Origin of the sequence: Burkholderia sp. BCC1644 (genome assembly GCF_902833225.1) — a bacterium.
Taxonomy (GTDB): domain Bacteria; phylum Pseudomonadota; class Gammaproteobacteria; order Burkholderiales; family Burkholderiaceae; genus Burkholderia.
The window spans coordinates 341517-392685 of sequence record NZ_CADFEI010000007.1; the positions used below are offsets into that span (position 1 = coordinate 341517).

Consider the following 51169-nt stretch of genomic DNA (forward strand, 5'->3'; position numbering starts at 1 on the left):
GGTCGAATTGCTGACGGCTGGCGCTGCGGCCGTCGCGGTCTGCTGGGCGATCTTCAGCGCGTTCGCACGCTGTGCCTCCTCCGCCGTCGCTACTGCGCCCGGCTGACCAGTGCCGATCCCTGCGGCTTCGCGTGCATACTGCTGCCGGCGCGGGATGTTGATCTCGTTCGCGCCCGGCCGCTCGTATTCGCGCGCGTGAACTTCGGCGGCGAACTCTGGTGTCTTCGCCATCCTGATGCGCTGGTCGGCCGCCTTCTCCGTGTTCTTCAGCTCCCAGAGCATGAAGTCGACCTGCTCGCCGAACGTCGACTGTGCAACCGGGTGCCCGAACTGCTTCTCGAACTCGCGTGCGCGCGGGCCAAGCCACTGCGCGATGCCGGCCGCGCCGGATGTCTTGTTCACCGCGTTCGGATCCAGCTGGCTTTCCTGCTGCAGGCTCCCGGTAATGCCCGCCGCCTGCGCGTCGGTATAGCCGGCTTCCTTCAGGCGTCCCATCAGGTAGCGGCGACGCTCGTTGAGCGAGCTATTGTTCGCGGCCGCGCGAGCCTTTCCGGTCGGATCTCCGTCCCAGGTGTCGCCGGGTTGCGTGAGGCGCGTCTGGTCCTCGCCATCGTTCAGCCCCTGGCTGTACAGCGCGAGGCCCGCAATGCCGAGCAGACGCCCGAGAATCGGCAGCGCGCTCGCGCCGGCCGTGCTGACGCCGCCCAGCGCACCGCCGAGCTTTAGCAGCGCGCCGGCCAGCGACAGCACGCCGGACGCCATCGAGAGCAGCTTCAGGCCCGCGAACGCGATCAGCACGTTCTTCCAGCCGCCGACGGACGCCGCCGCCTTATCGGCCCACTCGACGAACTGCTGCACCGCAGTCACCGCGCGATCGACCCACGCGCTGATGTCCGCCTTGTGGTCAGCGACCCAGTCGGCCATGTTCTGCAACTTGCCGAGCAGCTTCTCGAACGTCGGCATTAGGTCGAGGAGCACGGTCGTGCCGACGTACTGCAGCCGATCGCGCACGTCGAGCCACGCGTTGCGCAGCCGAAGCGCCTGCTCGGCCTGCTTCTCCGTAACGGCCGAATTCTTTTTCTGCGCGTCGACGAGCGCGAGCACCGCGCCTTCGCCCTGCTTCAGGAAGTTGAATTCGCCGTCACCGATTCCCATCTGCTGCGCGATGAAGCGCGCGCGGCCCGGGTCGGTCTTGAACATGCTGGAGATGATCCGCGCGCGGGCGAGCAAATAGCTGTTCCCGTCTTTCAGATCCTTGACGGACCCGCCCATGCGCAGGAACCATTGCACGCCCTCGGTGACCTGGCCGAACTTCAGCTTCGAGATGTCGTTCTGGGAGGCCTGTAGCGCGGCCGTGATGCCTTCGGCGGAGCCGCCCGCGCGTTCGGCAGCACGCTGCCATGCAGCTAGGTCGCGCGTGCTCATCTGGAGATTCTGGGCCATGTAGCCCAGGTTCACCGCGGAGTTGATCGTGCTCTCGGCGAACTGCTTGATGCCGACGCCTGCGGTGAATATCGCGATGAGCGCGAGTACCTCGTTGCGGATGCTACGGAAGGATTCGGCCGCCTTCTTGTTGCGCTCCTCTATTTCCTTGGCGGCGGCCCGCTCTTCGGCGGTGAGCTTCTTCGTTGAAGAGCCGGCCTCGGCCTTGCCGCGCTTGAACGCGGAGAGGTCGAACCCGAGCGTCACAACGAGGGCGTCTACAATCGTCGCCACGGTCAGTTTCTCCTATCCTCGGCCGCGACGCGCTCGTTGTAGCTGTCGACGACGATTATTTCGAGCAGGTCATGCAGGTCGTCCTGTCCCAGAACGGTTTGCAGCTCGACGAGCGTAGCGAGCCGCCGGGAAACGACCGCGCCGATGGTGCGCGGCACGTTGGGATACGCGATCAGGCGTCTGCTGCTGCCGCCGCCCCAGAAGCCTGTTTCGACGGGGCGGCGCCGAGAAAACCCTCGAGGTGCAGGTCGAGCACCGCCTTCCGGAGCTTCAGGCGCGTGGCGACTTCCTCAATGTCGGTCTCGATCAGCGCGCGCGCGCCGCCTTGTCGGCCGGGCTCGAACTCGTACTGCACGCAGGCCATCATCTCGTCGAACAGCGGCTTCACGATCTCGAACGGCACGCGGCCGAGCGACTTGATGCCGACCGCGGCGATCCCGGCCAGCCCGGCGCCGAGCACTTCGTCCGGAATCTCGACACCGCAGCTCATCGCAGCGAACAGCGCGCGCGCCGCCCACTCCTCCGACTGCGATGCCGACATCTCGGTGATCAGGAATCGCTTCCCGTCGTCGCGACCGTCGGTCGCGGTGAAGTTGGTCGTCTTCCGTGCCATATCACATCGGTGCCGGCAGCACCTTCTCCCAGGTGATTTCGTAGGTCTGCGGCTGGAGCACCTTCTTCGCGTCCGGCAGGATCTTGCCGCGCGTCAGCACGCCGTTGACCATCGTGAATTTCTTGCTGATGCCAGGCAGCGTCACGACCCCCGACCATTGCATCTTGTCGCGCAGCACGCTCTCGGCCGTGATAACGCTGTCGAAGATCTGGATCGAGTCGGAGTTCGCCATCAGCGTGAGACGCCACTTCACGTTGAATGGAATCCAGCCGTACGACTGTTTGCTGTCGAGGCCCATCTGCACCTCGGCCATCTCGACGTCGTCGGTATCGAAGATGTCCTCGGCGGCGTAGCCCTGAATCTGCTGCGCGACCGGGAAGATGGAGCCGGCCGCGAGCATGATCACGCTGTTGGCGCTGGTAATCGTTCCTGACATGGTTGCTCCCTTACTGGACCATCACCGAGGCGAGGTTGAGTTGTTGGACGCTGCCGCCGTCCATGTACCAGAGGCTGCACGGCGGCGACTGGCGGTTGGCGCGCGTCTGGGCCGGCGCAGTCGACGCGAGCACCTGCAGATACCAGCCGCGCGACGACAGGATGCTGTCGATCTTCCGGCCAGCAGCCGTGTTGACTTGCTGCGCCTGCGCGGCCGAGAGCTGCACGCCCTGCTGGATCGCGCCGAAGTTCACCGCCTGGTTGATCGGGTCCATCAGCCACGCCTCGATCGTCGCGTCGCCGACGGCGTTGTACGGCACCGATTTCGACTGCGTGAGGCCGGTCATGATGGCGAGCTGCATCTGGTTGTTCAGCCAGATCTGGTCGATGTACGAATCGATCCAGTTGTACTGGCCGGCGATCTGACCGGGCGTGTAGAACGTGAACTGGTCGTTCGCCGTCGCGAACGCGCCGTAGCAGTTGTAGCCGTTCGCGACGAGGTTCTGGTAGATCGTGGCGTCGGTAACGTCCGCCGCGAGCCCCGACTGCGACTTGAACGACAACGTGCTGCGGCCGGCCGTCTGCGTGAAGTCGATCGAAGCGATCGCCCCCATCAGGAATGCCGCCTTGTTGATGTCGTTGAAGTTCGGCGCAACGCCGCTCATGTTGGCCTGGTTAGCCAGATATCCGAGCGACGACGTCGCCGGAACCGTGGTCGTCGGGCTCAGGTCCGGATCCCAGACCGCGTACAGGTAGCGGTTGTTCTGCTGCGACGTCCACGTCGCGAACGCCATCTTCTGCGTGTTGCCGACGCCGTTGTCCGGGTCGAACGTGGTCATGAACGACACCCAGTTCTGGGTCAGCTTCGTCAGTGCCGCCATCGCGGCCGCCGGCGTCGATGCGACGGCGCCCTGCGACGTGACCGCGCCGGTCGCCTGCGTGAGCTTAAGCCCCGAGGCCAGCGTCCCCGTCGCGAAGCCGATCGCCGACGACGCGCCGGAGGTCGTCGACGTGAAGGTGAACGCCGAGGACACGCTGTCGTACGCGACGGTCGGGCCGCCCGTGAATGCCGCGGAGATCAGCGTTGCTGCGTTCGAGAAGCTCGTCGCGCTCGCGAGGTTGATGTTGGAGGACGTCTTCTGCACGCCGTCGACCGTGATAATCACGGTGCCCGACAGCGACTGCAATTGCGTGAGCGTCATCGCCGCGAGCGAGCCGCCGCGCAAATATGCGCTCACCGGTGCCGTCGGATATTGCATGAAGCCGAGCGAACCCGGCTTCACATTCGAATTATCGAAGCCGTTGAAATAAATCGCGGCCAATTGCGCTTCGGTGGAAGTCGCACCGAAATAAGCCGCAACCGCAGCTTGAGTCGGAAATGTCGGCGCAGAGCCGACCGGTACTCGGGAATTCGTCGTCAGCATATACCCGACGAGATCGAGGGCTGAGCCGCCCGCGCTGATGACGCTCGGCGTTACGGATGCGATCAGGGATGCCGGGATCGACATGGTTTAAGCTCCGGGTGGATATGCCGCGTCCACGCTGACGATTTGTGGAATAACCTCGTCTGCAAAATCCTGCGGCGTTTGCGTGATTGGATTGTATTCGATAGCCAGTTCAATTATCCAACGCTGTTCATAGTTATTCTGAGCGTTAATAAACGGCATTTGTCGCGGATTTTCGCAATATAACGGCTGAATATCCGGATTAACGGTCGCGAATTGAATGCACGCATATTCGTCACGAAACAGCGTGGAAATGATCGCAGCGTTGTCGCCCGAGTTCGGGCCGTGCACGTCGAGCTGGATGCGGGCCTCGATCGCCTGCATCGAGTTGCGCGTGCCCGGCGCGCCGCCGGCGCCCGGGTCCGTATAGCCGTCGACGTTCGTCGCGAGTCGCGGCGACGCGATCGAGTTCATTACGATGAAGTCCGCGCCGACTGGCTCGCCGACGCTGTTGTCCTGCGCCTTCACCACTTCGACGCCTGCCGGCAGGATGTCAAGCAGGAAACTGCGCAGCGCCGTGAAGACCTGGGATTCGGTGATGGAGATGGTCACGGGCATGGTGGCCTCACTGCAGTTGGATCGCGAGCGCGCACCAGTCCGGCCACGTCTCGAACACCTGCACGACCTTCCACGTCGTGCCCTGCAGCGATGCCGGGACGCCGGCCGCCGCCGCGAACTGCATGAGGTCACCACCCTGGTTCGTCGCGCGGTAGACGCCGCGCCAGTCGCCGTTCAGGTATGCCTTACGCATCACGCCTTGGATGTTCAGGCCATCGAGGTGCTGGATTTCTTTCGCGGAGAGAGCCTGCACCTGCACGGACTGGGGCGACACGCTGTACGTCGGCGTGCGGCTGCCGTCGGCGGCCGTGGTGTAACCGGCGCTCTGCTGCAACGTCACCGGCACGAAGGGGTTCACGGTGCCGATCACGCCGGAGACGATTCCGTGCAAATTCATTCTGTGGGTACTCCGTCGACGATGTCGTACGCGACCGCGTGCTGCATCGGCGCCGCGGCCGAGCCGCGCAGCGGACCGTCGAAACCCTTCTTCGCGATCGTGGATTCGGCGTTCTGCGGATCCGTCCATGCGCCGATCGTCGCCTGAATGTCGACGACGGCCGCCTCGCCTGCCAGGCGCAGCGCTGCATCGAAGTCGCCGCCGTTGCGCTGCAGCGTCACGCCGACGATCTTCGCCCAGCGCGATGCACGCTCGAGCGCTGTCGTGCGCATGAAGGGACGCGGCGGGATGTCCTGTGTGCCGTACTCGTTCCAGAATCCTACGAGCGCCGTCGGAGTGCCGTCGGGCTCGGTTGCGTTTTCGAGGAGGCCCGCGCGCATGGTCAGCGTCGCGTCGTCGAGGTAGCGCGCCAGCGCGGCGTCGAGCTTCGTGCCGCCGACGACCTTAGCGGCACACATGCGGCGCCGGAAAGTAGCGGAAGGTGCGGAACGGGAGCGCCATCTGCCAGAAGATGAAGCCGTACTCGCTCTGCGCCCAGAACTCGGCGTTCTTCGACTGCACCTGCGCGAACGAGGCGTTCACGGTGCCTTCGCCAGCCGACAGCATCTGGCCGACCACTCCAGCGCTCGAACCATCGCCCGAACTCGCGCGGCCGAGGAGGAACGCGAGGTGTGCGGTGATGAAGTTGAGCAGCTGCGCGCGCACGGCCAGATCCTGCACGACCGACGCTGGGGAGTTGTTCAGGAAGATGCAGGCCATCGCGAAATAGCCGTTCAGGGTGCCGTCGCTCAGTCCCGCAAAAGCGGGAAAAGCCGCCCTGAAGGCGGCCGGATCGAAGGCGACGACACCCGTCGGCGTGCTCATTGCTGCTCGACTGCCCCGGTCTTCGTCCCGTCGACCGTCTTGTCTTCGGGGTTCGCGTTCGGGTTGTACGGCTCGAAGCCGGTGCGCTCGCCTTCCTGTTCACGTGCCTGCGATTCGCCGGACTTGTCGTCCTTCGCAGCGAACACGAAACCGTTCTTGTGCGCCGCCGACTTGCCGTGGTCCTTCACGATCTGGGCCCAGTCGTCGGCGTCGACCAGCGTCACGCCGTAACCCGCAACGCTGTCGCGCCCCGGCATGCCCGCAACCTGCAGGTCCGAGCGTTCGTCGCCGTACATGCCGACCAGGCGCACGGTGCGATCGTCCGGCAGCGTGTAGACGATCCCGTGCGGGAGCTTGCAGAACACCTTGACCGGCTTGGCCGCCTTCGATTCTTGGATTTCCGGCATGTCAGACCCCCAGCATTTGTTGGATGAAGTTCGGGTAGTACAGCACCGCGCCGTACGCATGCCCGGACTTCTTTTCCGAGTACGACGAATCGCGGCGCACGACGCCGTGCGCACGCATGCGCTCGGCATACGCGAGCTCGCCCGTCGGCTGACCTTCCACGTCCACGGCAATCATCTGCACGAGGTTGCCGCTCGCCGTCGCGAATTCGGGGATCGTCTCGATCTCCATGTTCGGGTACGCGAGCTTCAGTCGGTCGCGCAGCACCTGGCCGTACGTGTTCTGCTTCGTCAGGTTCTGCTCGGACACGTTCGGGATGCCGACCTTCACGCGCGACTTCGTGTTGATCAGGCCGTTGCCGGACGCGATCAGGTTCTTCCAGAGCAGCACGAAGTCGGCGTAGATCTCGTCCGAGGTCTTCACATCCCACGTTGTGCCGCCGGCACCCGTCGTCGGTGCAACCGGAGCGCTGAGCGCCGGATCGTTCGTCAGGCCGTAGTTCTGCAGGCCGGCCACGCCGAACAGGAAGATCGCGTTTTCCTTCTTGCGCAGGATCAGCGCCGAGGCGAGCTGCTGGCGCGCCGCGTAATCGACGCGCGCCTTCGCCGCGACTGCCATCTGCTTGTCGCCCCACTGCGTGTTCGTCTGAAACCCGTAGTTCTGTCGCTGCGGGAAATTCACGTTGTGGCTCGACTGGCCGTTGCCGCTGTAGTCGCCGTACGTCGCCGTTTCACCGGTCGATTCGACGGTCATGAACGTGGCCGTCGACGTCGTCCAGTCACCCTTTTGCACGGGCGGATACAACAGCTCGGCGTTCATCGGCGCCACGAGCGTTTCGATCACGCGCGGATCGAAGTAGTTCGTCAGCATCTGGGGGATGCCGTTGTTCGGCTGCGTGACGAGCGGGCCGGCCGCGTCCATCGCTGCCACGAGCTTCGCTTTCGAAACGTCGTTGAGCAGCTCGGCACCGGCCGCCAGGTGGATGCCGTAGGCGGAAAGTTGGGTCAGCTTCATGCGAGTTGGCTCCACGTCGAGATCTTGATCACCGCGTTCGCCGCGCCGCCGCGCGTCACGACGAATTGCGTTTCGATGGCGCCCGCGACCGTCGCGCCGGCCGCGCCGAACTGCAGCGTGCCGTCAGCGAGCGTCGCGAACACCTTCTGGCCGAGCGTCGCCGCGTTCGCCGAGCTCGCGAAGAACTCACCCTGCTCAGCGACCTCGACGGCCATGCCAGCCGGAACCGACATGCTGTATTCCTGCAGGTAGTTCGGGATCACGCCGACCTGGTCCGTGATCGCGAAGCCCAACGGCTTGCCGGTACCGGTGTTCTGCACCTGGTTGTCGGTGTCCGTGCCCGGCCACACGAAGCGCGCGACGGTGACGGCCGTCTGCGCCACGCGCGAGATGGCCGAGATCGGATTCATCGAGGCACGCGTGCCGGGCACGCCAACCTCGGGCTGAAGACGTACTGCGTTCGGGAAGCCCATGTTCGTCAGTCCTTACGCGTGTTGAATTTTGGCCAGAGCCGGGAAGCGCTCGACGAGCGCGGCGTCTCCGGCGGCGTCGTGCGCGACCTGCGTCGGCGCGTTCGCGCGGCTGGTCAGCAGCACGTCGACGATGCCGGCATAGGCGACCTTATCGTGCTTCGCCGGGTCCATGCCGCCGACCGTCAGCGCGTGCGCGTAGATCGCCTCGGCCGAATCGAACGCCATCGCGTCGATGCGGCCGGTGATCGGCGCGACCTTGTCGGCAGCGCGGAAGCGGCCCTCGATCGACTCGCGCACGTCCTTCTTCGCGGCCGTGATCTTGGCGTCCATCGCCGAGGCGTTCTTCGCCTCCTCGGCCTTCTTCGCTTCCTCGGCGCGGCGCTCTTCGTCGGCCGCCGCTTCCGGGTCGTCGTCTTCGTCGTTCGCACCCTTGGCGCCCGCTTCCTCGATCAGCTTCTTCAGCTTCTCGAGCAGCGAGCCCTCCTCGTCGACGGCCGCATCCGGCTCGCCGAGCGCCTGGATTTCTTCGAGGGCTTCCTCGAGCGCCTCTTCAGCGCCCGCGGTGTCGAGGCCTTCGTCCATCGCGACGAGCTTCGCCGCGCGGGTCTTCAGCGCCGCCTTCTGCTTCGGATTCAGTTTCACGGTTCGTACCTTTTCGGGAGGTTGAATTTGGGAATCCGCCACCGTCACTTCGGGACCGGCGCGCCCCTCGACGACCAGTGCGACGTGATTACCCATAATCTCCGTCATCACGATGTCGTATTGCGCGCCATTATAGGTTCCACTTTTAATGACGGGCTTATACCGATAGGAACTCGATAGCTCGCGCTGCTCCTCGCTTTCGATTTTCTCGATATAAGCGCCATCCCAGAAAGCGAGGTCATTGGTCAAATATTGACCGTCAAATGCAGCATTTGAACCGGTAGTTCCGATAATCAGTTCTTTTTTCGGGTCATCTGCGCTCACGTGCTTGTGGACGAGCAGGATCGGTAGCGTGTTGAACGTCGCGGCGGCCTTCTCTAGCTCTTCCGGCGGCCGAAACACGTTGTAGACGCGGCCCGGGTCGAGGCCGAGCTCGTCGCCGCCGACGATCTCGCGACCCCAGTACGGGTTCACATCGGCTTTCGAGATTCGACTGATCGAAACGCGCATGCGACCGTCTTTATCGAAACTTCGCACCGTCGCTTTATCAAAAGCTACGATAATCTCGTCTTTATTCGGCTTCATCATCAACACCCGGAATAAGCGGCGCGCCCACGCATCCGCAATTCGGCAATTCGCCGGGGAAAATATATTCGCCGTCGATTTTAAGACCCTTCGATAAATCGTAAACCTTCCCGTTCGCGTCGACATGCGAGTGCCGCGGATTCTTGCCGCCGCCGACATGCAGCCAGCGCGCCTTCGTGACACCCATCGAGAGCTGACGGGCGCGGGCCATCTGGGCCGTCGCCTTGTTGTTCTGGTCGGTCGCGATGAACGTCGCGCGGCGACGCGTCACGCCGTAGCGCTCCTGGAGCTGGTCGGTCAGATACTTCAGGTCGCGGCCCGCCGTGACGCTGCGCATCACGATGCCTTCGACCTCGGTCGCATACTCGGACTGGATGGATTTGATCAGGGAAACGTTCTGCTGGATCGACGCCTGCATGACGGTGTTCGAGACCAGCGTGTCCTTTACCGAGACCGACATGCCGGTCAGCGAGACAGCGGCCTGCTTCGTGGCATTCGTCGCGTGCCGGTCGACCTTCGCGATGAACCAGCGCGCGAGGTCCGGAGCCCGGGCGGCGAACATCTTGCGCCACTGCGCGGCCCGGCGCGCGAGCTGCGCGGCAAGGTCTGCGGCCGGCGACGCGTCGGCCGCAATCTCCGACTCTCGGCCGCGATACGTGGCGCGCAGCCAGTACAGCGTCGAGCGGTGCATCTCGTCGACCAGGCGCTCGAGCGCGCGCTGGTACTGGATGCGCACGGCGGCACTCGGCCGCGTTGCGCGCATCTCGCCCTTCACCTTCGGCGCGCGCGCGGGCATCAGGCCACCGCGCCGGCGCTATCCGTGTCGCGCTCCTCTTCGTCATCCATGCCCTGACCGAGGTCCGGTGACTCCGGAATCTGGTCGACGTCGATCGAGTCGTATCCGCTGTCCGGGTCAGACGCGAGGCGGATCCGCTCCTCCTCGTTCGAGATAACACCGCGGTCGAAGTGGATCGCGAACGCGTCGGCGTTCGTCTTGCGATTCTGTGCCTTCTCGGCTTCGCTCAGTTCGTGCAGTGCGACGAACTTGTGCGTCAGGTCGTCGTCGATCTGCCCCATCTCGGACAGCTGGATGATCTTGATCGCGCGGTCGAGGTTGTCGGCGAAAACGATCTGCTGCTGGCTGGCGACATGGTCGTACCAGTTCGCTTCGTCATATTCGCCCGTCGAGTTGAATCCGCGCGGCGCGATGCCGAGCAGCTTCACGGCCGGCGTGCGGCCGATTGCCGCGAGCAGCTCGAGCTGCTGCGAGACGATGTCGGCCAAGCCAGTCAGCGGCGTGTTGACCTGGACGAAATCCTCCTTCTCCATGTCGAGCGCCATCAATCCCTGGTTGTCGCCGAACATCTGCCAGAGCAGCGCGCGAGCTTGCAGGCTCGCTGCGTCGTCATAGCCACCTCCGTTCAGGATCTGGCTCATGTCGGTCTTCAGGATCGACGTGCTGAACCGCTTCACGAGCCGCGCGACCGCGATGCGCACGGTATCGAACCGGTCGACGTAATCGAGCGCCATCTGCGCGAGCGGGATGCCGAAAAAGTTGTAGGCCGGCTTCAGGAGCACCGGCGGCTCGTTCTGCGAGAAATGCAGCAGGCGCGATGCATGCACCTTGCGGCCCTGCACGAGCCACGCGTTGGGCTGGTAGTAGTCAGCCGCGAGCGGGTTATCGGCGTTGTATGGCGCCGGATAGCAGTTGATCGGCTCGATGAGCCGGAAACCCTTGAACGAATTTTTTCGGATCTTCGCGCTGTCGAGCGTGAGCGGCGTCTGGATCTCGCGCAGCCCCTCGTCGGACCGCGTATCGTCGCCCATGTCGATGAACAGCATGCACCCGCCGAAATAGCCGGTCTTCTTCATCGAGCGGTTGAACGCTTTCTTCAGGTGGAACTTTTCGGTCGCCGCCTGGAGCACCTGCACGCGCTTCGTGTCCGACTCCTCGCTGCCCTGGCCGCCGAACTCGATCCACTTCCGCGTCATCTCGTCAGCCAGCGTTTCGACCATCGCGCGGATCAGCGGGTGCTGTGACAGCAGCGACAGTGCGGCGTAGCCGATGAAGTCGACGCCGCTGAGCTGGTTGAAGCCGCCGCATGCGCCGAGCGTGCCGGCGAGGTTGTCGCAGACCGAATCCATCGCAACGGTCGGCGCCTCCTGCCCCTTCGTGAACGTGCCGGGCGCGACGGCAGGCGGTTTGAACTTCGCCGCCCAGTCAACGTCGGCGCCGCGCGCGGCGCCCTGCGCCTTCAGCTGATCGAGGAGCGCTGGATCGATGCGCAAGCCGCGGCGCGGCCCTTCGATAGTCGGCCAGTTCGGCTCGACGCGCTGCGCCGTCGGGACCGCAACGGGGCGTGCGGCCGCCGGCGCGGTCGGCGCCAGCAGCGCGCGCGGGATGAGGGATTGCAGTTTCTCGAGCATGCGCGCCGCCGTGGTGGTTACGAGAGGTCCGACGAGCTGTAATCGCCCGTCGTTTCGGCCTTACCGGAGGCCACCGTATGCAGATGCAGCAGCACGCCGATCGCATTCAGCTCGTTGCGGAGCGCGTGCACGAAGTCCTCTTCGCGTTCGTGCAGCTGCGTCAGCAGACCAGCGAAGCGTTCGCGCGCCTCAGCGTGGTCCTCGACGTCGATCGACACGGCCGGAGTCGGGTCGACCACGTCAGCACCATCGAGGATTGCGCCATTCTCCGTCGGGTTCGGCGAGGCAACCGCGCTGTCCGTCGCACTCGCGGGCGTCGATTCGGCCGCATCCGGGACAGCGCTCGACTCCCCCGATGGCGCGACCTCCGGCGCATCACCTTGCGGCGCGCCCGCGGCTGCGATGTCGCCGGAGAGCAATGCAGGCGCAGCAGACGAGGAGATGTCGTTTTCGGGGCCGGCGGCCGCAGCAGACGCAGTGCCGCTCGACTCCCCCGCGTCACTCGCGGGAGCGGCCGCCGCGTCGGTTGCTGCCGGAGCGAGAACCTGGTCGACCGCAGGCTCCGACGGATCGATCGCGAATTGCGCGTGCGTGAGGCCGAGCACTGCGGCAAGAATGGTACGAATGCGCATTATTGAAAATCTCCGATAAAATGGCCGATTAAGGCCGGGAAAATCGCTTTATGCGGTGGCGAGTGCGGCCAATGCTTCACGACTGATATTCAGCCCATTACCGCGACCGCGAATATAGCCGTCCATCGAATATCGAATGCCGTCGATGTGGTGATTCCACTTGTCGACGATTATAGGCAACACGTCCCCCGTGGTTTTGTCGACCTTGTACGAGTAATTCTCGAATTCCTCTTTCGTCTTTACGCACCGTGAATGGATAATAATTCGATCAAAACCACGTAAAAACGCGATTCCGTCTTCTACCGATCCACCCCATTTTTTTGCCGCGTCGATATTGAAACCTTGCTTCGCGACATGCGAAATGGTTTCAGGGCGTGAGCAGTCGGCTTTGATTTTCCATTTCCGCGCGCCGGGGATACCCTTGAATTTCATGTCGTCGCCGGCTCTCCACTTCGCGACCTGCTCGGCTCGCATGCCTTCCTTGCCGGCGAACAGCTTCCAGATGTCGTCAAGGTCGGTCTGCTTTCCGTGTGCCTCCCAGTCGATCATCAGATCGTTGCCGCGCACCCAACAGCGGTTGAGCGTCGTCGGGTCGACAGCGAACCCCCAGTCGGCGCCGAAGAAGAAGCGCGCGTTGGCAGGCGTCTCGAACGTCTCGACGCGCCATTTCCCAGCGAAGATCAGCTCGTCGGATCGGCGGTTGAACTTCCCTTCCCAGATCCAGTTGTACCGGTCGAGGTCGGTGCGCAGCATCTTCTGCCGCTCGAGCTCCAGCTCCTCCGGGAACCACGGATTGTCCGACCAGTTGCAGCGGATGATGATCCGCTCGTCATCCTCGTAGTACCCGTCGACCATCTGCTCGACGTACGGCGCGACCTCGTCGGCCCAGACCGGGTCCGTCTCGCGATTCGGGTTGAACGTGATCCATATCTCAGATCCGGCCGCGCGAATGGTCGGGAACAGGATGTCGAGCGATTCGCGCGACACGTTCTCGCCTTCGTCGATCCACGCGACGGTCACGCCCGTGAAGCCCTTCAGCGCGCGCTGGTTGCGGAACAGGCCACGGAACGAGAACCGGCTGCCGTTCGCCGGCACGCTGATCGACTTCTTCAGCCGGCGGAATGAGTCGCCCAGGTCGCGCCGGTCGATCTCCTCCGCGATTTCCTGATAGCTCGACTCCTCGATCGAGTTCTGGATTTCGCGTAGGCAGAGGTTGTGCTCACGCCGGGCCTGCGCTCGCGCCGCCAGGATAGAAACGACGGTCCGCGTCTTCATCGACCCACGGCCGCCGATCACGATCTTGCGCCGCTTCTTCTTGAGCAGCGGCGCCAGCTTCTCCGCTATCAGCACGGTCGGCTCGGCGTCTGTTTCCTCGCCGTCGACCGTCAGCCGCTTGATGACGTTCCGGTCCATGTCGACGATGCCGAATACGGCCGGCCGGTCTTCAGTGGCGACGCCGGAGAAGTAGGACTCGACGCGGGTGATCGCGGCGTGGGAGAGGCGGCGGCGGCTCATGCGGTGAGTAGCGTCTCGTCGGGAATTTCATCGTTGATCGGCACGCCGCTGATCGGGCGCAGCCACGCGTCTAGCAACGAGCCGTCGAGGAACATGCGGCCGTGGTCGTTGAACCATGCGGCTTTCCACGTGCACCACCATGCCGGCCGCTGATCCCATGGGGCACCTGGCCCGCGCGGCGGAACGAAGCGGACAACCTCGACGATCAGCCCGTCGAGCGTCTTGCGCGGCCATTCGGCCGGAACGACGACGATCGCCATGTCGCCCGCTTTCACGTTCATCGCTCATTTCCCCTGCGCCGCGAGCGCCTTCTCGACCTGCGCGAGGCGGTCGGCCAGCTCGCTGATCTCGAGCACATCGAGCTTCGCGCGGATCATGTTCACGAGCTGCTGGGCGATGTCCGGCGAGACCTTTCCGGCGGCTACGGCGCGCAGCACGGCGTCGACCTGCTGCACAGGCGTGCCGTCCTCGGGAAACTCGAACTGCACTGCGGGCGCGACGGGCTTTGCGGCCGGCGCCACGCGCGTCAGCAGTTCCTTCAGCATCAGCGTGTCGCCCTGTTCGATCGCTTTCTCGGCGACCTTCTTGTAGAAGCCCTTCTCGTTCAGCTTCGTCTGTTCCTTGATGGCCTCGAGGATCTTCGTGCGCATCTCCTTGCCGCGCGGCTTGCGAGTGCGGGGTTGGCGCTCGGCCGAAAACTGGGTGGCTTCTCTGCTCATGTCCGTCATTCCTTCCGTGATTTGCGGTGGTGGGTGCCCGTCTTTCCGGGCTGTCACTGCCTGGCACATTCAAGCTGCAGTTCGCCTCGGAGACGCTCCCGCCCTTTCGGGCGCCGCATGTGCCATACGGTGTTGATCGTCACGCCAGTCGAGGAACGGGCGGCGCAGGAAGTGGTGAAAGCGATCGATCGCGTGCTGATCGGTCGCCAGCTCGCGACGAGACTCGACCTTGCACACGGTGCGGATGAACGTCGCGGCCTCGTCGATCGTGACGGGGTCGCCGTTGACGTAGGTGCCGACCCACTCGCGGAACTGCGGATCACGCGGCAACATGCCGGCGAGTTGGACGATGGTCGCCATCAGTCGCGCTCCTCGTCGCCTTCGCTCGCAGCGGCGGCCGTCGTGTCCGGATAGAACGCGCGGCACGCCGGGCTGATCGCCGACGTCTGGTAGCGATCCGACATGCGACTCAGGCAGTCGCCGAACTCGGCGTCGAAGTATTCGCATTCGGCGCAGGTGCGCTGCATGTCAGGCCTCCTCGACGCGAACGCGGATGCCTCGCATTACGAAGCGCGACAGCCAGTCGTCATCGGGAAGCCGGCCGGTGCCGGCTGCGTAGATGCCGATCGCGTACAGCGCCGGCGTGAGCCACCAGGCACGGGAGACGGTCAGACGGATTTCCTGTCGCATGTCACACGTCCTCCACGGCAAGCGCGACGGGCGGCATCGTGCGGCCGATCACGTACAGGATCACCGGCGCGCCAGCGGCGAGTGCCGCCAGCTCGGCAGACGTCGGACGCCAGTACGAAGCGACCGCGTCGACGCCTTCGACGAACTCGACGCGCGTGATCGGCAGCGCGCTGCACGGCAGTTCGCCATGGTCCCAACCTTGCGGCGCGCCGAGCACCGCATTGTTCGATGGGTGTTGGATGCGGTCCACGTCACACCTCCAGCGGATCGGGGATCGGCAGGTCGAGCGCGAGGCCGGCCTGCGGCTGAGCGACGACGATCGGCGTGATCGTGACGACGACGCGCGCATCGCCGTCGGGCTCCCCCACCCGGCCGGAGTCGGCCCAGATCCAGAAATCGTCTTCGAACGCGATCTCCTTCAACGAGTCGTAAAGGCACTTGCGCGCGTTGTCGAGATCGATGCGCTGTACGGTGTCGTCCCAATGCGCGCCGTGCAGTCGCTGACGCTTCTGCCAGTCCTGCGGACGCTTCGCGTACAGCACGATGTCGACGCTCACGCGGCCCTTGATCGCTTCGCGCACGCCCGCCGCACGCAACAGCCAGCCCACCTCCTGCTTGTAGGCTTTCGCCTCGGCGCTCGGCGCGGTCATGACTCGCTTGCCGAGGATGAACGACTTCCAGTAGCGGTTCGCGCTGATCGGATACGGGAGGGTGACGGTCAGCATGGCGCCACCTCCGCACGCCGCGCTTCCTCGACGCGGCGCATGCGCTCGGCGATCGCACGCAGCATCTCGCACTCGATGTCGGTCAGCGCGAGGCCGGCCGCATTGAGCTGGATCTCGCCGCTGCGGATCGTGACGGCCGGGCGCGCGAGCGTACCCTCGGCGACCATCATCATTGCGTCGACGATCGCGCTCTGCAGGATCGCGGTGAACTGCGTGGTCAGGCCCGGCAGCTTCGAGCGATCGATCGACGCGATGCCGCGCGCGACCTCAAGCGCATGCCGATCCCATTCGGCGGGCGGGGTGCGCGTGCTCATCGTGCGGCCTCCATCAGCGGGCGAAGGTCTTCGCGCACCGGGTTCTGCGCGAGCTTGTGCAGCGTCTCGAGGAACGCCGGTTCGGCGTACACGCCGGTCTGCTCGATCTGCAGCAGCAGTTCGAGCGCGCCGATGCGGATCGCGCGCACCTGGTCGGGGGACGGCAATGCCTCGGCGCTGCTCGCTCGCGGCGGCGGCGGTAACGGTGCGTGCGGATCGGGTCTCATGCGTCGGTCTCCGAGAAGTGGGGTTCAGCGTGTGTCGGACCGGTCACCGGCGCCGAGGGAATGTCGTATTGCCGGCCGATCTCGCGCGTCAGCTCGATCAGCTGGTTTTCTGCGGCGAGGATGGCCGCGTAGCCCGCGCCTTCGCGGCGCAGGAGCTTCACGCGATCGACGATCGCGGCGTGCTGGTTCAGCACCGAGGTGATGGCGTCGTTGCTCGCTGACGAGCCGCGGAAGTGGCACGCGCAGTACCACTTCCCCGACACGCCGAACGAGCCGAGCATCGGGCAGCCGTAGGCCGCGCAGCTGCCTGCCGGGACGCCGTCGGTGTTCATGCGACGACCTCGTCTTCGACTTCATCCGCCACGGGTAATCCGCTGATCGGGCGAAGACAGCGATCGGGGACCGGCGCGAAAACAGTGGTGCGCGTGCGGTTATGACCCATCGGCGCTTCCACCGGATTTTGGAATCGAACGATCCACTCGTAATCGACGGCCTCGTGCCAGACGCCGTCAGGAAGCCTGAAGTCGACGTTCTGCGGGCAACGTCCGACCACTTCGACGACGCGCCCCGCGACGACTCGGCCACGGATCAGGATCGCCAGATCACCGAGTTTGCAGTTCATGCCCGCACCTCCGCCGCATAGCCCGTCACGCGCCGCGCCGCCGCCTGCTTCAGCTCCGCCGTGTGCTCGGCGTCCTCACGTGCACGGGCGGATTTTTCGAGGGACGAACGCGTGCGCGCGCTCCCAATCCCCGCAACCATCGCCTTCAACCGCGCGAGGTTCGCCTCGACATCGACGGCCGGGGACGGATCGCTTTCGCTCGTCAGCAAAGGCACGACGGCCTGTGCATGCGTCAGCTGCAGGCGCCCTGCTCGCACGGCCTGGTCGACGACCTCGATGCGGCGTTGCGCGTCGAAGCCCTGCGAGACCACCCACTGCGGCGGCTGATTCGCACCGCGATTCCTGTCGACAATCCGCGCGTATGCCGCCTTGAACGCCATGCGTGCACCGATCTCGTCACCGTCGAACACGGGCGATGCGATGGCCCATGCCTCGGCGATTTCCTGCGTCCAGACGACGGTCTCGCGCTCGTCGGCCGAGCGGATCGCGATGGCCCATGCTTCATCGGGCTCGGGCCGGCCGTCGCTCATCTTCGGCAGGTGCTTCAGGATCGACGCGGGCGTCGGCGCGAACTCGCTCGTCGCGACGTGGCGCGACAGCGCGCGCAGCACCGCGTCGAGCGGAAACGTTTCGAGCTGCGACCAGAAAACGCGGAGCACTGCGGGGCTCGGGAGCGCCTGGCGCGCGGTTTCGTGCGCGAGATCGAGAGCGTCCTTGAACGCCTGCTTGTCGTTCGGGGTCATGGGTCAGTGCTCCATGTCGATGACGTTGGGATCGGATTCGGGCGTTTCCGCCAGCCACGCGTCGCCGTTCGCCTTGCTGATCGCGCGGCGGCGTTCTTCGGGGGTCTGGCGGGATTGCATCGGCCGAGCGCCGTTGCGCGGGCGATTCGCTTCGGCCGCCCAGCGTTGCGCGATGGCGATCACGAACCCGGCCTTGATGCGGCCTGTCGGATCGGATGTTTTCGCCTCAACGCATGCAGCCTCGATGGTCGCGACCGTCATGCCGGCTTCAGCGGCTGCGATGACGCGCGGGTCTCCGGGATGGGCTTCGATCGAGTGCCGACGCATGGCGGCGGACAGGTCGGACGGACGGACAGCTACGCGAGGTTCACCACCTACGTCCGTCCGTACAGAGGGGTTTACTGTCTCTGTCCTTGTCCTGTCCTTGTCTATAGCCGTTGCAGGTGCGTCACCGGAGACGCTTTGCGACGTCACACCGGTGACGTTTTCCGTAACAGGTGCGACGCTTTCCGTAACAGGTAGCGTCGCAATCAGGCGTTCCAGTTCGGCCGTTTTCGTGTCGTATGCGGGGACGATTCCATGCTGGCGGAGACGCTCGAACATCGCTTTGCGCCGCTCGCGGTGCTGCTGCTGCCGCGTCTGCTGGTTCTCCTCGCGCTCGGCATGGTCGTCGCGCCGCTGCATCGCCTCGATCGCCTTCTCGGCGATGACCGGGTGATACAGGCGCCCGTCACTGCACTTCACGAAGCCGCGCAGCGCGACGGCGCGGACTCTCTTCCACTTGGACAAGTTTTCGGACAGGCCGGCCAGATGCGCGAGCACGCGGTCGTCGTCCGGCAGACTGGCGGCCGGCACCTGCTGCCAGCACTTCGCCCAGAGACGGAACGCCGTCTTGAACTCGTCGCCGGTCGAGATCCCGAACGTGTCGCTGTCGATGACGCGCACGACGTCAAGCGGCATCCAGCGGTAGCCCGTCAGATCGCAGTCCGCAGGGGTGAGAGGATTCGGGAGGTCGTTCACACCCACCTCCACGCGCCGCCGAAGGCGAACCAGATGACGCCGAGCATCCAGGCGTCGATGAACAGTTCAAGCACGGTCAATCCCCCTGCTCCGTCCCCGTCTGTCCCGACTTGGGCCGGCGCTCGAATGCGACGACAGCCGGGTGCAGCGCGCCGTAGGCGCTCTTCAGCACGTGGTATCCGAGGTAATCGGGCGTCGACACGCCCTGTTCTGCCGCGCGCACCGCAAGGTCGGCAGCTTCCGCCACCGGCAGCCGAACGGGCTGATCTACGCGGTCTTCGCTCATGCGCGCACCCGCGGGCCGATTTGCCCCAAGTCGGCACTGACGGCCACGAGCTGCGCGGGCAAAGTGCCAACCGCGCCGAACAGCATCAGTTCGGTCAGGCGAGCGAGCGCCGCGGAGTCGCTGTCGATGCCGTGGAGTGCTTTCCAGGTCTGGAGCGCCTCGTACGCGGGGTCGCGCAGGCGTGTCTTGACCTCGTTGCGATATTCGGCGCGGGTCGGTTTGGCGGGTTTCATGCCGGAACCTGCGCGGCTTTAGGATGCGGTTGGTTCGGCGCGTCGCCAGCGCTGGCCTGTTCGGCTTTCGCGGCGAAGTGCTCGGCGTGAAAGGCGTTGATCCGATTCCAGTTCGACGCCTTGGTGTCGGCGATCTTGCCGGTCTGAATCCGGCTGATCGTCGCTTGCGGGATATTCGTGCCGGCGCCGATTTCGCTCTGGCTGACACCGTCGACAGTGAGCTCGTCGATGAGCTCTTTTGCGGTTTTCATGAGGACGCTCCAGTAGGCTTTGGAGCGTATTTTATACGTTTTCGTATTGTTGTAAATCACTTTCGTATAAATGCTTGCTGACACCTATACAAATCCGTATGTTCTGCGCATGTCGAATAGCACCAACTTCCTCGCGCAGAACCTCCAGTGGCTGCTGGAGCGGCACGGACTCAATCCGAACTCGCTCGCCGAACGGCTTGGCAACAAGCCTCCGCAGGCGACGATCTTCCGCATCCTGAATGGCGAGAGCCTTACGCCGAGGGATTCGACAGTGCAGCCGCTCGCCGAGCACTTTGGCGTCCTGGTCCATGAACTGCGTTACGTCGACCTGCAGGCCGCGCACGAGAATCGCAGCAGCTCGCGTTCAGGTGATAGTGACCTCCCGAACCCGACGGAGGATGAGTTCTCGATGGTTCCCCAGCTGGACATTGCCGCAGCCTGCGGTGATGGGAAGTACGTCGATCACGTCGTCGTGAAAGGCGGCCTGGCATTCAAGCGTTCGAGCCTGCGCGACTTCGGCGTGCCCGAAAACGCCGCGCGGATCATCTATGCCTCCGGCGGCAGCATGTCGCCTACCATTCAGGACGGATGCGTCGTGCTGCTGAACACTGCCGACCAGGCGCCCAAGGAAGGCAAGATCTTCGCGATCTGCACGCCCGACGGCGGCCTGGTGCTGAAGCGGCTGATCTGGGACTACCATCCGACGATGGGTTCCCAGACCTGGATCATGCGCAGCGACAACCCCGACAAAAACGTGCATCCCGACAAGGTGCTCCCGCCCGACGATCGCACGATGATCATCGGCCGCGCCGTCTGGAACGACAACCGCCTGTAACGCCTTCACGGAGTCCGCGATGAGAACGCGCTTTTTCGCCTTGGTGGCCCTTGCCGTGCCGGCCGTTGCACTGGCGCAGTCGCAAACCTGGGGCATCAAGAGCAACCAGCATCTCGGCGGCGTTCAGTTCGCGCAGCCGGGCGCCGGCACGGCTCCCAAACCGGCGACCGAATGCCAGATGAAGTCGGCCTATGCCGAGTTCGTCGTGTCGAACCGTCAGCGCGGCCTGCCTGAATCTGCCATCCCCGACCTCTACGGCAAGAAGCTCGACGCCACATGGAAGCGCCGAGCACGCGCGCAGATTTACAGCGATGCCAATCTCGCGCTGAGCGATCCGATGCGCGTCGGCGAACAGGTCTATCGCGAGTGCCAAGCCATCCGGTAGACGCGCACATCGTCTTTCAACCCTTCTGAGAGCCCCGCCCCGCGCGGGGCTTTTTCATTTCCGGCGCCTCTCCATTCGTTCTCTCCCAGCCACGTGAAAATTTATACGCTTTCGTATTGACGTTCTCTATACGATTTCGTATTATTCGGTCCAAGGCAATACGAAACCGCGAGGCCCGAAATGCTCCACCACCACCCGATCACTCCCCGCGCACTGCCGTCGCTGGTCGACAGCTATGCGGACCGCGCGCAGGCGGAGACAGACGCACGCGCCGAAGCTGAAGAAGCGGCGTTCGAGCGCGCCTCGGCCGAGGTCGAGATCGACGACGTGATCAACGCGATGGCGGAGCTGCCTGCGGGCTTCCGCGCGAAGGTGATGAACGCCTTCCTCGACAAGAGCGACCACGCCCACTTCGTCTACCTGCTCGAGATCCTGTTCGAAGACGCGTTCAACGCGGCGGCCGAGGGCATCGCGAAACGCAAGGGGTATTGAGCCATGAGCCCGACCGCCCGCGCCCTCTGCCAGCACCTCCTTTACCCGTTCTACGACGCGATGTCGCGCGCACATGCGCGCTTCCTCGCGGCGCAGCTGATCGCTCGGGGGTGCTGACGTGACCACCACCCGCCTCCTGATCGGCGCCGCTGCGCTGCTGATCCTCGCCGCTGTCGTGATCGTGCGCGCGATCGGCCGCATCGGCAATGACGACCACCACCGCGGCTGAGCCGCGCACATCACCGGGGATCCACATGAACGAGATCAAGTACGCCGACAAGCAGCTCAACGCTGCGCGCGACGCGGTCGCGGCCGCGATCGGCAGTTGCGCATACGACTGCGTGCGCGTCTGGGAGGCATGGAGTGTCGGCACGATGGGTCAGGACGATTTCCTGTCCATCGTTGACGACGCTGACCGAATCGACGAAATCGCGGTCGCTGCGCTGGATGCGTCGGGCGTCGCCGAAATGGCCCTCGCCCTCGAAATGCTCGCCGCCGAAGCCGACACGGGCACGGTCATGATCCCGTCCGGCCTGCGCCTGACCATCGACGCCGCCCTCATCAAGGCCGGCCGCAAGGCTGCGCCGGAGCCGGTGCGGCACGTGACGATCGCGGGAGGTGCGCTGTGAGCCTCGACCGCAAGATCCTGCCCGTCGAACAGTGCGGGTTCGTCGGCAAGTGCATGGCGAGCCCGCAGAGCTACGCGAGTTCGCTGTCGACCTACCGCACGCCGTCGGCGAAGACGGTCGCCGACCACGCGCTCGCTCAACTCGAAGCTGCCCGCGCGAAGGATGTCGCGCTGCACGAGGCGAACCTTGAAGCCATCGAGCGCAACAAGGGGACCGCCGATCGCGTTCGTGCGTTCATGGAAGAAATCGGCATGCCGAAGTCATGGAGCGAGCGCGATACGAAGTCGCGGGCCCGCTTCCCGAAGAACATCACGCGCGACGCCGGGTGGATCGCGGACATCATGCGCTTCATCAAGACGGACGACGGGTTCGCCTTCGCGACAAGCCAGTACAACAGTTTGAAGTCCCGCTACGACGAATACGCCGCGATCGCCGCACGCGAAACCGAGCAGGCCGAGCAGCAGCGCCAGCGCGCAGAACAGGCCGAGCGCGACGCACGCAAGGCGAACGTCGAGCTCGCGCGCGTCGTGCTGCGCTACGAGCTGTCCGACGAATCGACGTGGAACGACGTGCTCGATGCGCTGCGCGGCAAGGATCAGCGCGTCGACCTGGCGCTCGCGATGCTGGCGACGCGTAACGACTGGTCCGAAGGTCCGTACCGAGTGCGCGATGCGCTGTATCGCTTCACGATCGTCACCGACGAAGACAAGGAAATCGCGAGCGACGTCGCTACGTGCCTCCACGACTTCGAAGATGGTCGCGTATTTCGCGATACCACGTGGGGCTACGACCGGATCTTGGCCAGCGTCGCCGACCAGCAGCTCGCGACCGATGCGCTGACCGCCTATCAGCGGCTGGAGGCATGATGCGCGCCACTCTCAACAGACTAACGCCTGTATTTCGTGGTTACAGCCGATCGGTTGTATCGCGCGCGGCGAACGATAACGCGCTGCTCGCCTCCTGCGCGCGGGTGCACCGCTCCATCACGATCGGCGCGGCCTTCGGCCTGTTCGTGTGCGTCGGCGTCCTCTGGTACCTGCTCGTCGCGATCCGCGCCGGAGTTGCCCTGTGACTCCCTTCGACCTTCTCGGCGCACTGCTAGATGGCCTGCACAAGCGCAGCCCGATCTTCGCTTATGTCGTTGCTGTGGCGATCGCTGCCGCGTGCGCTTTCACCGCCGCTTATCTCAACCAGGACGGCACGGCCGTCGCCCATACCTACGTGAGGAAAGCATGACCACCACCACCGAACTGACCGTCGTCGAGCGCGCGGCCGTCGCCCTGACGTCTACCGAGCGCGAGACGGCGCTGCGCGATCTCGTCGCGAAGTCGACCGACATGGTCGAGATCAAGAACGCGGCCGCGCGCGACCAGGTGCACGGCGCCGCGATGGTGCTGCGCACCGCGCGCACCGACATCCAGAAGGCGGCGAAGACGGCGCGCGACGACGCGAACGCGTTCTCGAAGGCGGTCATCGCCGAAGAGAATCGCCTGATCGCGATCACCGAGCCGGAAGAGAAGCGCCTGATCGGCATGCGCGACGAATGGGACGAGGCCCGCGAGGCCGAGAAGCGCGCGAAGCTCGAAGCCGAGCGGCGGCGCGTCACGGCGATCCGCGAGCACATCGACGATATCCGCTCGATCGCGACCAAGGCCGTCGGGTTGGTGTCCTGGCTAATCGCGGTGGAAATCGAGGATCTGGAAGCGCTGGAAATCACGCTCGAACGTTTCGCCGAACTGACCGGCGAGGCCGAGGCCGTGCGCGGCACGACGCTCGACAAGCTGCGCGAGCTGCACGCGGCAGCCGTCGCACAAGAGGCTGAAGCCACGCGACTCGCCGCCGAACGCGAAGAACTGGAACGACAACGCGCCGAACTCGAAGCGCAGCGCCGCCGCGATGAAGAAGTCCGCGCCGAGCAGGAGCGCAGAGACGCCGAAGCGCGGGCCGCGCGCGAGCGCGATGAAGCCGCCGCCCGCGCCGAGCAGGAACGTGTCGACCGCGAGCGCCGCGAGTTCGAAGAAGCGGTACGCCGCGAACAGCAAGCACGCGAAGACGCCGAGCGCCTCGCCGCGATGCAGGCCGAGGAAAAGCGGCTCGCCGACCAGCGCGCCGAGCAGGAACGCCGTCAGGCTGAACTCGACCGTGCCGAGCGTGAGCAGCGTGAACGCGAGGAAGCGGCCGCTGCGGCTGAACGCGCTGAAGAAGAGCGCCGAGCGCGCGAGGTCCGGGAACGCGAAGAAGTCGCCGCCCGCGAGCAGGAAAAGCGCGAGCGCGAGGACTTCCTCATCAAGGGGCCGGGCCTCGACGCGATCGTCGAAGTGCTTGCCGCGCATTACCACGCAGATTCGACGGTCGTTATGAGCTGGCTGTTCATGTACGACATCCCCGCGACCACCGCAGCAGCCTGACCCACCCACAACGCCTGGCCGAGTCTCAGGCACATGGAGAAAACAGTATGTCCGACGTCATCACCACCAACCAAGACACCGCGCCCGGCGCGTTCGACCTGTCGCCGCGCTCGCTCGAACAGGCGATGCAGCTCGCGAACATCCTCGCCGATTCCAGCATCGTCCCGAAGGACTTCATCGGCAAGCCCGGGAACGTGCTCGTTGCGATCCAGTGGGGCATGGAACTGGGCCTGAAGCCGATGCAGGCCATGCAGAACATCGCCGTGATCAACGGCCGGCCGTCGCTCTGGGGCGACGCGCTGCTCGCGCTCGTGCTCGCCTCGCCCGTCTGCGAGTACGTGCAGGAATGGGAGGAGAACGGCACCGCCTTTATCAAGGTCAAGCGCCGCGGCAAGCCCGAGGACGTCCAGAGCTTCAGCGAAGAGGACGCGAAAAAAGCCGGCCTGATCGGGAAGCAAGGCCCGTGGGCGCAATACCCGCAGCGCATGAAGAAGATGCGCGCGCGCGCCTTCGCGCTGCGCGACAACTTCGCTGACGTGCTGAAGGGCATCGCGGTCGCCGAAGAGGTCATGGACATCGAGCCGGTCGAGCGCGACATCACGCCGCGCGCGACGCCGGCGCAGATCGCGAGCAGTGCGGCCACCAGCGCGCGGCCCGCTCGCACCGAGGCGCATACCAAGATCATCGCGCGCCTCGAAGACGTCGCGCGCAATCTCGGCTTCGAGCCGTTCAAGGAAGAGTGGACAAAGCTGTCGAAGGAAGACCGGTCAGCGATCGGCCTCAACGAGCGCGACCGCATCGCCGGGATCGCCGGCGGTCCGGGAACGCAGCAGCAGACCGACGGCGCGCCGCAGGACGACGGCGCCGGTCAGCGCGAACCGGGCGGCGACGATGAATAACGCCATCGATCAGCGCACCGACGCCTGGTACGCGGCGCGCGCCGGCCGCATCACGGCGAGTCGCTTCGCGGACGCGATCGCGTTCACGGGCGGCGAGCCGGGCGACGTGTACAAGACCGGCCCGAAGAAGGGTCAGCCGAAGCCGCGCCAGTCTACCGGAGCGCGCGACAAGTACATGCGCGAGATCGTGTTCGAGCGGCTCGCCGCGACGTCGACGCACGAGGTCGGCGGCCGCGCGACGAAATGGGGCGAGGAGGTCGAGCCATTCGGCCGTGAACAGGCCGAGCTGACGACCGGCTACATCATCGCGCCCGGCGGCTTCTTCACGCACCCGCGGTACGAATTCCTCGGCGCGTCGCCCGATGGCCTGATCGGCGACGACGGCGGCTACGAATCGAAATGCCCGATGGACGAGGCCGTGCACATCAACACGCTGCTGAACGGGATGCCGGCTGACCACGTCGACCAGGTGCAGGGCGGGATGCTCGTCACCGGCCGCCGCTGGTGGCTGTTCGCGTCGTACGACCCGCGTGTGCCCGAGCCGTACAGCCTCTACACCCAGGTCGTGCCACGCAACGACGCGTACATCGACGGCATGCTGCTGCCTGGCTTACTGCAGTTCGAGGCCGAGGTGAACGCTATGATCAAGCGGCTGCAAGCGAGGGCCGCGTAATGGGCGAAATCGCTGAAATGATGCTCGACGGCACGCTGTGCGAAGGCTGCGGCGTCTATCTCGAAGGAGACGGCGAAGGATTCCCGCGTCGCTGCGACGACTGCGGGCCGGCGGACGATTACGTCGCCGCCGGTACGCCGCTGTCGAAGAAAGTCCGCTGCTGCCACTGCCCGCGCCTCGTCACGCGCGCCGGGTTGAAGGATCACATGGACTCGAAGCACCCCGGCGTCCAACACGACGCGAAGACACGCTGCACGATCTGCAACAAATCCGTGAAGACGGTCGGCCTGCCGCAACACATACGCACCGTTCACGGCCAGCAGCCGTAATTCCCTCACCACCCGGAGCAATCATGTTCGAAATCAAAGACAGTACCCTCGCCAAGATCGTCAGCTGCACGAACGTTTCCGAGAAGCACGGCGCCGAGCGCGTTCCCGCGATCTCGGTCGGCCTCTACATCGTCGGCGGCGGTGAGCTACTCGACATGTTCGACGTCGCGCTGCGCGGCATGCTCTACCGCCGCCCGCAGCCGAAGCCCGGCGAGCTCGAAATGGAGCACGACGGCCTGACCGAGCTGCGCTTCCCGTACATGCGCAACCTCGTGTGGGACCGGAACTACGAGGGCTACCTGCTGCGCTTCCACATCGGCGCGACCGGCGCCGAGGACGTGCTGCTCGCCGAGTGCGGCCTGAAGGACATCCGGTTCACCACGCAGGAAGGCGGCTCTGTCGGCGTGCACTTCAAGATCACCGCGCACCCGAAGGACGACGAGGACCACGGCAAGATCGCGCGCCGCGTGCAGCAGGAGATCGGCATTACGCTGACGCCGCCGGATGGGTACGTCGATCCCGATCTGTTCGGCCGGCCCGACAGCAACGCAAGCGACGAGCACCACCCTTTCGCCGGCTCGGACCTCGACACACAGCCCGAAGAGGCAACTGAGCAGTGACCCACCAGCCGCGCGGCACCCGTCGCGCGGCAACCCAAGCTTCAACGGTGGGTGCTCGGGTGACGGGTGGGCGCCGTCACAACGCCAACAGGTCTGCAGCGCGGCGCTTTCATGCAACCAGCTGCCACATGCTAGCCGAGCACCCAGCCATTGAGGCTTGATCTACTGATTTAGAGGATGCGACGTGCCTGCGTACTACAACGAGCACGACCCATACGCCGCGCAGTGGCTGCGCAACCTGATCGCCGCCGGGCACATCGCTCCTGGCGACGTCGACGAACGGAGCATTGAGGATGTCCGACCTGATGACCTGCGAGCCTACGACCAGTGCCATTTCTTCGCCGGAATCGGCGTCTGGTCGCACGCGCTTCGACGCGCCGGGTGGCCCGATGACCGACCTGTTTGGACTGGTTCCTGTCCGTGCCAACCTTTCTCCGCGGCAGGCAAAGGAACTGGGTTTGATGACGAGCGGCACCTTTGGCCTGCGTGGTACTGGCTCATCGGTCAGCGCCGACCTGTCGCAGTTCTTGGCGAGCAGGTTGCAAGCGCTGCCGGGCTCGGTTGGCTTGATCGAGTTTGCGCCGACCTCGAGGACGCGGACTACGCCTGCGGGGCGGTCGATTTCTGCGCTCGCCGCGTCGGATTTCCGCTTCGGCGGTCGCGCCTTTTGTTTATGGCCCACCCCCACCGTCAACGACAGTCGCGGCGGCCGCAACCGAACCGCCGTGCGATCGAACTCGAACAGTGCGCATCACGACGGAGTCACGTTGGTGGATGCAGCGCGGCTGCACTGCCTGACTGGCGAGATGCTGTCGGCGCCGACGGAAATCGTCGGCTGCTTGAACCCGGCACTGAGCCGCTCGTTGATGGGTCTGCCGGCCACGTGGGACGACTGCGCGCCTACGGCAACGCGATCAACGTTGCGGCCACCACGCAATTCATCCTCGCCGCGCAAGACATCCTGACCACCTGAGGACCACACCACCATGACCACCGAAAATAGCCGCGCTGATGCGCTGACGGACGAGCAAGCGTCCCCGACCGGAATCGTTACACCGCTGACGATGGTGATCGTCTCCTACGGCGGCGGCACCGACAGCACGGCGATGCTCGGCCTGATGGAACGGATCGGCATCCGCCCCGACCAGATCACGTTCGCCGACACCGGGAGCGAAAAGCCGCACACGTACGAGTACATCAAGCTCGTCAACGAATGGTGCAAGAAGGTCGGATTCCCGGAAATCGAAATTGTTAGATGGATCGACCGCCAAGGGCGCACCCGTGTGCTCCATCAAGATTGTCTCGACCAGAAGACGCTTCCGAGCGTGTGTTTCGGCTTCAAGGGCTGCTCGACGAAATACAAGATCCAACCGCAGGAACGACGGGATCGCGAAGACCCGAGATGTCAAGCAGTGTGGGCTGCAGGTGGTTTGGTCGACAAGTTCATCGGGTACGAAGCCGGTGAAGAACGCCGGATGCGCGGCCCCGACGAAAAGTATCGGTACCACTATCCACTTATCGATCATGGCCTCGAACGCGAGGACTGCATCGACATGATCACCGGAACGATGGGGCTCCCGCGTGCCGGGAAGTCGGCGTGCTTCTGCTGCGGCAACAGCAAGAAAGCCGAAGTCGCGCAGCTCAAGCGCCAGTATCCGGTGTTGTTCCAGACCGCGATCAGGATGGAGCGGAACGCGGTATTGACGTCAGTCAAGGGGCTTGGGCGAAGTTTCGCGTGGGGCGATCTGAAAGACGAAGACGTGCCGGCCTACGAACCGGATCACGACATGCCGTGCGGCTGCTATGAGTGAGGAGAAAGCAATGACGACGAAACCCGCATCCCCTGTCGAGCAGCCCGCAGCAGCGCCGATCAGCCTCGAAGGGTTGCGCCGGACTATCCTCACTCCGCGCGCGATCATGCGCGATGAGGACGGCATGGTGAATCATCCGGCAGTCCCGGCCCTCGACGAGGACGTGAACTACGAAACTTTCTTCGCCGCTTTCGGAATTGAGTCCGTCTTCATCCATATGGAGAACGACGTCGATTGCGACACGTACGAGAAATATTTCGCATCCAACAGCCCGGACTGCAGCATGTGGACGCCGAGCAGCCCGCACGGCGATGGCTGGTTGTTGCTCGAGATCTACGACACCGAGGATGGCCCGGTCGCGCTGTATGTGCGCGAGAAGAAACCCGAGTCGATGCGCGACCGCCGGAAGCGTGAAGAACAGGAACGTCGTGCCGCCGCACCCTCGCCGGCGGACGAGCGGGCGGCACTGATGTGCGAGCGCCTGCGCGCGATGGATTTGGGAACGTCCCGCGAGGCGGCAGACTTGATCGAGGAACTTGCCGCCCGCGCCGCATCAGCCACTGAGACGGGGGCGGAAGGGGAGAAGCCGACCGCGTGGGTCCGCTTCCGCAGCGACGGCGGCTTCGAAGGCCCGATCATGGACAGCGACGAGCGCATGTGTGACACGCGTCGCAAGTCGGGAGCATGGACGCCGCTTTACGGCTCGCCCGCTATGGCGGTGGAAACGGTGGAATGGCGCGAACTCACCCGCCGACTGTATGTCGAGCTGTTCTATTGCGATCAGCAGATGACGGGCGGCCGGCGGCCGAAATGGACGCAAGGAGCAGAAGTTCGTGACGCGCTGCGAGACGCGAAAGCGGCACTTGAGGCCGCCCCGCAGCCCGCGCAGGCCACGTACGACGGCAACCACGTCGAGAACCATTGCACCGAGTGCGGCCAGTACGAAAGCGAGTGCGCGTGCGCGCAGGCAGACGCTCGGGAGGGACTGACGGAGCCGCACTCTGACGACGTTGCCGTGGATTCGTTCGCAGCCGTCATGAAGCACAAGCTCGCGTTGGCCCGTGACAAGGGCCGCAGTGGGTGGGAAACGTGCAGCCCCGCCTACCTGTCGCGGATGCTGCATGAGCACGTCGAGAAAGGCGATCCGCGTGATGTGGCGAATCTCAGCATGATGCTCTGGCATCACGGTTCGCCCATTACCAGGCCGGCGGCCCATCCGGGCGAGCCGGAGCCGCGCGCCGAGGTGACGCCTTTGAAGGTCGAGCGCCACAGCGACATGTCCGTCCTCGTCGTATTCAGCTCATGTCGTCAGGCGTCTGTATTCGAGAAAGAGATCGCCGCCCGCGCAGGAGACGCCGCATGCTGACCGACGTCGAAGTGTTCGCGATCCGCGCGGCCGGGCTGCCCGAGCACCTGCGCGAGAATCTGTATCCGGAGCTGGCGCCGCGCTGCGAGTACTGCGACGGCACGGGCGACGTGCACGACGCGACCGGCGAATGGCGCGGCGTGTGCACGGCGTGCATCGGGACAGGAGACGCATCGTGACCGTCTACGTCGACGACATGTACCTGCACGAGATGGGCGAGTACAACAGCCCGTCTGGGCGCGTGTACAAGATGTCGCACATGATCGCGGACACGCGCGAGGAGCTGGTCGAGATGGCGCGCGCGATCGGCCTGAACACGCGCCATATCCAGAAGCGCGGCACATACAGCGAGCACTTCGACATCGCGAAGGTAAAGCGCGAACTGGCGATCGGGCACGGCGCCGTGCAGATCACCATGCGCCAGTGCTCGGCGATGTGCGTGCGCCGGCGCGCCACGGGCGAACTCGGCAGGCCAGACGAGGCCGAGGCGTGGCGCGATGCACAGTTCGCCGCGCGCCGCGCGCAGCTCGCCACATACGCTGATGATGCGCAACGCGCGTTCGCTGCCGACCTTCCTGGAGCGCCGGCATGACGCGGCCCTACCCCGCCAACCTGACACCGGCCCTCGGCCGCGTGCTCGGCATGATGGTCTGGGAGACCGGGCCGATCGCGCACGCGTTGCGCGCCGCCGGACACGCGATCGAGCGGGTGCCCGAGGCCGAGCAGGCTGCGGTGCTCCACTGGCTCACTGGCTTCGCGCTCGAGCACGGCGCGGACTGGGAACGGCACGCGGCCGCCGCGCTGCACGTGCTCACCGAGTCACGAGGAGACTGAGCATGGGTCGTCCGATTCTGTCCAGGGAGCTGTCTGCCGCCAACCTGTTCGCGCGGATGAAGCCCGGGCGCACGTACTCGGCCTACATGATCGCCGCGAAATTCCGGGTGCCGACGAAAGCTGTCCGGCCGATTCTTGACGTGCTCATCGCGTCGGGCCGGATCGAGCACAGCCATGCGCTCGCGAAGACTCTCGGCTTCCGGCGGCCTGGGAAGCAACAGAAAGAAGCGCCGCCGCCCGCGCTCGGCACGAGCTTCGCCGCGCCGCCCACACCCCCGAACCTGAATTCCACCCTGACCGGCTACGAACGCGAGATTCGCGGCTGGGTCGAACTGTGTATGACGACGAGGTCGCGATGAGCATCGTAACGAACGACGAATTGATTGAGCTGACCGGCGGCCTGAAACAAGGCGCCGCGCAGACTCGCTGGATCAAGAAAGCGCTCGGCATCGACGCGCCGCGAAAGGCTGATGGCCACCCGTTCCTGACCTGGGAACAGGTCAACGGCCGGGATGAGCCGCGCCAACGCAAATCGACCATCAACTGGCAAACCGCAGCATGAAACGAACGAAAAATATCCTCCGCGACGGCCTCCTGCCGCGCATGGAGGCGATCCCACGAAAGAAAGGGATCAGCTACCGATATCACGTGCCTGGCGGGAAGCCGATCGGGCTCGGCATGGATAAGGTCGCTGCGATCCGGAAGGTGCTCGACATCATCGGCGCGGCTGGCGACACCGGCACGATCGGGAAGCTGTGGGAGGAGTTCAAGGAGACGGACCGCTGGAAGCGCTACGCGCCGGATACGCGGAAGGATTACGAGCAATGCGCCGGTCCGCTGCTCCTGCGCTTCAAGGACGCGCGCGCATCCGACATCGAAGCGCCTGACGTCGCGCGCTACCTGCGAAAGGAGCGCAAGGATGCGCCGGTGCGCGCGAACCGCGAGATCGCCCTTCTCTCGAACCTCATCGGACTCGCGATCGAGTTCGGACAGGCGAAGATGAACCCGTGTCGCGAAGTTCGGCGCAACGAGGAGCAGCCGCGCACGGAAACTGCGGATCCGGCGGACTTCAAGGCGTTCACCGACTGGCTCGCGGCGCAAGGCGGTCAGCGCGCGATGGTCGGCATGGCGGCCGAGTACGCCGCGCTCGCCGGCAACCGCAAGATCGAATTCCTCGACCTGTCGTGGCCGCAGGTCGACCGCAAGGCCGGGCACATCCGCGTGAAGCGCGCGAAGCAACGCGGCAAGAAGCGCGGCGAGGTCATCGAGCAGATCGAAATCACGCCGCCGCTCGCCGCTCTGCTCGACCGCCTGGAAGCAATCCGCGGCGACAGGGAATGCCTCTACGTCTTCACGACGAAGTTCGGCACGCACTACACGCGCGATGGCTTCAAGGGGTTCTGGGGGAAGCTGCTGAATGCGGCGATCGATGCGAAGGTCGTCGAGCGCCGCTTTACGTTCCATGACCTGCGTGCATATTACGCGACGCAATTTAAGCAGGAGCGCGGAACGCTTCCTGACCTGCACGCCAATCCCGCGACGACGGCGCGTGTCTACGATCGAAACAAAATCGTAAAGCGGAAGGCGCTGTGAATTCCATTTTGTGGAATTCCAAAACAAAAACGGCACTGTCTTTTTGAACAGTGCCGTTTCTAACTACTTGATACCGCTTGGAATTCTTTGGGGTGGCTGATGGGACTCGAACCCACGACGACAGGAATCACAATCCTGGACTCTACCAACTGAGCTACAGCCACCACTGATACTGCTTACTTCGCTTCGCTGTTTTGTTTCAGCAGCGAAGAACAAGATTATACGAAGTCTTTTGAATCTTGCAAAGCCTTTTTTTCAAAAAATTCTTCGGCTTCGTTCAGGTGCGCGCGCGCCTCGTCGAACACGGCCAGATCGGCGCGCGCGAGCTTCTTGTTATCGGACAGCACGCGACGCCAGCCACGCGCGCCCGGCATGCCGCGATACAGCCCGAGCGCATGCCGCACGATCGCACCGAGATAGGTCCCGCGCTTCAGTTCGGCCGCGCAGTATTCGATCAGCTGCGCTTCGGCTTGTTCGCGCGTCGGCACCGCGGCGGTCGATCCGTAGAAGCGCGTATCGACTTCGGCCAGCACGAACGGGTTGTGATATGCCTCGCGTCCCAGCATCACGCCGTCGACGTGTTCCAGATGCTGCGCGACTTCATCGAGCGTCGTGATGCCGCCGTTGATGACGATCTCCAACGACGGAAAATCACGCTTCAACTGATACGCATAGTCGTACTTGAGCGGCGGGATCTCGCGATTCTCCTTCGGCGACAACCCCTTCAGGATCGCGTTGCGCGCATGCACGACGAACGTTTCGCAACCGGCCTCGGCGACCGTGCCGACGAAGTCTCGCACGAACGCGTAGTCCTCGACCGCGTCGACACCGATTCGGTGCTTGACCGTGACCGGCACCGACACCGCATCGCGCATCGCCTTCACGCCGTCGGCGACGAGCTGCGGCTCGTTCATCAGGCACGCGCCGAACGCACCGCGCTGCACGCGCTCGGACGGGCATCCGCAATTCAGGTTGATTTCGTCGTAGCCCCACTGTTCGCCGAGCTTCGCGGCGCGCGCGAGATCGTCACGCTCGCTGCCGCCCAATTGCAGCGCGATCGGCGATTCGCTCGGCGTGAACGCGAGATGCCGCTGGGCATCGCCGAACAGCAGCGCGCCCGTCGTGATCATCTCCGTATACAGCCACGTGTTGCGCGTCAGCGTACGGTGGAACGACCGGCAATGACGGTCGGTCCAGTCGAGCATGGGCGCGACGGAGACGCGGCGGGGAGGAAGCGAGGACGGAACGGACATGGAATTCGGGCAACAGGCCAGGCGGCACGGAAACAACCCGGTATTTTACCGCAACACGGGCCGCTCCTGCCCGACGCCCCGCTAGCCGCCCTCGCCCAGCTCCGCATCGACGGCGCGGCGCGCCTCGTCGAACACGCGCTCGATCACGCGACGCTCGGTCAGCAACAACCCGTCGACCTTGACGAGCCGCCAGTCGATCCGCACGGCATCGCCTTGCAGCACGCGGTAGTGCGCATGCTCGCCGTCCCAGACCTGCTCGGTCTTCACCTCGATCTCGAAGCCGCGGTACGGCTCGCTGAAATCGCCGAGGTCGCTGCCTCTCGGTTCCATCGCACGCTCCGTGGCGACGCAACGCCAGGCCACTCGTGCAGCCGGCGCCGGGCGCTCAATCGTATTCGTTGGACAAAAAGGATTTGCCATCGGCCGTCAGGTCGACCCGGTCGGCCGTCGCCTGATAGATCAGCCCCTCGTTCAGCAACGCATAGACGACGTCGTCGAACGCGGCGGGAACCGGCCGGCTTTCGCCGAACTGGTCGATCCATTTCAGCGCCTCGATGGCTTCAGGGGAAAGGATGGGGGTCATGCATTGGCCTCCGCCGTCGGTTTCGTTCCATCCTAGCACTTCATCCGGACGTCGAATACCGAGGCGAACGCGCTACGGAAATGCAAATGTGGCGCCGACGGGCACACTGGCCGCCGGCGCCGCACCGTTGCAGGAGACGCGCGCTCAGAGACGCGCGATCGATACTTCAGTGGACTTCACGAGCGCGACGACTTCCGCGCCGACCTTCAGTTCGAGTTCGTCGACCGAGCGGGTCGTGATGACCGACGTGACGATGCCGAACGGCGTCTCCACGTCGACCTCGGAGACCACGGACCCGCGAATGATCTCCTTCACCTTGCCCTTGAACTGGTTACGTACGTTGATTGCAGTGATGCTCATCGGGATGATCGCTCCGAAGAAAAAAGTCTCAGAACGGGCGGCCGGAACCGCCCGGAATTAAACGGCCCAGCGGATCTGCCCGACCGGTCGAACGTTGTCTGCCCAATGCTCCGTGTCCTGATCGGCTGCGCCAGGCCCGCCAGCGAGCACGCGCTTCAGCACGCGATCCTCGAGCGCGGCAAACGCCGCCGATGCGCGGGCGCGCGGCCGGTCGAGCGGCACGGGCTGATCGAGCGCCACACGCCCCTGCTCGATCAGCAGGATGCGGTCGCCGAGCGCGACGGCCTCCTGCACGTCGTGCGTGACGAGCAGCGCGGTGAATCGATGCTCGCGCCACAGCCGCTCGATCAGCGCATGCATCTCGATGCGGGTCAGCGCGTCGAGCGCGCCGAGCGGCTCGTCGAGCAACAGCAGTTGCGGCCGATGCACGAGCGCGCGGGCCAGTGCAACGCGCTGCCGCTGGCCGCCCGACAGTTGCGCGGGCCAGTCGTTGGCCCGCTCCAGCAGGCCGACCTCATCGAGCACCGCACGCGCCTGGTCGCGCGCGCCGCGCCCGAGACCCAGCATCACGTTCTGCAGCACGGTCTTCCACGGCAGCAGGCGCGCATCCTGGTACATGATCCGCGTATCGAGCACGCCGCCACCCTCGCCGCGCGTCACGAGCGCGCCGCTGCTCGGCTGCTCGAGTCCCGCGACGAGACGCAGCAGCGTCGATTTCCCGCAGCCGCTGCGGCCGACGATCGCGACGAAGCTGCCGCGTGCGATGCCGAGCTCGACGTTGTCGAGCACGGTGCGTGCGCCGAAGCGCTTGCTGACGCCCGACAGCGTCACTGCGTCGTCGGGTGCCGGGCTGCCCGCGCGCCGCCGCGCGAGCGGCACGACCGATGCGCCGCCGTCACGATCGAGAATCGCCGCGTCGCGCGCGTCGCCGTCTGCGACACGTGCCTGCGCCAGTTCGACCTCGAGGTCTGCGCCGGCGAGCGGGCCGTAGGCGGCCGCCGAAGTCGTCGCATTCATGCCTTTGCTCCTGATTGATAAGCGGGGTGCCAGCGCAGCGTCACGCGCTCGAGCCATTTCGCCAGCACGTCGGCCAGCTTGCCGAGCACCGCGTACAGCAGGATGCCGACCACCACCACGTCCGTTTGCAGGAATTCACGTGCGTTCATCGTCATGTAGCCGATGCCCGACTGCGCGGAGATCGTTTCCGCGACGATCAGCATCACCCACATCAGCCCGAGCGCGAAACGCACGCCGACGAGGATCGACGGCAGCGCACCGGGCAGGATCACGTCGCGGTACAGTGCAAAACCGCGCACGCCGTAGCTCTTCGCCATCTCGATCAGGTTCGCGTCGACCGAGCGGATCCCGTGATACGTGTTGATGTAGACCGGAAAGAACACACCGAGCGCGACGAGGAACAGCTTCGCCTTCTCGTCGATGCCGAACCACAGGATCACGAGCGGAATCATCGCCAGCGCCGGGATGTTGCGGATCATCTGGATCGTCGAATCGAGCGCCACTTCGGCCGCCTTCGACAGGCCGGTCGCGAGCCCGAGCGCAAGGCCGACGCCGCCACCGATCGCGAAGCCGAACAGCGCACGCCACGTGCTGACTTTCACGTTCGCCCACATTTCACCCGACGTCACGAGCGACCAGGCCGCGCGCACGACCGCAACCGGCTCGGGCAGCACGCGGGTCGACAGCCAGCCGGTGCGCGCCCCGACCTCCCAGGCCGCCAGCAGCGCGAGCGGCACGAGCCACGGCGCGACGCTGCGCCACGCACGGGCAGCCACGACGGCGCCCGTCGTCGACGTTTTCGTTGTCATCGCAAGCCTCCTCTCGCTCAGCTCTGGCTCGCCTTCGGCAGATAGCTGTTGCCGACGATCTCGCCGAACGGCCCCGACAGCGGGCCGGTCGCCTTCTCCGCGCCCTTGCCCTTGATCAGCGGGAACACGAGTTCGGCGAAGCGATACGACTCCTCGAGGTGCGGATAGCCGGACAGGATGAACGTCTCGATGCCGAGGTCCGCGTATTCGCGCATGCGTTCCGCGACCTGCTCGGGATTGCCGACGAGCGCCGTGCCCGCGCCGCCACGCACGAGGCCGACGCCGGCCCACAGGTTCGGATACACCTCGAGCGCGTCGCGGCCGCCGCGCTTGCCGCCGTGCAGCGCGGCCATCCGGCGCTGGCCTTCGGAATCCATGTTCGCGAACGCCTGCTGGGCACGCGCGATCGTGTCGTCGTCGAGACGGCTGATCAGGCGCTCGGCGTCGCGCCATGCTTCGTCCTCGGTCTCGCGCACGATCACGTGCAGGCGAATGCCGAACTTGATCTTGCGGCCGCGCGCTTCGGCGCGAGCGCGGATGTCGGCGATCTTCTTGGCAACGGCCTCGGGCGGCTCGCCCCAGGTGAGATAGGTGTCGATGTGATCGGCGGCAATCGCATGGGCGGCCGGCGACGAACCGCCGAACCACAGCGGCGGATGCGGACGCTGCACGGGCGGATAAAGCGCCTTGCCGCCTTTCGACTGAAGGTGCTTGCCGATGTAGTCGAAGCCGCCGTTGTCGTGCGACGCGGCCAGCAGCCCGCGCCAGATGTTCAGGAAATCGTCGGTGATCTCGTAGCGCGTATCGTGATCGGCGAACAGGCCGTCGCCTTCGAGTTCGGCCGCATCGCCACCCGTCACGACATTGATCAGCAGGCGGCCGCCCGACAGGCGGTCGAACGTCGCGGCCATCCGTGCCGCGAGGCCCGGCGAAGCGATGCCGGGACGCACGGCGACCAGGAATTTCAGGCGCTGCGTCGCAGGGATGAGGCTCGATGCGACGACCCACGCATCTTCGCAGGAACGGCCGGTCGGCAGCAGCACCCCGTCGTAGCCAAGCGTGTCGGCCGCGACGGCGACCTGCTTGAAGTAATCGTAATCCGCGGCGCGCGCGCCTTCGGCCGTGCCGAGATAGCGGCTGTCGCCATGCGTGGGGATAAACCAGAACACATTCATCTGCTGCTCCTGCTTGACTGTCACTGCCGAAATTTGGAAAAAACATCGCCCTGCTCGCGTCGCGGATGCGCGACGCATGCATGGTGTGCGTTCGATTCGGGATGGCTCGCCGGTCAGTCCGTGCAGCGGGCGAGGACGCGATTGCACGGCTGTTTCTGGGAAATCAGTCTAGGGATCGGTGCAGGGCTTTGGAACGATTTTTTTGAGCTTAGGTTTTCCGCTTTCGTGATTAGCACGACGCTGGAGCGAATATCGCCGCGGGCGGGCCCTATAATGGCGCACCTATCCGAATAACTCCGCGCGTACAGCCCCGGCCGTGCGCGCCTGCGGTGCACTCATCGATGCAGAAAGTCATCCTGCCATTCCTGTCCGGCTTCCTGGCCGCCCTGTTCTTCCGCGAGGCGACGCTCGCCCTCCTTCACACGGCTGACCTGATCGCCGCAACCGGCTTCTCGACACAGCCGTTCGCGCCGCTCGGCATTCCTGAATTTGTCGCGAATGCGCTGATCAGCGCATGTTGTGCCGTTCCGATGGCGTGGCTGCTGCGCGTCTCGCCGGAACGCGAGGCATCGTGGATCGGTGCGCTCGTGTTCGGCGGTATCGTCCTGACGGCCGCCCGCGTGTTCGCGATCGATCCGCTGCGCGGCATCTGGCCGTCGGGCAACATGATGCCCGTGCTCGCGGCCGGCTTCGCGGCGAACGCGGTATGGGGCTTCGGCGCGCTCGTGTTCATGCGCGCGTTCATGTCGGACGACGCCGGCGACGAATAACGCTCGCACGGGCGCTACGCCTTTCGACCGCTGTCCGGTCGATGTCCACAAAAAAGGCCGCCTGCAGATGCAGGCGGCCTTTTCGTTTCTGTCTCGCGTGCGGGTCAGCCGGACCGACGTCAGTCCTTCAGATTCCGTAGCGGATGCGTGTCGGGCGCCCACGGGCTGTCGAACATCGCTAGCACGTCGGCGCGATCGACATCGGCGGCCGACTTGAAGCGCCAGTCCGGCTGGTGATCCTTGTCGACGATCAGCGCGCGCACGCCTTCGATCACGTCACCGTGTGCGAACGTCGAGCGCGTGAGATCGAGATCGCGTCGCAGGCAATCGGCCATCGTCGCGCCGCGCGCGCGTTCAACGACTTCGAGCGACACGGCCATCGACAACGGAGACAACTGTTCGCGCATCGCATGGGTCGCCTTCTCGACCCATCCATCGACGGCCGCGCAATCCTGCTCGGCGTCGAGCGACGCGAGGATCGCGTTGATGTCGGGCTGCGCGAAATGCCGGTCGATCCCGGCGCGCGCATCGGCCAGTGCCGACGTGTCGGGCGTCGGCACGACCTTGTGCGCGGCCGCCGCTTCGGCGACGCAGGCCACCGCTTGCGCGCCGCTGGCGATCGGCGTGCGACGCAGCGTATCGAGCAGCGCCGGCAGCGCGGCATCGGGCAGATAGACATCGGCGAGCTGCGCGTACAGCGCATCGGCTGCGCCGAGCGGCGCACCGGTCACGGCGAGATAGCGGCCGATCGCGCCGGGCGTGCGCGCGAGAAACCATCTCATCCCGACGTCCGGGAACAGGCCGATGCGCGTTTCGGGCATCGCCATCTTCGTCGAGTCGGTCACGACCCGCAGGCCGCCCGTATGCCGCGCGGCCTGTGAGATGCCCATGCCGCCGCCCATCACGACGCCGTGCATCAGCGCGATGTACGGCTTCGGATACGTGAAGATCGCATGGTTCAGCGTGTATTCCTCGATGAAGAACGTGTCGACCGCATCGCGGTCGCCGCGCTGCCACGCATCGTGGAAGAAGCGCACGTCGCCACCCGCGCAGAATGCGCGCGGGTGCGGGCTGTGCACGACGACGGCGACGACATCGGGATCGTTGCGCCATGCGTCGAGCGCCTGCTGCATCAGCCGGATCATGCCGACCGACAGCGCATTCAGCGCCTTCGGGCGGTTCAGTTCGAGAAAACCGATGCGGTTCGCGACATACGCGTGGACATCGGGCTGGGCGGATTCAGCGGAAGTGGAATCAGTCATGAAAGTCATCCGGCAAACGGCAGTCGCACGGTCAGTGCGCCTGCATCTTCGAGAACAGGTTCAGCACCACGACGCCCGAGATGATCAGCCCGAGGCCGATCACCGCCGGCAGGTCCGGCACCTGACGATAGAGCAGCATCGCGACGAGCGTGATCAGCACGATGCCGGCGCCCGACCAGACTGCATAGATGATGCCGACGGGCATCGTGCGCAACGTGAGCGACAGGCAGTAGAACGCGATGCCGTAACCGGCGACGACGAGCGCCGACGGCCAGAAGCGCGTGAAGCCGTCCGCCGCGCGCAGCGCGGACGTGCCGACCACTTCCGCGACGATCGCGATCGCGAGCCATGCGTAACCGGGCAGTTGCATCGCTCAGCTCCTTGCGAGGGCCAGCACGGCGTAGTCGTGGCCGAGCTCCGCACACAGCGCCTCGACGACGAACTCGTGATCCGCGCGCTGCGGCAGCCCCGACGCGGTGATCGAGCCGATCACGCCGGCACCGGCGACAGTCAGCGGGAACGAGCCGCCGTGCGGCGAATATTCGGCGAGCGGCAGCCCGTGCTTGTCCGCGAGCGTGGCGCCGGCCTGTTGCATGCGCAGGCCGATCGCGTACGAGCTGCGACGAAAATGCGCGACGACGTTGCGCTTGCGGCGCACCCAGTCGGCATTGTCGGGTGTCGCGCCGGCGAGCGCCGCATAGAACAGCGGCTGGCCGAACGTGACGATGTCGAGCGCGACCGCATGGCCGCGCGACGCCGCGAGCGCATGCATCCGGTTGCCGAGCGCCCACGCGCGGGCCGGGTCGAAATGGGGAAACACGAGCGCCTGTTCCTGCGCGCCGATCGATTGCAGATCGTGAGCGATGTCCATGAATACGTCGATGCAGTAATGAGAGTCGCAACGGCGCCGATGCGATCGCGCACGGCCCCGCTGCCGGGATGACGACACAAACCGTTCGATTCTAGCGCACGCGCTCCACGTACCGGCCCCACAAGCGCTTGCAACGCGATTGTCAAAAAACGCTTGCACGCATTCGGAAGAGTCCATATAATTCAATTCTTCGACGGACGCGGGGTGGAGCAGTCTGGCAGCTCGTCGGGCTCATAACCCGAAGGTCGTAGGTTCAAATCCTACCCCCGCAACCAACCCGTCCAGCATTACGCAAAAAGCCCGGCCCAGCGCCGGGCTTTATGTTTTTCCGCGTCCATGCTCCGCGCCCTCTTCGCGCACGCGCGCCTCCGCCTTGCACGACATGCGGCCTGCATGCGCAGGCGTTCAAGAATGCCGCGCCCCGGTGATACACTCGCATCACCTCGTCCCTTCCACTCGACATGAAATTCTGCTCCGTCTGCGGTCACGAAGTCATCGCGCGCATTCCTCCGGGCGACAACCGCGAGCGCTTCGTCTGCGATCACTGCGGCACGATCCACTACCAGAATCCGCGCAACGTCGTCGGCACGGTCCCGGTCTGGGGCGATCAGATCCTGCTGTGCCGCCGCGCGATCGAACCGCGCTACGGGTTCTGGACGCTGCCGGCGGGCTTCATGGAAATGGGCGAGACGACGGCGGAAGCCGCCGCGCGCGAAACGCTCGAGGAAGCCGGCGCGCGCGTCGAGGTGCAGAACCTGTTCACGCTGCTCAATGTGCCGCACGTGCACCAGGTCCACCTGTTCTACCTCGCGCGACTCACCGATCCGGGTTTCGAAGCCGGCGAGGAAAGCCTCGAAGTGAAGCTGTTCGACGAAGCCGACATTCCGTGGGACGAGATCGCGTTCCCGACCGTCAGCCAGACCCTGCGATTCTTCTTCGCCGATCGCGCCGCCGGCGACTACGGCGTGCACACCGGCGATATCTTCCGCTCGCTGCGCAACGGCTGAGCCCGCGACCCATGGTCCCCTGGCTCGGCCCGGACGATCCGTTTCCGCCCATCGAGCGCGCGCTCGGTCCCGCGACCGGCGCGCCCGGGTTGCTCGCCGCCAGCGCCGACCTGCTGCCGTCGCGCCTCATCGACGCGTACCTGCGCGGTATTTTCCCGTGGTACTCGGACGGCCAGCCCGTGCTGTGGTGGAGCCCCGATCCGCGCATGATCCTCGTGCCGGCCGAATTCAAGGTGTCGCCCTCGCTGCGCAAGACGCTGAAGCGCGTACTGCGCGAGCCCGAATGGGAAGTGCGCGTCGACCACGACTTTCCGGGCGTGATGCGCGCGTGCGCACAGGCGCCGCGCCGCGGGCAGCGCGGCACGTGGATCACGGCCGAGATCATCGACGCCTATACGTCGCTCTACCGCTCCGGCAATGCGCACAGCATCGAGACGTGGCATGACGGGCGCCGTGTCGGCGGCTTGTACGGCGTGTCGTTCGGGCGGATGTTTTTCGGCGAATCGATGTATGCGGACGTGACCGACGCGTCGAAGATCGCGCTCGCCACGCTCATCGCGCACCTTCGCGGGCAGGGGCTGGAGATGATAGACTGCCAGCAGAATACGTCGCATCTAGCGTCGCTCGGCGGCCGCGAGATCGCACGCAAGGCGTTTGTCGCTCACGTGCGCAGCGCGGTAGCCGAACCGCCGATTCCGTGGCAGTTCGACAAGCGCGTGCTCGCCGCGCTGACGGGCCCCGCCGAAACGGCGGCGCCCTCCGGGATCGAGCGCTAGCGCGGCACTCCTTCCCTGCATCGAGAGCTGCCCATGACTCACCCGACTGAGCTGCCGCTTTCACCGCTTTCGGCGCTGCAATTCTATGCAACGGCGCCCTATCCGTGCAGCTATCTGGACGGCCGCATCGCACGCTCGCAAGTCGCGACGCCGAGCCATCTGATCAACTCCGACATCTACACCGAGCTCGTCAAGGCCGGCTTCCGCCGCTCGGGCGTGTTCACGTACCGCCCGTACTGCGACGGCTGTCGCGCATGCGTGCCGGTGCGCGTACCCGTGGGCGAGTTCGTGCCGTCGCGCACGCAGCGCAGGATGTGGAAACGGCACCGCGCGCTGATCGCAACGGTTTCGCCGTTGCACTACGACGAAGAGCACTACGCGCTCTACATGCGCTACCAGTCCGCGCGCCACGCGGGCGGCGGCATGGATCGCGACAGCCGCGACCAGTACGAGCAGTTCCTGCTGCAGAGCCGGATCAACTCGCGCCTCGTCGAATTCCGCGACCTCGACGCACCGGGCGGCGAGCCCGGCAAGCTGCGCATGGTCAGCATGATCGACATCCTCGGCGACGGGCTGTCGTCGGTCTACACGTTCTTCGAGCCCGACGACCGCCACACGAGCTACGGCACCTACAACATCCTGTGGCAGATCGAGCAGGCGAAGAGCCTCGGCCTGCCGTACGTGTACCTCGGCTACTGGATCCGCGAGAGCCCGAAGATGGCGTACAAGGCGAACTTCCACCCGCTCGAGGGGCTGATCGACGGCCGCTGGAAGACGCTCGACCCGGAACGGATCGACCTGCCGCCGGTCGACGCGGCGCTGGCCCGCGCGCCGTTGCCGGGCGGGCATTCCGGCTCGAATTGATGCGCGCCGCAGGGGGCTACGAAGCGAAGCACGCCCCTGCCGCGCAACTCCCGGTAAAATAGCGGGTTGTCATTCATTCCGGCTGTCCGCCCAATTCCCGTGTTCAGTTCCCTCTATCCGCTGGCCCGCGCATCCCTGTTCAAAATGGATGCGGAAGATGCTCACCACCTCACGCTGCGCGCGCTCGGCGCGGCCGGCCGCACGGGCCTCGCCTGCGCGCTGTCGGCCCGCGTGCCCGACGCGCCGCGCACCGTGATGGGGCTCACGTTCCGCAACCCGGTCGGCCTCGCGGCCGGCCTCGACAAGGACGGCGCGGCCATCGACGGCCTCGCGGCGCTTGGCTTCGGCTTCATCGAGGTCGGCACGGTCACGCCGCGCGCCCAGCCCGGCAACCCGCGCCCGCGGATGTTCCGCCTGCCGCAGGCCGAGGCGCTGATCAACCGGATGGGCTTCAACAACCACGGCGTCGACCAGTTCGTGAAGAACGTCCAGGCCGCCCGTTATCGCGGCATCCTGGGCCTGAACATCGGCAAGAACGCCGACACGCCGATCGAGCGCGCCGCCGAGGACTACCTGTACTGTCTCGAGCGCGTGTACCCGTTCGCGAGCTACGTGACGATCAACATCTCGTCGCCGAACACGAAGAACCTGCGCCAGCTGCAAGGCGCCGGCGAACTCGACGCCCTGCTCGCCGCGCTGAAGGACAAGCAGCAACGCCTCGCCGACCTGCATGGCAAACTCGTGCCGCTCGCGCTGAAGATCGCGCCCGATCTCGACGACGAACAGGTCAAGGAAATCGGCGACACGCTGCTGCGCCACAAGATCGAAGCGGTCATCGCCACCAACACGACGCTGTCGCGCGCGGCCGTCCAGGGCCTGCCGCATGCGGACGAAGCCGGCGGCCTGTCGGGCCGCCCGGTGTTCGACGCGTCGAACGAAGTGATCCGCAAGCTGCACGCCGAAGTCGGCAACGACGTGCCGATCATCGGCGTCGGCGGCATTTTCTCGGGCGAGGACGCCCGCGCGAAGCTCGCAGCCGGCGCGGCGCTCGTCCAGCTTTACACCGGCTTCATTTACCGCGGCCCGGCGCTCGTGTCCGAGTGCGTGAAGGCGATCGCCCGCGAACGCACCGCGTAATATAGACATAAACAAACTGTATTTAATGGTCGATAGCGTTTTTGCTATCATCAGCCCCATTATCAGAATCATTGACCCGGACCGGGCAAGGACACACAAGATGAAATTTTCGCTGCTGAAGAAGCTGCTGGTTGCCGGCCTGATCGGCACGTCGTTCGCCGCCGCGACCGCGCATGCGGCCGACCTCCTCGACCAGGTCAAACAGCGCGGCACGCTGCGCGTCGGCCTCGAAGGCACGTTCCCGCCGTTCAACTCGAAGAACCCGCAAGGCGAACTCGTCGGCTTCGACGTCGACATCGCGAAAGCCGTCGCGGCGAAGCTCGGCGTGAAGGCCGAATTCGTGACGACCGAATGGAGCGGCATCATCGCCGGCCTGCAAGCCGGCAAGTTCGACGTGATCGCCAACCAGGTCGGCATCACCGACAAGCGCAAGGAAACGCTCGACTTCTCGCCGGCGTACACGTTCTCGTCCGCGCAACTGATCCAGCGCAAGGACGACACGCGCGAATTCAAGTCGCTGGACGACCTGAAGGGCAAGAAGCTCGGCGTCGCGCTCGGCACGAACTACATGGACATGGCGAAGTCGGTGCCCGGCATCGACGTGAAGACGTACCCGGGTGCGCCCGAGTACCTGCGCGATCTCGCGGCCGGCCGCCTCGACGCAGCGCTCAACGACCGCCTGATGCTCGCGTACCTGACGAAGAACTCGCAGCTGCCGCTGCGCCCGGGTGCGAACGTCGGCTCGGCGAACCCGTCGGGCATTCCGTTCAAGAAGGGCAACCCGAAGTTCCAGAAGGCGATCGACGACGCGATGGCGCAACTCGAGGCCGACGGCACGTTCACGAAGATCTCGGACAAGTGGTTCGGCATCGACGTGACCAAACCGATCAAGTAAGCACGCCTGCATTTCCCGCCTGACGGCGGGGCGGAAAGGGCGGCATCCGTTACGATGCCGCCCTTTGTTTTATTCGTCCGGTTTATGATTGCGCTTTCGCGCACGCATTCGATTCGCATTCCATGTCGACAACGTCCCTGCTCGTCCAATCGCTGCCGGTGCTCGCCCAGGGCGCCGTACTGACCGTCAAGTTCGCCGTGCTGTCGATGGTGTTCGGCCTGTTTGGCGCCGTCGTGCTCGCGATGATGGGCATCCGGCAAAGCGAAGCACTCGACGGCTTCGAACGCGTCTGGGTCAACGCGCTCGCGTGGCTCGCACGCGCGTACGTGAGCCTGATGCGCGGCACGCCGCTGCTCGTGCAGATCTTCGTCATCTACTACGGGCTGCCGAGCCTCGGCATCTCGCTCGACCCGACGCCGGCCGGCGTCATCGCGCTGTCCGCGAACGTCGCGGCTTACATGTCCGAAAGCATGCGCGGCGCCATCAACGGAATCGCGCGCGGCCAATGGCTCGCCGCGTACAGCCTCGGGCTGTCGTGGGGGCAGACGCTACGCTACGTGATCGGCCCGCAGGCGCTGCGCATCGCGGTGCCGAGCCTGTCGAACAGCCTGATCAGCCTGATCAAGGACACGTCGCTCGTATCCGTGATCACCGTGACCGAACTGCTGCGCAGCGCGCAGGAAGTCATCGCGGCGACCTATCAACCGCTGCCGCTCTATCTCGCCGCCGCGGCCGTGTACTGGATCCTGTGCCAGATCCTCGAATGGGTGCAGCGCTGGTACGAGAAGCGCCTGTCGCTGCCGTCGCGACACTGAGCGCACGCGATTCCGCCGGGCCGCGCACGCGCGCCCGGCGCCCCGTTTTTCCCGCCTATTCGCCCGAATAACGCACGCCGAGTGCGGCGCGCGCCGCATCGGTCATCGCGATCATCTGTCGCGAATGGTCGTGCGTCATGATCGGGCTTTCCGTCTTGCCCGCGCGCAGCAGGTCGCAGAAGTGCGCGGTCTCGTAGTTCAACCCGCCGCCGTCGACCGGTGCGTCGAGTTCGACGGTACGCCCGTCCGCGTAGCGGATCGTCGCGCGAGCGGGGTTCCACCACTTCTCGTGGATCGTCACATGGCCGCCGGCCGCGGCGATCAGCGCGTCGCCGCGCCCCATCACATCGAGCCCGCAAAAGAGCTGGGCGATCCCGCCGTTCGCATGCGCGCTGTTCAGGCTTGCGAACACGTCGACGCCCGTCGCGCCGACGCGGCCGAGCGTCTGCACGTCGAGCGCCGCGCCAAGCCAGTCGACCGCGAGAAACGCCTCGTAGATCCCGATATCGAGCAGCGCGCCGCCCGCGCGGTCGAGGCGATAGACGGAATGGTCGTCCGGCACCGACGACGATGCGCATCCCGCACGCACGAGCCGGATCTCGCCGATCGGATCGTTATGGAGATGCGCCCGCAATTGACGGTACAGCGGAAAGAACGGCGGCTTCATCGCCTCCATGAACAGCAATCCGGCATCGCGTGCCGCCTGCAGCACGGTGTCGAGTTGCGCCGCGTTCAGCGTCGCGGGTTTTTCGCACAGCACGGCCTTGCCGGCGGCCAGTGCGGCCAGCGTGTACTGCGCGTGACTGTCATGGAGTGTCGCGATATAAACCGCGTCGATATCGCTCGCGAGGAGCGCCTCGAGGCTCGCGGCAGGCGTGCCGCCGCAAGTGCCGCAAAAGGCTGCCGCAGCGTCGGCGCGGCGGGCCCAGGCACCGGCGAGCGTGGCACCGGGCACGTGCGGGAGGCTTTGCGCGAAGCGGCGCGCAATGCTGCCCGCGCCGACGATGCCGAAGCGCACCGGGCGTTGGTCGTTGTCGTTCATCCTGATCTTCCGTGTCGGTCGTATGACGGTGACCGGCACGCTGCCGGTCGGCCGTCATGATAAACGGCTCGCCAGCACTCGGATGAGCGACACGAACAACGTCAGGCACGCACCGGGACGTCGACGGAGAAATCGCGCGAGATTTCGTCGGCGCTGAAATCGATCAGCGCGAGCGAAGCCGCTTCGGCTTCGCGCGGATCGCGCCGCTCGATCGCGTCAACCACACGCGCATGCGCCTTCACCGCAATCTCGTGCGCCCCCTCCTTCTGCACCACGCGCGGATTCACGAGACGCACCGCACCGCGCACGATCGCCGCCATCTGCTGGAAGAACTGATTGCCGCTTGCCTGCACGATCCGCGTATGCAGCAACTCGTCCGCCGTGTCGTAGCCGGGATCACCCGGCTGCAGCACCTTGAACGCATCGAACGCTTCGCGAATGCCCGCGATGTCGGCTGCCGTCGCACGCACCGCCGCCTGCGCGGTCGCACGTGGTTCGATCAGCATCCGGAATTCGATGACGTCGCGCATGAACTGCGGATCCGGTTTTGCCCGAAATCGCCAGCTCACGACGTCTTCGTCGATCATGCGCCAGTCGCGCATCGGCCGCACACGCGTGCCGACTTTCGGCCGCACGTCCAGCATGTCGCGCGCAAGCAACATCGACAATGCTTCTCGCATCACCGTACGACTCACATCGAACTCTTTCGACAGCACGTCCTGCGGCGGCAAGATGCCGCCGTACTTGTCTTCAACGATACCCGAGACAAGCCCATCCATCACTTTGGCGACCAGTGACCGGTCTTTGCCCTGCTCCATGACACCTCCCCGTGCGTCGATTTGCGAACACCTGCTCCGCAGTTCCGCCGGCCCTGGTTACTACTGTTCTTATGATCTATAAGTTGATGAGTTCGAGGATATTTCGCTATCTGGTAAACACCTGACAGGGTTATCCCTCTTTTTGACGGGGTGATTTATACGTCTAAAAAAAAGACCCGGAAAGCGCGCCGCGCCTGCCGGATCCCGATTTCCACAAGATTTAAACATTCAATCCATTACGGTCGACAACGTGCCGCTACGGACTGCTTGCCATTTCTTTCAATTAGCCGAATAAACGATCGTTTCAACGCCGTTTTCCGTGCCGAGCAAGCACAGATTCGCGCCGCGCTGGGCGAACAGGCCGACCGTCACGACGCCCGGCCATGCATTCACCTGCGCTTCGAAGCCGCGCGGATCGGCGATCTGCAGCCCCTTCACGTCGATGATCTCGTTGCCGTTGTCGGTGATGTACGGTGCGCCGTCTTTCGTCACGCGCAGCACGGGCACGCCGCCGAGCGCCGTCACGCGCCGGCCGATCGCCGTACGCGCCATCGGCACGACCTCGATCGGCAGCGGGAACGCGCCGAGCACCGGCACGCGCTTGCTGGCGTCCGCGATGCAGACGAACGTGTCGGCCACCGACGCGACGATCTTCTCGCGCGTCAGCGCACCGCCGCCGCCCTTGATCATCGCGCCGCTCGCGTCGATCTCGTCGGCGCCGTCGACGTACACCTGCAGCGAGTCGACCTCGTTCAGATCGAATACCTTGATGCCGTGCGATTTCAGGCGCTCGGTCGTGGCAACGGAACTCGACACGGCGCCGCGATAGCGCGACTTGACGACGGCAAGCGCGTCGATGAAGCAGTTGGCGGTCGAGCCGGTGCCGACGCCGATCACGGCGCCTTCCGGCACGTTCTGGATCACGTAGTCGGCGGCGGCCTGGCCGACGAGGCGTTTGAGTTCGTCTTGAGTCATGGAGTGGTCGTGCTGCGGGATTACGGAAAACCGCCAGTTTACCGGACTCGGATGACGGCCCGGGTTTTTCGGCGCGTGACGCGCCCGCGTATTCAGGGTGCGCCTGCCGCGGGCGCGTTGTCCGACGGTTGCGCGCCGGGAAAGTATTTGTCGAGCAACGCCTGCACGATTGCATCGGATTCGGCATCCGGGTTGCCTGCATAGTCCGACGGCCGGAAATGCATCTGGAACGCCGCGAACACGCGCCGCGTGCGTGCGTCGAGCACGCCGTCGGTCGGCACGTCGTAGCCGTAGCGCGCGAGCTTGAGCTGCAGTTCGCGTACATCGACGGGCGCATGCGGATCGCGGCCGCCAAGCCGCGCGGCCACCGCCGCCTCGTCCGGCCACGCACCAACGCCGGCCTGCGCGAGCGCACGCCACGGAAACAACGGCCCCGGATCGATCTTGCGTTGCGGTGCGATGTCGCTGTGCCCGACCACGCGCGTCGGCGGGATTCCGTAGCGCGCGACGATGTCCTTCGACAGGTCGATCAATGCGTGGACCTGTTCGGGCGGATACGGCTGCCAGGTACGATTCTGCGGATCGAGCGGGCCGCGGTTCACGTTCTCGATGCCGATCGACACCGCGTTCAGCTCCGTCGCGCCCTGCCACTCGCTCACGCCTGCGTGCCACGCGCGCTGCGCTTCAGGAACGAGCTGGTAGACGACGGGCATCCCGTGTTCGGTGCGCGGCTGCGGCGGGACGACGTAATGCACGCTGACCGAATCACCCGTCAGCGTACGCAGCGACTTCGCCTCGTCGCTTTCGGTGTAGTGCATCACAAGAAAGCGAACCCGCGAATCGGCGCCGCGCGCATGCAGGCTCGTGTCGGCGTAGTACGTGCCGCGTTCGACGAGCGACGGCGACGTGCAGGCCGCCAGCAGGCACAACACGGCGCAGCACGCGCCAACACGAAACAGGGGCATCGGTCACGGGTTCCGGAGAGGCGCGTGCCGCACCGCATCACGGCACGCGTCGTTCGGGTCATTCGAGGCCCGCGCGGATCGCGCGGGACTTAGCTGGCCTCAGCCCTTCACGCGCCGCTGGCGCACGGCCTCGTACAGGCACACGCCGCTGGCGACCGACACGTTCAGGCTTTCCACGCTGCCGGCCATCGGGATGCTCATCACTTCGTCGCAGGTATCGCGCGTGAGCCGGCGCATGCCTTCGCCTTCGGCGCCCATCACGAGCGCGACGGGGCCGTCGAGCTTGGTTTCGTAGAGGGTCGCCGACGCCTCGTCCGACGTACCGATGATCCACACGCCGGCTTCCTTCAGCTCGCGCAACGCGCGGGCGAGGTTCGTCACCGTGATGTACGGCACGGTATCGGCCGCGCCGCTTGCCACTTTGGCGGCCGTCGCGTTCAGGCCGACTGCACGGTCGCGCGGTGCGATCACCGCATGCGCGCCCGCCGAATCGGCGACACGCAGGCACGCGCCGAGGTTGTGCGGATCGGTGACGCCGTCGAGCACGAGCAGCAGCGCCGGGCCGTGGATGCCGTCGAGCAGCTCCGACAGGTTCTGCGCGAGCGGCATGTCCTCGACACGCGCGACGACGCCCTGGTGGCGCTCGGTGTGGGCAAGGCCCCACAGGCGCGTTTCGTCGGCTGCAATCAACCGCACGCCCGCTTCCTTCGCGGTGTGCAGGAAGTCCTGCATGCGGCGGTCGCGGCGCGTCTGGTCGTACAGCACCTCCGCAACCGTCGATGCATCGTGCCGCAAACGTGCGGTCACCGCATGAAAACCGTAAAGAACCTTCAGACGTGACATGACTGGAACAACCTTCGATCAAACGTGCGGTCGCGCAACGCGCGCAACCGCGATCCATGGAAAAGGAAAGCGCCGCGCTGCCGGCCGATGACCGGTGACGCGGCGTCTCTCGATACTGCAGGGCGTGCGCGTGCGCCGCCCCGAACGCTCAATACTTCTTGCGGGCGCGAGTCTTCTTCGCGGTCGGCTTCGCGGGCGCACCGCCCCCGGCCTTCTTCTTCGCGGCGCCACGCGCGGCGCGCGCTTCCTGCACCGCGACGCTCGGCGCGCTCGCCGCTTTCTTGCGACGCGGCGCCGACTCTTCCGACGACGGCGGCAGCGCGCGCACGCGCGGGCCGTTGCCGTTGCCGTTGCGATCGGCACCGCCGGCAGCCGGCGCGGGCGACGGACGCGGCGCCTTCACCGGCGTATCGCGCACGAGGCGGAAGTCGATCTTGCGCGCGTCGA

At 65.4% G+C, this 51169-nt stretch carries 76 protein-coding genes and 2 tRNA genes (2 of these 78 only partly in view); 28 read left to right on the top strand and 50 right to left on the bottom strand.

Features of this window, described 5'->3' with window-relative positions; genetic code table 11:
- The 33 genes from HWX87_RS16710 to HWX87_RS16870 form a co-directional block, all read right to left on the bottom strand.
- Nucleotides 1-1716 carry the 5' portion of a phage tail tip lysozyme gene (locus HWX87_RS16710; protein WP_176048147.1) on the bottom strand. It extends 153 nt beyond the left edge of the window, so the window shows 1716 of its 1869 coding nt (coding positions 1-1716); it begins with the start codon at nt 1714-1716; its stop codon lies beyond the left edge, outside the window.
- 2 nt (nt 1717-1718) lie between these two features.
- Nucleotides 1719-1874: a transcription elongation factor GreA gene (locus HWX87_RS16715; protein ID WP_244137689.1), complete on the bottom strand. Its 156-nt coding sequence runs from the start codon at nt 1872-1874 to the stop codon at nt 1719-1721.
- A 14-nt stretch (nt 1875-1888) separates the two neighbouring features.
- A complete protein-coding gene (locus tag HWX87_RS16720; RefSeq protein WP_176048148.1) occupies nt 1889-2329 on the bottom strand; it encodes a hypothetical protein in 441 nt (146 codons plus the stop codon).
- A gap of 1 nt (nt 2330) precedes the next feature.
- Nucleotides 2331-2765, bottom strand: coding sequence for a hypothetical protein (locus tag HWX87_RS16725; protein ID WP_176048149.1), 435 nt, complete (start codon nt 2763-2765; stop codon nt 2331-2333).
- 10 nt (nt 2766-2775) lie between these two features.
- Nucleotides 2776-4272, bottom strand: coding sequence for a DUF3383 domain-containing protein (locus tag HWX87_RS16730; protein WP_176048150.1), 1497 nt, complete (start codon nt 4270-4272; stop codon nt 2776-2778).
- A 3-nt stretch (nt 4273-4275) separates the two neighbouring features.
- Complete coding sequence (locus HWX87_RS16735) at nt 4276-4827, bottom strand: hypothetical protein (protein WP_176048151.1); 552 nt, start codon at nt 4825-4827, stop codon at nt 4276-4278.
- Between the two features lie 7 nt (nt 4828-4834).
- The gene (locus HWX87_RS16740) at nt 4835-5224 is read right to left on the bottom strand and encodes a hypothetical protein (protein ID WP_176048152.1); all 390 of its coding nucleotides are present in this window, start codon (nt 5222-5224) and stop codon (nt 4835-4837) included.
- Complete coding sequence (locus HWX87_RS16745; protein WP_176048153.1) at nt 5221-5682, bottom strand: hypothetical protein; 462 nt, start codon at nt 5680-5682, stop codon at nt 5221-5223. Before HWX87_RS16745 ends, HWX87_RS16740 begins: the two co-directional genes overlap by 4 nt.
- Nucleotides 5669-6088 (bottom strand): DUF4054 domain-containing protein, encoded by a 420-nt coding sequence (locus tag HWX87_RS16750; RefSeq protein ID WP_176048154.1) that lies wholly within the window; start codon nt 6086-6088, stop codon nt 5669-5671. Before HWX87_RS16750 ends, HWX87_RS16745 begins: the two co-directional genes overlap by 14 nt.
- Nucleotides 6085-6495, bottom strand: coding sequence for a hypothetical protein (locus HWX87_RS16755; protein ID WP_176048155.1), 411 nt, complete (start codon nt 6493-6495; stop codon nt 6085-6087). Before HWX87_RS16755 ends, HWX87_RS16750 begins: the two co-directional genes overlap by 4 nt.
- Before the next feature lies 1 nt (nt 6496).
- Nucleotides 6497-7507 (bottom strand): major capsid family protein, encoded by a 1011-nt coding sequence (locus tag HWX87_RS16760; RefSeq protein WP_176048156.1) that lies wholly within the window; start codon nt 7505-7507, stop codon nt 6497-6499.
- Nucleotides 7504-7980 (bottom strand): hypothetical protein, encoded by a 477-nt coding sequence (locus HWX87_RS16765; protein ID WP_176048157.1) that lies wholly within the window; start codon nt 7978-7980, stop codon nt 7504-7506. The genes HWX87_RS16760 and HWX87_RS16765 overlap by 4 nt, the downstream gene beginning before the upstream one ends.
- Nucleotides 7981-7992: 12 nt before the next feature.
- Nucleotides 7993-9210, bottom strand: coding sequence for a DUF2213 domain-containing protein (locus HWX87_RS16770; RefSeq protein WP_244137690.1), 1218 nt, complete (start codon nt 9208-9210; stop codon nt 7993-7995).
- Nucleotides 9194-10003, bottom strand: coding sequence for a phage minor head protein (locus HWX87_RS16775; protein WP_176048158.1), 810 nt, complete (start codon nt 10001-10003; stop codon nt 9194-9196). Before HWX87_RS16775 ends, HWX87_RS16770 begins: the two co-directional genes overlap by 17 nt.
- On the bottom strand, nt 10003-11634 hold the full coding sequence (locus tag HWX87_RS16780) for a DUF1073 domain-containing protein (protein WP_176048159.1): 1632 nt from the start codon (nt 11632-11634) through the stop codon (nt 10003-10005). Before HWX87_RS16780 ends, HWX87_RS16775 begins: the two co-directional genes overlap by 1 nt.
- Nucleotides 11635-11651: 17 nt before the next feature.
- Entirely contained in the window at nt 11652-12266 is a 615-nt protein-coding gene (locus tag HWX87_RS16785) for a hypothetical protein (RefSeq protein WP_176048160.1), read from the bottom strand.
- A 48-nt stretch (nt 12267-12314) separates the two neighbouring features.
- Nucleotides 12315-13781, bottom strand: a complete 1467-nt coding sequence (locus tag HWX87_RS16790; protein ID WP_176048161.1) for a PBSX family phage terminase large subunit — start codon at nt 13779-13781, stop codon at nt 12315-12317.
- Nucleotides 13778-14062 carry a hypothetical protein gene (locus HWX87_RS16795; protein WP_176048162.1) on the bottom strand — a complete coding sequence of 95 codons (285 nt, stop codon included), beginning with the start codon at nt 14060-14062 and terminating at the stop codon, nt 13778-13780. Before HWX87_RS16795 ends, HWX87_RS16790 begins: the two co-directional genes overlap by 4 nt.
- A 3-nt stretch (nt 14063-14065) precedes the next feature.
- A complete protein-coding gene (locus HWX87_RS16800; protein WP_176048163.1) occupies nt 14066-14500 on the bottom strand; it encodes a hypothetical protein in 435 nt (144 codons plus the stop codon).
- A 69-nt stretch (nt 14501-14569) separates the two neighbouring features.
- Entirely contained in the window at nt 14570-14860 is a 291-nt protein-coding gene (locus HWX87_RS16805) for a hypothetical protein (RefSeq protein WP_176048164.1), read from the bottom strand.
- Nucleotides 14860-15027, bottom strand: a complete 168-nt coding sequence (locus HWX87_RS16810) for a hypothetical protein (protein ID WP_176048165.1) — start codon at nt 15025-15027, stop codon at nt 14860-14862. Before HWX87_RS16810 ends, HWX87_RS16805 begins: the two co-directional genes overlap by 1 nt.
- Before the next feature lies 1 nt (nt 15028).
- A complete protein-coding gene (locus HWX87_RS16815) occupies nt 15029-15190 on the bottom strand; it encodes a hypothetical protein (RefSeq protein WP_176048166.1) in 162 nt (53 codons plus the stop codon).
- Nucleotide 15191: 1 nt separating this feature from the next.
- Nucleotides 15192-15440: a hypothetical protein gene (locus HWX87_RS16820; RefSeq protein WP_176048167.1), complete on the bottom strand. Its 249-nt coding sequence runs from the start codon at nt 15438-15440 to the stop codon at nt 15192-15194.
- A gap of 1 nt (nt 15441) precedes the next feature.
- Complete coding sequence (locus HWX87_RS16825) at nt 15442-15915, bottom strand: RusA family crossover junction endodeoxyribonuclease (protein ID WP_176048168.1); 474 nt, start codon at nt 15913-15915, stop codon at nt 15442-15444.
- Nucleotides 15909-16229 (bottom strand): hypothetical protein, encoded by a 321-nt coding sequence (locus HWX87_RS16830; RefSeq protein WP_176048169.1) that lies wholly within the window; start codon nt 16227-16229, stop codon nt 15909-15911. The genes HWX87_RS16825 and HWX87_RS16830 overlap by 7 nt, the downstream gene beginning before the upstream one ends.
- Nucleotides 16226-16456 (bottom strand): hypothetical protein, encoded by a 231-nt coding sequence (locus HWX87_RS16835; RefSeq protein WP_176048170.1) that lies wholly within the window; start codon nt 16454-16456, stop codon nt 16226-16228. Before HWX87_RS16835 ends, HWX87_RS16830 begins: the two co-directional genes overlap by 4 nt.
- Nucleotides 16453-16788: a hypothetical protein gene (locus HWX87_RS16840; RefSeq protein WP_176048171.1), complete on the bottom strand. Its 336-nt coding sequence runs from the start codon at nt 16786-16788 to the stop codon at nt 16453-16455. Before HWX87_RS16840 ends, HWX87_RS16835 begins: the two co-directional genes overlap by 4 nt.
- Nucleotides 16785-17078, bottom strand: coding sequence for a hypothetical protein (locus HWX87_RS16845; protein ID WP_176048172.1), 294 nt, complete (start codon nt 17076-17078; stop codon nt 16785-16787). The genes HWX87_RS16840 and HWX87_RS16845 overlap by 4 nt, the downstream gene beginning before the upstream one ends.
- Nucleotides 17075-17821, bottom strand: coding sequence for a hypothetical protein (locus HWX87_RS16850; RefSeq protein ID WP_176048173.1), 747 nt, complete (start codon nt 17819-17821; stop codon nt 17075-17077). Before HWX87_RS16850 ends, HWX87_RS16845 begins: the two co-directional genes overlap by 4 nt.
- Nucleotides 17822-17824: 3 nt before the next feature.
- On the bottom strand, nt 17825-18841 hold the full coding sequence (locus HWX87_RS16855) for a DUF1376 domain-containing protein (RefSeq protein WP_176048174.1): 1017 nt from the start codon (nt 18839-18841) through the stop codon (nt 17825-17827).
- A gap of 76 nt (nt 18842-18917) precedes the next feature.
- Nucleotides 18918-19127: a hypothetical protein gene (locus tag HWX87_RS16860; RefSeq protein WP_176048175.1), complete on the bottom strand. Its 210-nt coding sequence runs from the start codon at nt 19125-19127 to the stop codon at nt 18918-18920.
- Nucleotides 19124-19360 carry a hypothetical protein gene (locus HWX87_RS16865; RefSeq protein WP_176048176.1) on the bottom strand — a complete coding sequence of 79 codons (237 nt, stop codon included), beginning with the start codon at nt 19358-19360 and terminating at the stop codon, nt 19124-19126. Before HWX87_RS16865 ends, HWX87_RS16860 begins: the two co-directional genes overlap by 4 nt.
- Entirely contained in the window at nt 19357-19611 is a 255-nt protein-coding gene (locus HWX87_RS16870; RefSeq protein WP_176048177.1) for a hypothetical protein, read from the bottom strand. Before HWX87_RS16870 ends, HWX87_RS16865 begins: the two co-directional genes overlap by 4 nt.
- Before the next feature lie 109 nt (nt 19612-19720).
- On the opposite strand from HWX87_RS16870, the gene HWX87_RS16875 reads away from it, so the two are divergent.
- The 20 genes from HWX87_RS16875 (at nt 19721) to HWX87_RS16970 (ending at nt 32485) form a co-directional block, all read left to right on the top strand.
- Nucleotides 19721-20446, top strand: coding sequence for a S24 family peptidase (locus tag HWX87_RS16875; RefSeq protein WP_176048178.1), 726 nt, complete (start codon nt 19721-19723; stop codon nt 20444-20446).
- Nucleotides 20447-20465: 19 nt separating this feature from the next.
- Nucleotides 20466-20831: a hypothetical protein gene (locus tag HWX87_RS16880; RefSeq protein ID WP_176048179.1), complete on the top strand. Its 366-nt coding sequence runs from the start codon at nt 20466-20468 to the stop codon at nt 20829-20831.
- Between the two features lie 180 nt (nt 20832-21011).
- Nucleotides 21012-21323 (top strand): hypothetical protein, encoded by a 312-nt coding sequence (locus tag HWX87_RS16885; protein WP_176048180.1) that lies wholly within the window; start codon nt 21012-21014, stop codon nt 21321-21323.
- Nucleotides 21324-21577: 254 nt separating this feature from the next.
- A complete protein-coding gene (locus tag HWX87_RS16890; protein ID WP_176047868.1) occupies nt 21578-21952 on the top strand; it encodes a hypothetical protein in 375 nt (124 codons plus the stop codon).
- Nucleotides 21949-22818, top strand: a complete 870-nt coding sequence (locus tag HWX87_RS16895) for a hypothetical protein (RefSeq protein ID WP_176048181.1) — start codon at nt 21949-21951, stop codon at nt 22816-22818. Before HWX87_RS16890 ends, HWX87_RS16895 begins: the two co-directional genes overlap by 4 nt.
- A complete protein-coding gene (locus HWX87_RS16900; RefSeq protein ID WP_244137691.1) occupies nt 22818-23024 on the top strand; it encodes a hypothetical protein in 207 nt (68 codons plus the stop codon). The genes HWX87_RS16895 and HWX87_RS16900 overlap by 1 nt, the downstream gene beginning before the upstream one ends.
- Nucleotides 23025-23115: 91 nt before the next feature.
- Nucleotides 23116-24360, top strand: a complete 1245-nt coding sequence (locus tag HWX87_RS16905) for a hypothetical protein (protein ID WP_244137692.1) — start codon at nt 23116-23118, stop codon at nt 24358-24360.
- Between the two features lie 47 nt (nt 24361-24407).
- Nucleotides 24408-25259: a hypothetical protein gene (locus HWX87_RS16910; RefSeq protein ID WP_176048183.1), complete on the top strand. Its 852-nt coding sequence runs from the start codon at nt 24408-24410 to the stop codon at nt 25257-25259.
- Nucleotides 25252-25932 carry a lambda exonuclease family protein gene (locus tag HWX87_RS16915; protein WP_176048184.1) on the top strand — a complete coding sequence of 227 codons (681 nt, stop codon included), beginning with the start codon at nt 25252-25254 and terminating at the stop codon, nt 25930-25932. The genes HWX87_RS16910 and HWX87_RS16915 overlap by 8 nt, the downstream gene beginning before the upstream one ends.
- Complete coding sequence (locus tag HWX87_RS16920) at nt 25932-26261, top strand: hypothetical protein (protein WP_176047869.1); 330 nt, start codon at nt 25932-25934, stop codon at nt 26259-26261. Before HWX87_RS16915 ends, HWX87_RS16920 begins: the two co-directional genes overlap by 1 nt.
- Before the next feature lie 23 nt (nt 26262-26284).
- Nucleotides 26285-26881, top strand: coding sequence for a hypothetical protein (locus HWX87_RS16925; protein WP_176048185.1), 597 nt, complete (start codon nt 26285-26287; stop codon nt 26879-26881).
- Nucleotides 26882-27065: 184 nt separating this feature from the next.
- On the top strand, nt 27066-27854 hold the full coding sequence (locus HWX87_RS16930; protein ID WP_176048186.1) for a DNA cytosine methyltransferase: 789 nt from the start codon (nt 27066-27068) through the stop codon (nt 27852-27854).
- Between the two features lie 13 nt (nt 27855-27867).
- The gene (locus HWX87_RS16935; RefSeq protein WP_176048187.1) at nt 27868-28692 is read left to right on the top strand and encodes a phosphoadenosine phosphosulfate reductase family protein; all 825 of its coding nucleotides are present in this window, start codon (nt 27868-27870) and stop codon (nt 28690-28692) included.
- 10 nt (nt 28693-28702) lie between these two features.
- The gene (locus HWX87_RS16940; protein ID WP_176047870.1) at nt 28703-30058 is read left to right on the top strand and encodes a hypothetical protein; all 1356 of its coding nucleotides are present in this window, start codon (nt 28703-28705) and stop codon (nt 30056-30058) included.
- On the top strand, nt 30052-30237 hold the full coding sequence (locus tag HWX87_RS16945) for a hypothetical protein (protein WP_176048188.1): 186 nt from the start codon (nt 30052-30054) through the stop codon (nt 30235-30237). The genes HWX87_RS16940 and HWX87_RS16945 overlap by 7 nt, the downstream gene beginning before the upstream one ends.
- The gene (locus HWX87_RS16950; protein WP_176048189.1) at nt 30234-30650 is read left to right on the top strand and encodes a DUF4031 domain-containing protein; all 417 of its coding nucleotides are present in this window, start codon (nt 30234-30236) and stop codon (nt 30648-30650) included. Before HWX87_RS16945 ends, HWX87_RS16950 begins: the two co-directional genes overlap by 4 nt.
- Nucleotides 30647-30892, top strand: a complete 246-nt coding sequence (locus HWX87_RS16955; protein ID WP_176048190.1) for a hypothetical protein — start codon at nt 30647-30649, stop codon at nt 30890-30892. Before HWX87_RS16950 ends, HWX87_RS16955 begins: the two co-directional genes overlap by 4 nt.
- Before the next feature lie 2 nt (nt 30893-30894).
- The gene (locus tag HWX87_RS16960; protein WP_176048191.1) at nt 30895-31251 is read left to right on the top strand and encodes a hypothetical protein; all 357 of its coding nucleotides are present in this window, start codon (nt 30895-30897) and stop codon (nt 31249-31251) included.
- Complete coding sequence (locus HWX87_RS16965) at nt 31248-31454, top strand: DUF4224 domain-containing protein (protein ID WP_176048192.1); 207 nt, start codon at nt 31248-31250, stop codon at nt 31452-31454. Before HWX87_RS16960 ends, HWX87_RS16965 begins: the two co-directional genes overlap by 4 nt.
- A complete protein-coding gene (locus HWX87_RS16970) occupies nt 31451-32485 on the top strand; it encodes a tyrosine-type recombinase/integrase (RefSeq protein WP_176048193.1) in 1035 nt (344 codons plus the stop codon). Before HWX87_RS16965 ends, HWX87_RS16970 begins: the two co-directional genes overlap by 4 nt.
- An 88-nt stretch (nt 32486-32573) precedes the next feature.
- Here HWX87_RS16970 and HWX87_RS16975 read toward each other — a convergent pair.
- From HWX87_RS16975 to ssuD, 8 genes are all read right to left on the bottom strand, one after another.
- Nucleotides 32574-32649 (bottom strand) — tRNA-His (locus HWX87_RS16975).
- A gap of 54 nt (nt 32650-32703) precedes the next feature.
- Nucleotides 32704-33690, bottom strand: a complete 987-nt coding sequence (dusA, locus tag HWX87_RS16980; RefSeq protein WP_244137693.1) for a tRNA dihydrouridine(20/20a) synthase DusA — start codon at nt 33688-33690, stop codon at nt 32704-32706.
- A 129-nt stretch (nt 33691-33819) separates the two neighbouring features.
- Nucleotides 33820-34068 (bottom strand): hypothetical protein, encoded by a 249-nt coding sequence (locus tag HWX87_RS16985; protein WP_176048195.1) that lies wholly within the window; start codon nt 34066-34068, stop codon nt 33820-33822.
- Nucleotides 34069-34123: 55 nt separating this feature from the next.
- Complete coding sequence (locus HWX87_RS16990; protein ID WP_059234572.1) at nt 34124-34321, bottom strand: hypothetical protein; 198 nt, start codon at nt 34319-34321, stop codon at nt 34124-34126.
- A 144-nt stretch (nt 34322-34465) separates the two neighbouring features.
- The gene (locus HWX87_RS16995; protein WP_006476104.1) at nt 34466-34681 is read right to left on the bottom strand and encodes a TOBE domain-containing protein; all 216 of its coding nucleotides are present in this window, start codon (nt 34679-34681) and stop codon (nt 34466-34468) included.
- Between the two features lie 57 nt (nt 34682-34738).
- Nucleotides 34739-35698 (bottom strand): ATP-binding cassette domain-containing protein, encoded by a 960-nt coding sequence (locus HWX87_RS17000; protein WP_176048196.1) that lies wholly within the window; start codon nt 35696-35698, stop codon nt 34739-34741.
- Complete coding sequence (gene ssuC, locus HWX87_RS17005; RefSeq protein WP_176048197.1) at nt 35695-36507, bottom strand: aliphatic sulfonate ABC transporter permease SsuC; 813 nt, start codon at nt 36505-36507, stop codon at nt 35695-35697. Before ssuC ends, HWX87_RS17000 begins: the two co-directional genes overlap by 4 nt.
- Nucleotides 36508-36524: 17 nt before the next feature.
- Complete coding sequence (gene ssuD, locus HWX87_RS17010; protein ID WP_059234577.1) at nt 36525-37682, bottom strand: FMNH2-dependent alkanesulfonate monooxygenase; 1158 nt, start codon at nt 37680-37682, stop codon at nt 36525-36527.
- 341 nt (nt 37683-38023) lie between these two features.
- Between ssuD and HWX87_RS17015 the strand changes: the two genes are divergently transcribed.
- Nucleotides 38024-38452: a hypothetical protein gene (locus HWX87_RS17015; protein WP_043182670.1), complete on the top strand. Its 429-nt coding sequence runs from the start codon at nt 38024-38026 to the stop codon at nt 38450-38452.
- 119 nt (nt 38453-38571) lie between these two features.
- Here the strand turns inward: HWX87_RS17015 and HWX87_RS17020 are convergent, their stop codons facing one another.
- Genes HWX87_RS17020 through HWX87_RS17030 form a run of 3 tightly spaced genes read right to left on the bottom strand, consistent with a single transcriptional unit; the run spans nt 38572 to nt 40585 of the window.
- Entirely contained in the window at nt 38572-39714 is a 1143-nt protein-coding gene (locus tag HWX87_RS17020) for an enoyl-CoA hydratase/isomerase family protein (RefSeq protein ID WP_176048198.1), read from the bottom strand.
- A gap of 31 nt (nt 39715-39745) precedes the next feature.
- On the bottom strand, nt 39746-40084 hold the full coding sequence (locus HWX87_RS17025) for a multidrug efflux SMR transporter (RefSeq protein ID WP_034186989.1): 339 nt from the start codon (nt 40082-40084) through the stop codon (nt 39746-39748).
- Between the two features lie 3 nt (nt 40085-40087).
- Nucleotides 40088-40585 carry a heme-degrading domain-containing protein gene (locus tag HWX87_RS17030; RefSeq protein WP_176048199.1) on the bottom strand — a complete coding sequence of 166 codons (498 nt, stop codon included), beginning with the start codon at nt 40583-40585 and terminating at the stop codon, nt 40088-40090.
- 198 nt (nt 40586-40783) lie between these two features.
- Here HWX87_RS17030 and HWX87_RS17035 point away from each other — a divergent pair.
- From HWX87_RS17035 to HWX87_RS17065, 7 genes are all read left to right on the top strand, one after another.
- A tRNA-Met gene (locus tag HWX87_RS17035) sits at nt 40784-40860 on the top strand.
- Nucleotides 40861-41046: 186 nt separating this feature from the next.
- Nucleotides 41047-41592 carry an NUDIX hydrolase gene (locus tag HWX87_RS17040; protein ID WP_021161562.1) on the top strand — a complete coding sequence of 182 codons (546 nt, stop codon included), beginning with the start codon at nt 41047-41049 and terminating at the stop codon, nt 41590-41592.
- An 11-nt stretch (nt 41593-41603) separates the two neighbouring features.
- Nucleotides 41604-42368, top strand: coding sequence for a leucyl/phenylalanyl-tRNA--protein transferase (gene aat, locus HWX87_RS17045; RefSeq protein WP_176048200.1), 765 nt, complete (start codon nt 41604-41606; stop codon nt 42366-42368).
- Nucleotides 42369-42401: 33 nt separating this feature from the next.
- On the top strand, nt 42402-43232 hold the full coding sequence (locus HWX87_RS17050; protein ID WP_176048201.1) for an arginyltransferase: 831 nt from the start codon (nt 42402-42404) through the stop codon (nt 43230-43232).
- Nucleotides 43233-43331: 99 nt separating this feature from the next.
- Complete coding sequence (locus HWX87_RS17055) at nt 43332-44369, top strand: quinone-dependent dihydroorotate dehydrogenase (RefSeq protein WP_059234588.1); 1038 nt, start codon at nt 43332-43334, stop codon at nt 44367-44369.
- 100 nt (nt 44370-44469) lie between these two features.
- Nucleotides 44470-45264, top strand: a complete 795-nt coding sequence (locus tag HWX87_RS17060) for a cystine ABC transporter substrate-binding protein (protein WP_176048202.1) — start codon at nt 44470-44472, stop codon at nt 45262-45264.
- A gap of 122 nt (nt 45265-45386) precedes the next feature.
- The gene (locus HWX87_RS17065; protein ID WP_176048203.1) at nt 45387-46079 is read left to right on the top strand and encodes an amino acid ABC transporter permease; all 693 of its coding nucleotides are present in this window, start codon (nt 45387-45389) and stop codon (nt 46077-46079) included.
- 55 nt (nt 46080-46134) lie between these two features.
- Here the strand turns inward: HWX87_RS17065 and HWX87_RS17070 are convergent, their stop codons facing one another.
- The 6 genes from HWX87_RS17070 to rnr all read right to left on the bottom strand — a co-directional run.
- Complete coding sequence (locus tag HWX87_RS17070; protein WP_176048204.1) at nt 46135-47121, bottom strand: Gfo/Idh/MocA family oxidoreductase; 987 nt, start codon at nt 47119-47121, stop codon at nt 46135-46137.
- A 101-nt stretch (nt 47122-47222) separates the two neighbouring features.
- Entirely contained in the window at nt 47223-47939 is a 717-nt protein-coding gene (locus tag HWX87_RS17075) for an FCD domain-containing protein (RefSeq protein ID WP_175961523.1), read from the bottom strand.
- Between the two features lie 279 nt (nt 47940-48218).
- On the bottom strand, nt 48219-48914 hold the full coding sequence (gene rpiA / locus HWX87_RS17080) for a ribose-5-phosphate isomerase RpiA (protein WP_176048205.1): 696 nt from the start codon (nt 48912-48914) through the stop codon (nt 48219-48221).
- Between the two features lie 92 nt (nt 48915-49006).
- Nucleotides 49007-49879, bottom strand: coding sequence for an N-acetylmuramoyl-L-alanine amidase (locus tag HWX87_RS17085; protein ID WP_176048206.1), 873 nt, complete (start codon nt 49877-49879; stop codon nt 49007-49009).
- Nucleotides 49880-49978: 99 nt separating this feature from the next.
- Complete coding sequence (gene rlmB, locus HWX87_RS17090) at nt 49979-50722, bottom strand: 23S rRNA (guanosine(2251)-2'-O)-methyltransferase RlmB (RefSeq protein WP_176048207.1); 744 nt, start codon at nt 50720-50722, stop codon at nt 49979-49981.
- Between the two features lie 148 nt (nt 50723-50870).
- Nucleotides 50871-51169: the final stretch of a ribonuclease R gene (rnr, locus tag HWX87_RS17095; protein ID WP_176048208.1), read on the bottom strand. Its footprint extends 2182 nt past the window's final position; 299 of the gene's 2481 nt are visible here — the last part of the coding sequence; the start codon falls outside the window, past its right edge; the stop codon is at nt 50871-50873.

Coding starts and splice junctions, on each gene's coding strand:
- HWX87_RS16720 (WP_176048148.1), bottom strand. CDS start 2,329: ATGGCACGGAAGACGACCAACTTCACCGCGACCGACGGTCGCGACGAC.
- HWX87_RS16725 (WP_176048149.1), bottom strand. CDS start 2,765: ATGTCAGGAACGATTACCAGCGCCAACAGCGTGATCATGCTCGCGGCC.
- HWX87_RS16730 (WP_176048150.1), bottom strand. CDS start 4,272: ATGTCGATCCCGGCATCCCTGATCGCATCCGTAACGCCGAGCGTCATC.
- HWX87_RS16735 (WP_176048151.1), bottom strand. CDS start 4,827: ATGCCCGTGACCATCTCCATCACCGAATCCCAGGTCTTCACGGCGCTG.
- HWX87_RS16740 (WP_176048152.1), bottom strand. CDS start 5,224: ATGAATTTGCACGGAATCGTCTCCGGCGTGATCGGCACCGTGAACCCC.
- HWX87_RS16745 (WP_176048153.1), bottom strand. CDS start 5,682: ATGTGTGCCGCTAAGGTCGTCGGCGGCACGAAGCTCGACGCCGCGCTG.
- HWX87_RS16750 (WP_176048154.1), bottom strand. CDS start 6,088: ATGAGCACGCCGACGGGTGTCGTCGCCTTCGATCCGGCCGCCTTCAGG.
- HWX87_RS16755 (WP_176048155.1), bottom strand. CDS start 6,495: ATGCCGGAAATCCAAGAATCGAAGGCGGCCAAGCCGGTCAAGGTGTTC.
- HWX87_RS16760 (WP_176048156.1), bottom strand. CDS start 7,507: ATGAAGCTGACCCAACTTTCCGCCTACGGCATCCACCTGGCGGCCGGT.
- HWX87_RS16765 (WP_176048157.1), bottom strand. CDS start 7,980: ATGGGCTTCCCGAACGCAGTACGTCTTCAGCCCGAGGTTGGCGTGCCC.
- HWX87_RS16770 (WP_244137690.1), bottom strand. CDS start 9,210: ATGATGAAGCCGAATAAAGACGAGATTATCGTAGCTTTTGATAAAGCG.
- HWX87_RS16775 (WP_176048158.1), bottom strand. CDS start 10,003: ATGCCCGCGCGCGCGCCGAAGGTGAAGGGCGAGATGCGCGCAACGCGG.
- HWX87_RS16780 (WP_176048159.1), bottom strand. CDS start 11,634: ATGCTCGAGAAACTGCAATCCCTCATCCCGCGCGCGCTGCTGGCGCCG.
- HWX87_RS16785 (WP_176048160.1), bottom strand. CDS start 12,266: ATGCGCATTCGTACCATTCTTGCCGCAGTGCTCGGCCTCACGCACGCG.
- HWX87_RS16790 (WP_176048161.1), bottom strand. CDS start 13,781: ATGAGCCGCCGCCGCCTCTCCCACGCCGCGATCACCCGCGTCGAGTCC.
- HWX87_RS16795 (WP_176048162.1), bottom strand. CDS start 14,062: ATGAACGTGAAAGCGGGCGACATGGCGATCGTCGTCGTTCCGGCCGAA.
- HWX87_RS16800 (WP_176048163.1), bottom strand. CDS start 14,500: ATGAGCAGAGAAGCCACCCAGTTTTCGGCCGAGCGCCAACCCCGCACT.
- HWX87_RS16805 (WP_176048164.1), bottom strand. CDS start 14,860: ATGGCGACCATCGTCCAACTCGCCGGCATGTTGCCGCGTGATCCGCAG.
- HWX87_RS16810 (WP_176048165.1), bottom strand. CDS start 15,027: ATGCAGCGCACCTGCGCCGAATGCGAATACTTCGACGCCGAGTTCGGC.
- HWX87_RS16815 (WP_176048166.1), bottom strand. CDS start 15,190: ATGCGACAGGAAATCCGTCTGACCGTCTCCCGTGCCTGGTGGCTCACG.
- HWX87_RS16825 (WP_176048168.1), bottom strand. CDS start 15,915: ATGCTGACCGTCACCCTCCCGTATCCGATCAGCGCGAACCGCTACTGG.
- HWX87_RS16830 (WP_176048169.1), bottom strand. CDS start 16,229: ATGAGCACGCGCACCCCGCCCGCCGAATGGGATCGGCATGCGCTTGAG.
- HWX87_RS16835 (WP_176048170.1), bottom strand. CDS start 16,456: ATGAGACCCGATCCGCACGCACCGTTACCGCCGCCGCCGCGAGCGAGC.
- HWX87_RS16840 (WP_176048171.1), bottom strand. CDS start 16,788: ATGAACACCGACGGCGTCCCGGCAGGCAGCTGCGCGGCCTACGGCTGC.
- HWX87_RS16845 (WP_176048172.1), bottom strand. CDS start 17,078: ATGAACTGCAAACTCGGTGATCTGGCGATCCTGATCCGTGGCCGAGTC.
- HWX87_RS16850 (WP_176048173.1), bottom strand. CDS start 17,821: ATGACCCCGAACGACAAGCAGGCGTTCAAGGACGCTCTCGATCTCGCG.
- HWX87_RS16860 (WP_176048175.1), bottom strand. CDS start 19,127: ATGAGCGAAGACCGCGTAGATCAGCCCGTTCGGCTGCCGGTGGCGGAA.
- HWX87_RS16865 (WP_176048176.1), bottom strand. CDS start 19,360: ATGAAACCCGCCAAACCGACCCGCGCCGAATATCGCAACGAGGTCAAG.
- HWX87_RS16870 (WP_176048177.1), bottom strand. CDS start 19,611: ATGAAAACCGCAAAAGAGCTCATCGACGAGCTCACTGTCGACGGTGTC.
- HWX87_RS16875 (WP_176048178.1), top strand. CDS start 19,721: ATGTCGAATAGCACCAACTTCCTCGCGCAGAACCTCCAGTGGCTGCTG.
- HWX87_RS16880 (WP_176048179.1), top strand. CDS start 20,466: ATGAGAACGCGCTTTTTCGCCTTGGTGGCCCTTGCCGTGCCGGCCGTT.
- HWX87_RS16885 (WP_176048180.1), top strand. CDS start 21,012: ATGCTCCACCACCACCCGATCACTCCCCGCGCACTGCCGTCGCTGGTC.
- HWX87_RS16890 (WP_176047868.1), top strand. CDS start 21,578: ATGAACGAGATCAAGTACGCCGACAAGCAGCTCAACGCTGCGCGCGAC.
- HWX87_RS16900 (WP_244137691.1), top strand. CDS start 22,818: ATGCGCGCCACTCTCAACAGACTAACGCCTGTATTTCGTGGTTACAGC.
- HWX87_RS16910 (WP_176048183.1), top strand. CDS start 24,408: ATGTCCGACGTCATCACCACCAACCAAGACACCGCGCCCGGCGCGTTC.
- HWX87_RS16915 (WP_176048184.1), top strand. CDS start 25,252: ATGAATAACGCCATCGATCAGCGCACCGACGCCTGGTACGCGGCGCGC.
- HWX87_RS16920 (WP_176047869.1), top strand. CDS start 25,932: ATGGGCGAAATCGCTGAAATGATGCTCGACGGCACGCTGTGCGAAGGC.
- HWX87_RS16925 (WP_176048185.1), top strand. CDS start 26,285: ATGTTCGAAATCAAAGACAGTACCCTCGCCAAGATCGTCAGCTGCACG.
- HWX87_RS16935 (WP_176048187.1), top strand. CDS start 27,868: ATGACCACCGAAAATAGCCGCGCTGATGCGCTGACGGACGAGCAAGCG.
- HWX87_RS16940 (WP_176047870.1), top strand. CDS start 28,703: ATGACGACGAAACCCGCATCCCCTGTCGAGCAGCCCGCAGCAGCGCCG.
- HWX87_RS16945 (WP_176048188.1), top strand. CDS start 30,052: ATGCTGACCGACGTCGAAGTGTTCGCGATCCGCGCGGCCGGGCTGCCC.
- HWX87_RS16955 (WP_176048190.1), top strand. CDS start 30,647: ATGACGCGGCCCTACCCCGCCAACCTGACACCGGCCCTCGGCCGCGTG.
- HWX87_RS16960 (WP_176048191.1), top strand. CDS start 30,895: ATGGGTCGTCCGATTCTGTCCAGGGAGCTGTCTGCCGCCAACCTGTTC.
- HWX87_RS16965 (WP_176048192.1), top strand. CDS start 31,248: ATGAGCATCGTAACGAACGACGAATTGATTGAGCTGACCGGCGGCCTG.
- HWX87_RS16970 (WP_176048193.1), top strand. CDS start 31,451: ATGAAACGAACGAAAAATATCCTCCGCGACGGCCTCCTGCCGCGCATG.
- dusA (WP_244137693.1), bottom strand. CDS start 33,690: ATGCTCGACTGGACCGACCGTCATTGCCGGTCGTTCCACCGTACGCTG.
- HWX87_RS16985 (WP_176048195.1), bottom strand. CDS start 34,068: ATGGAACCGAGAGGCAGCGACCTCGGCGATTTCAGCGAGCCGTACCGC.
- HWX87_RS16990 (WP_059234572.1), bottom strand. CDS start 34,321: ATGACCCCCATCCTTTCCCCTGAAGCCATCGAGGCGCTGAAATGGATC.
- HWX87_RS16995 (WP_006476104.1), bottom strand. CDS start 34,681: ATGAGCATCACTGCAATCAACGTACGTAACCAGTTCAAGGGCAAGGTG.
- HWX87_RS17000 (WP_176048196.1), bottom strand. CDS start 35,698: ATGAATGCGACGACTTCGGCGGCCGCCTACGGCCCGCTCGCCGGCGCA.
- ssuC (WP_176048197.1), bottom strand. CDS start 36,507: ATGACAACGAAAACGTCGACGACGGGCGCCGTCGTGGCTGCCCGTGCG.
- ssuD (WP_059234577.1), bottom strand. CDS start 37,682: ATGAATGTGTTCTGGTTTATCCCCACGCATGGCGACAGCCGCTATCTC.
- HWX87_RS17015 (WP_043182670.1), top strand. CDS start 38,024: ATGCAGAAAGTCATCCTGCCATTCCTGTCCGGCTTCCTGGCCGCCCTG.
- HWX87_RS17020 (WP_176048198.1), bottom strand. CDS start 39,714: ATGACTGATTCCACTTCCGCTGAATCCGCCCAGCCCGATGTCCACGCG.
- HWX87_RS17025 (WP_034186989.1), bottom strand. CDS start 40,084: ATGCAACTGCCCGGTTACGCATGGCTCGCGATCGCGATCGTCGCGGAA.
- HWX87_RS17030 (WP_176048199.1), bottom strand. CDS start 40,585: ATGGACATCGCTCACGATCTGCAATCGATCGGCGCGCAGGAACAGGCG.
- HWX87_RS17040 (WP_021161562.1), top strand. CDS start 41,047: ATGAAATTCTGCTCCGTCTGCGGTCACGAAGTCATCGCGCGCATTCCT.
- aat (WP_176048200.1), top strand. CDS start 41,604: ATGGTCCCCTGGCTCGGCCCGGACGATCCGTTTCCGCCCATCGAGCGC.
- HWX87_RS17050 (WP_176048201.1), top strand. CDS start 42,402: ATGACTCACCCGACTGAGCTGCCGCTTTCACCGCTTTCGGCGCTGCAA.
- HWX87_RS17060 (WP_176048202.1), top strand. CDS start 44,470: ATGAAATTTTCGCTGCTGAAGAAGCTGCTGGTTGCCGGCCTGATCGGC.
- HWX87_RS17065 (WP_176048203.1), top strand. CDS start 45,387: ATGTCGACAACGTCCCTGCTCGTCCAATCGCTGCCGGTGCTCGCCCAG.
- HWX87_RS17070 (WP_176048204.1), bottom strand. CDS start 47,121: ATGAACGACAACGACCAACGCCCGGTGCGCTTCGGCATCGTCGGCGCG.
- HWX87_RS17075 (WP_175961523.1), bottom strand. CDS start 47,939: ATGGAGCAGGGCAAAGACCGGTCACTGGTCGCCAAAGTGATGGATGGG.
- rpiA (WP_176048205.1), bottom strand. CDS start 48,914: ATGACTCAAGACGAACTCAAACGCCTCGTCGGCCAGGCCGCCGCCGAC.
- HWX87_RS17085 (WP_176048206.1), bottom strand. CDS start 49,879: ATGCCCCTGTTTCGTGTTGGCGCGTGCTGCGCCGTGTTGTGCCTGCTG.
- rlmB (WP_176048207.1), bottom strand. CDS start 50,722: ATGTCACGTCTGAAGGTTCTTTACGGTTTTCATGCGGTGACCGCACGT.